The following is a 54,605-nucleotide window of genomic DNA, read 5'->3' as shown; positions in this document are numbered from 1 at the left end:
GTCGCTGGCCCAGTCGACGTTCCGCATCTCCAGCCGGGGCTTGGCGGTGTCGACGGACCAGCGCTGGGCGGCGCCCGGGGCGCGGGTCTTCACGACGAGGGCGCCGGAGCCGTCGGTGGCGGCCGGGGTGAGGGCGAGTTCCTCGTTCCAGCGGGGCAGCAGGGCGCCCTCGGCGGTGAAGTCGTAGCGGATGTTCCGGGCGGCCCGGCCGGTGGCCGTACAGGGGGCCAGGCGGACCGACCAGCTGAGGTGGGAGTCCAGACACAGGTCGGGGTCGGCGGCGTTGCGCAGGAGCCCGTCCGCCTCGTACGTCCACTGCTGGCTCGGTGCCGCGGAGCAGGTGGCGAGTTCGGTCTCGGCGCCGTCGACGGTCTTCGGGCCGGCCACGGCGATGCACAGGCCGGAGGCGAGACTGCGCAGGCGGCCGTGGAAGGTGCCCCGCCCGGCGCCGTTCGTACCCGCCCAGGAGGCGCCCGGTGCGCGAGAGCCCCCGCCGGGTGTGGGCGTGGCCGTGCCGACGGGGCCCGGTCCGGCGTCGTCCCCGGAGCCGAGCGCCGACCACAGCACCAGCGGCAGCACCACCAGGCCGCTGACGGTGACGGCGGCCAGGGCGAGATTGCGGCGTCGGGCACGCCGGGCGGCGCGGAGCGCGGAGCGTCCGGAGGCGGCCACCGCGCCCGGGGCCGAGACAGCGGCGGAACCGGCCGGCTCTACGGGGACGAGCGGGTCCGCCGGATGGTCTGGGCGGGCGAAGGACAGGAACGCCTCGCCGGGCGGGGGCGGGACGGCGGCCGGCGCCGGGGAAGGGGCGGTCGGCTGCTGGGCCCGGTGTGCACGGGACTCGTGGTAGGCGCGGGCGCCCCAGCCGAGGACCGCCTCGGCCAGCGCGAGCCCCAGACCCTGCTGGAAGACGGCGAGTTGGTCCGCGGTACGGGTGCAGTGGTCGCAGCCGGCCAGATGCTCGCGCAGGTCCGGGTCGAGGTCGGCCCCGCCGCGCCGGAAGGTGACGTCGAGCAGGCGCTGGTAGCGCAGGCACTCGGCCTGCGGGGCGAGTTCGCGGTGCGCCTGGAGGCACTCCTCCCGCAACCGCTCGCGCGCTCGCCGGAGTTCGATATCGATGTCCGCCTCGTCCAGGCCCAGCAGGACGGCGGGCACGGCCGGCGGATCGCCCTCGGCCTCGATGTGCCACAGCACGGTCCGCGCGGTCTGGGGCACCCGCTGGAACGCGCGGGCCAGCAGGCGCCGGCCCGGTGGCGGCAGCAGCCGGGCGGCGGCCCGCTCACCGGCGCCGGAGCGCAGCCCGGGGTGGAGGAGTTCCTGGCGGCCGTCGGCGTCCCATTCGGCCGCGATGCGCCGGACGGCGACGAGCACCCGGGGCCGCCAGGCCGCGGCCGGGCCGACCTGGCGCAGTGCCTCGCCGAAGAGCCGGGTGAAGGCGGCGGTGGTGAGCATGCCGGCGGCCCGCGGGCCCTCGGTGCACAGCCGGGCATAGGCGAAGGCCGCTTCCCAGTGCCGGTCGAGGAGTTCACCGACCGGATGGAGCGCGGGTGTCATACCCGACCATTTCTTCAGCTCCGCGCTGAGTTCGCCGTCCGACGGGTCTGCCTCGGGCACAGCCGCATTCCTCCAGACGTGATTCCGAAACAAGTCCATACCAATCGGTATGGGGAGGTGGTGAGGCAGCTCGAACGTCCACCTGAGGCGGCTCTTTTGAAGCGTGGGGGGTGTACGGGGAGCGGCCTGGCGCATACAGCGGGAATGTATGGTGCCTGCGCGCCGACAGCCGACACTTTCGCACAACCGCACACCGGGGAACAAGAGATCTTCCGTTTCTCGGCATTCCCCTCAGCTTCTTTCTTATAACGGCCTCTCATTGACATATTGTCAACGAATCGAATTCCTCCGCTCAGTGGCCGCTGACGGCGCGCGGGGTGTAGGGCCGCTCCAGCTCCTCGATCTCCTTCTCGGAAAGCCGGAGTTCGACGGCGGCCACCGCGTCCTCGATGTGCTGCGGCTTGGCCGCGCCGACGATCGGCGCGGCCACCGTGTCCTGGTGCAGCAGCCAGGCGAGGGCCACCTGGGCGCGGGGCACGCCCCGGTCCTGGGCGATCCGGGTGACGGCCTCGACGATGTCGCGGTCGCTCTCCAGGTACAGACGGCTGCCGAAGGCGTCGTTCGCGCTGCGCTCGGTGGCGGTTTCCCAGTCACGGGTGAGCCGGCCACGGGCGAGCGGGCTCCACGGCAGCACGCCGACGCCCTGGTCCGCGCAGAGCGGCAGCATCTCGCGCTCCTCCTCGCGATAGAGGAGGTTGTAGTGGTTCTGCATGGACACGAACTTCGTCCAGCCGTGCAGCTCGGCGGTGTACTGGGCCTTGGAGAACTCCCACGCGTACATCGAACTCGCCCCGATGTAGCGGACCTTGCCCGCCTTGACCAGGTCGTGCAGCGCCTCCATGGTCTCCTCGACCGGGGTCGCGTGGTCGTAGCGGTGGATCTGGTAGAGGTCGACGTAGTCCGTGCCGAGGCGGCGCAGGCTGTGGTCGATCTCGGTCATGATGGCCTTGCGGGACAGCCCGCGGCCGTTGGGGCCCGGCCGCGTCCGGCCGTGCACCTTGGTGGCCAGCACGATCTCGTCGCGCTGGGCGAAGTCCCGCAGAGCCTTTCCGACGATCTCCTCGCTGGTGCCGTCCGAGTAGACGTTGGCGGTGTCGAAGAAGTTGATGCCGGCCTCCAGCGCCTGCCGGATGAGCGGGCGGGACGCCGCCTCGTCGAGGGTCCACTCGTGGACACCGCGGTCCGGCAGCCCGTAGGTCATGCAGCCCAGACAGATCCGGGAGACGTCCAGGCCCGTCGAACCGAGCTTCACGTACTGCATCGCTGCTGCTCCTGCCTTCGCCGACGACGGTCAGGGCCGAGCCTACGACGCGGCGGGGGCGGATTTGACGGCGTGTGCGAGCAGAGGCTTTCATCCTGGAACGCGTCGCGCCGCCCGGCGTGCGCAGGAGGGAGCGGTTGTGCCCCCCAGGGGTGTTTCCCGCGCCGGCGCTGCGCGCAGGGCAGCCGGTGCCGCGGTGCTGGCCCTCGCCGTCGCCGTGCCGGCGCTGGCCGGCTGCGGGTCCGGCGGCGCAGGAGGCGGTTCTGCGCGGCCCGCCGCGGTCCGGCTGCCGCCCCGGCACGCCGGGTTCGACTACCAGATCGGCGGCGCCTATCCCCCGCCGGCCGGCGTCCGGATCGTCAGCCGCGACCGGTCCGACTCCCCCGCGCCCGGCCTGTACAACATCTGCTACGTCAACGCCTTCCAGGCCCAGCCCGAGGAGCGCGCCTCCTGGCCGGCCGATCTGCTGCTGCGCGACGCGCACGGCGAGGTCGTCATCGACGAGGACTGGAACGAGCCGCTGCTCGACCTGCGCACCCCGGCCAAGCGACAGCGGGTGGCCGCACGGGTGAACCGGTGGATCGACGGGTGCGCGCACCGGGGCTTCGACGCCGTGGAGCCGGACAACTACGACAGCTACACCCGCTCCCACCGGCTGCTCACCGCCGCGGACGCGATGGCGTACATGACCCTGCTGTCCCGGCACGCGCACGCCGTGCACCTGGCCGTCGGGCAGAAGAACACCGCCGAGCTGGCCGGGCAACGGCGGCGCGCCGGGCTGGACTTCGCGGTGGCGGAGGAGTGCGGGCAGTACGACGAGTGCGGGGTCTACGCCAAGGCCTTCGACGACCGGGTGGTGGACGTCGAGTACACCGACAGCGGACTGCGGGCGGCCGTCGCCGGGTGGGGCGGCCGGCTGAGCATCGTCCGGCGCGACCGGGATGTGTCCGTGCCGGGCAGTGCGGAATATGTCCGGAAGGCTCCGCGGGGCGGGGCGGAATAGGCCACCGTCCGAGGGCGCGGTCGTGGCTGATCGCCTCCTTGCGGCATTCGGGGCACGACGGTTGCTGCTCCCAGGTGACCGCACGGCGTGGGACGTGGCCGATCGTCGTACCGTCGGACCATCCTCTGCGCAGGTGACCGGCGGCCGGCCGGTCCCGGTCGACCGGGAGGACACGGTGTCGATCCGTTCCCTCAGCTACAGAGCCCTGGCCGGGGCGGCGCTGCTGCCGCTGGCCCTCGTCACCCCCGCCTTCGGCCGGTCCGCTTCGGCGCCGGCACCGGCGCCCGAGGCACCCGGCACGCTGTGCGCGATCGCCGGTACCCTGCGCGGCGAACACGGTCAGCAGGCCCTGGTCAGCCTGTGCGCCGGCAGTGGCACCCCGCAGCTGGCGGTGTCCGCCCCGGCGAGCTGCCGGCGCGCCGGGGTCCGAGTCCGGTACGCCTGCCTCACCGAGGGCACCTGGACGGCTTCGCGCGCCGGGAAGACCCTGGCCGGCGGGACGCTGTCCGGCGCGGGCGAGTACCCGGGGCCGGGCACGTACGACATCACCGCCACCGTGCATGTGCGCTCGGCGCCCACCGGCGTCGACCTGACCGGCACGGTCGAGGCCACCCTGTCGCTGACCGCGCCGAAGCCGAAGGCCACGCACGCCGTCACCGTCGACCGGACGGTCCTGCGCCGGAACGCCACCACCACCCTGACCTACACGGTCCGCCGGGACAGCGACGAGGGCGACGGCAGCGCCCGGTTCGGGCTCATCGGCGAGGAGGGCACCGGCGTGCGGATCGCCACGACGGACGCGCGCTGTGTGAACCCGCTGGTCGGCCGGTATCCGGCGACGTCGCGGCTGGCACACTCCCTGGACTGTGCGCTGACCGCGTTGCAGCCCGGCCATCCGGAGAAGGTGAAGGTCCGGATCACCGTGGGGGCGACCTGCTCCACGGTGGTGTCGAAGCTCGGCTACTGGATGCCGAGGGGTCAGGAGCTGTACACCGGCGCCATGCTGGCGGGCCCGAAACTGACCTGCCGTTAGGGCCGCTCCAGCAGGTCCAGGGCCCGTTCCCAGCCGAAGTCGGGGCGGCTGCCGTCCGCCAGTGGTGCGCCCCGGTACGGCTCGCCGAAGCGGACGCCCATCCCGCGCAGCCGTATCAGGCTGTCCTGGTAGGCGGGGTGGGCGGCCAGCGCGTCGGCCACACAGGGCAGTACGGCGATCGGAACGCCGAGGCCCACGGCCTCGCACAGGGTGCCGAGGACGAGGGTGTCGGCGATGCCGGCGGCCCACTTGTTGACCGTGTTGAAGGTGGCGGGGGCCACCACGACGGCGTCCGGCGGCGGGAACGGGCGCGGGTCGGCCGGGGACCGCCACGCCGACCGCACCGGACGGCCCGTCAGGGCCGTTACGGCCTCGGTGTCGAAGAAGCCGCCCAGCGCGACCGGGGTGGCGATGACCCCGACCTCCCAGCCCCGCTCCTGCGCGGCCGTGATCAGCTTGCTCACGCCCGCGGCGATACCGGCCGCGCAGACGACGACGTACAGGAAGGGCTTCCCGGTGTGTTCGGTCATCCGGGAACCCTACCGACCGGGCCCCGGGGTCAGTCCCCGGACTCCTTCAGCGTGATGGCGCCCACCGGGCAGGCCCGGACGGCCTCCCTGAGCAGCGGGTCGCCCGCGCCGTCCTCGCGGCCGGGGATCAGCGTGCTGTAGCCGTCGTCGTCCTGGGTGAAGACGCGGGGTGCGGTCAGCGCGCACTGGCCGGCGCCGATACAGGCGTCCTTGTTGATGTCGATATGCATGAGCAGAGCCTCTTACCAGGTCACGGGGAGTTCCAGCATCCCTTGGATCGTGTCGCCGGGTTTGAAGGGGATCTCTTCGGCGGGGGCGGCCAGGCGGAGGCCGGGCAGCCGGGTCAGCAGGGTGCCGAAGGCGATCTCCAGCTCGGCGCGGGCCAGGTTCTGGCCCAGGCACTGGTGGATGCCGAAGCCGAACCCGACGTGGTGCCGGGCCGGGCGGTGGAAGTCCAGGGCGTCGGGGTCGTCGTACTGGGCCGGGTCGCGATTGATCACCGAGGTGGAGAAGAGCACGCCCTCACCGGCCCGGATCGTGGTGCCGGCGATCTCGATGTCCTCCGCCGCCACCCGCAACAGTCCCTCCGTGATGGACAGCATGCGCATCAGTTCCTCGACGGCGGCGGGCAGCAGCGCGGGGTCGGCGCGCAGCTCGGCGAGCCGCTCGGGGTGTTGCAGGAGGGTGAAGGTGCCGAGGGAGATCATGTTGGCGGTCGTCTCGTGGCCGGCCACCAGCAGGATGATGGCGAGGGCGACGACCTCGGCCCGCTCCAGGGTGCCGTCGCGGTACTGGTGGTGGACGAGTTCGTCGAGGATGCCGTCGCCGGGCGCGGCCTCCTTCGCCTTGGCGTCGACGAGGCCGCCGAGGTACTCCTCCAGCCGGTCGCGGGCGGCCCGGGCCTCGGCCGCCGTGGGGCCGCGCAGCAGCGTGCGGGACTGCGCCTCGAAGAACTCGTGGTCGGCGTACGGCACGCCAAGCAGCCCGCAGATCACCATCGACGGGACGGGCAGCGCGAAGGCGGAGACCAGCTCGGCGGGCGGGCCCTGCGCGATCATGGTGTCCAGCAGGCCGTCCACGATCCGCTGGATCCAGGGGCGCAGGGCGTTGGCCCGTTTGACGGTGAACGACGGGATCATCATGCGCCGCTGCCGGTGATGCTGGGGATCGTCCACGCCGAGCAGGGCCACCGCGCGCCCGCGGTTGGCGGCGAAGCGCTCCGTGGGCGCCGGGAAGCCGGGGTCGGTGCGGTCGCTGGACAGGCGGGGGTCGGCGAGCAGGGCGCGGGCGGCGGCGTGCCCGGTCACCAGCCACACCTCGCGGCCGTCGTAGAGGGTGCCGCGGGACAGGGCTCGGCCGTCGCGCAGCGGGGCGTAGCCGGTGGGCGGGTGGTAGGGACAGGTGCGGTCCTGGGGAAACGCGACGGGATCGGTCTCGATGGCCGGTCCGGTGATGTCCGTCAGTTCCGTCATGGAAAGACCTCGCAGAGCGAAAGTAGTGCGGCGTGCAGATCTTCATTAGATGCCCCAGGCATCTATTCGGCACACGGGAAGTTCGGCCACTTCGGTGACGTCGGCGATCTGGCCGAGGAGTTGGGGGTGCGGGGGCGGGAACCGGCCAGGTCTCGCGGCCCGCCGCGGGCGTCCGCGCATCTCCCGGTGCGCGGCGACCGGTTCGAGTCGGCAAGCGGGTACTTTCAGAAAAATCTGTTCCGGGCAGGTGTGAAGGGCTTCGCGGGCGGGCACCCGTGGATCAGGCCCCGCCGCGTTCCCCCGTCGCGGCGGGGCTCTCGCGTGTCCTGTCCGCCGGCCGGTCGGTCACGTCCAGGAAGATCTGGTCGGCGTCCGGGAAGGTCCGGGCCAGGGACCGCTTGATACGGTCGGCGACCTCCTCCACCCGCTCGCTGTCCAGGCCGGGCACCAGGTCGATGCGGGCGGCCACCAGCGTGGAGTCGAGCCCCAGTTTCATGGTGAACAGCGCCTCGACGCTGTCGATCTCCGGCTGCGCCCGCAGCAGCGACTCGATGCGGCCGCTCAGTTCCGGGTCGGCGGCCTCCCCGATGAGCTGGTCGCGCGCGTCCCGGCCGAGCCGGTAGGCGACGTAGACCAGCAGCACGCCGATGGCCAGCGAGGCGGACGCCTCCCAGGCGACCTGACCAGTCACCAGATGCAGGGCCATCCCGACGAGGGCGAGGACGACGCCGAGCACCGCCGTGCCGTCCTCGGCGACCACCGTGCGCAGCGCCGGGTCGCGCAGGGCGCCGAGCCCGCCGTCCTGCCGGCGCGCCTGGTGCAGGGCCCGCAGCAGCGAGACGCCCTCGGCCACCAGCGCCACGCCGAGCACGGTCAGGCCCGCCACATACCCGCTGAATCCCTCCTGGGTGTCCTGGCTCAGGGCCTCGAAGCCCTGGAAGAAGGAGAAGCAGCCGCCCATGACGAAGATCCCCACGGCGGCGAGCAGGGACCAGAAGAAGCGCTCCTTGCCGTAGCCGAAGGGGTGCCGCGCGTCGGCGGGGCGGCGGCTGCGGCGCAGGGCGGCCAGCAGGAAGACCTCGTTCAGGCTGTCCGCGACGGAGTGGGCGGCCTCCGACAGCAGCGCCGGCGAGCCGGAGAGGACTCCGCCGACGGCCTTGGCCACGGCGATCAGCAGATTGGCGGCGAGCGCCACGAGCACGGTGATCTTGGTGTGCCGGTCCCCCGGCGCACCGGCCGGCCGGTGGTCCGTGGACGCGGTGCCGGTGCCCGGCGCGCCCGCGCCCCCGGCCGAGTGTGCGGCCCTGTCCCGGGCCGAGGGTGTCCCGCTCATCTCTCGCCGACTGCCCCGGAAGGAGCGGATCACACCGTGCGGGGGCGGGAAAACGGGGAACGCGGTGTTCCGTGGGCACAGCCCCGGCGAGGAGGAGCAGACATGGGCGGCAAGGGCAACAGCGCCTACGGCCACACGGCATTCACCCGGTCACCGAGCCACTTCACCGACCGGATCACGGCCGACGGCCGGGACGGCTGGCCGGTGGCGGCCGGGCGGTACCGGCTGGTGGTCTCGCGGGCCTGTCCGTGGGCGAGCCGCGCGGTGATCTCCCGCAGGCTGCTGGGCCTGGAAGAGGCGCTGCCGATGGCGATCGCCGACCCGCTCCAGGACGACCGCAGCTGGCGGTTCACCCTGGACCCCGGCGGGCGGGACCCGGTGCTCGGCATCCGGTATCTGAGCGAGGCCTACGACCGGCGCGAGACCGGCTACCCGGGCGGGGTGAGCGTGCCCGCGGTGGTGGACGTCCCGAGCGGGCGGCTGGTGACCAACGACTACCAGCAGCTCACCCTGGACCTGGCCACCGAGTGGACGGCCCTGCATCGCCCGGGCGCGCCCGACCTGTATCCGGCCGCGCTGCGCGAGGAGATCGACACGGTGATGGCGGCGGTCTACCAGGACGTGAACAACGGGGTGTACCGGGCGGGGTTCGCCACGCACCAGCAGGAGTACGAGGAGGCGTGCACGGCACTGTTCCGGCGGCTGGAACTGATCGCCGAACGGCTGCAAGAGCAGCGGTATCTGGTCGGTGACACCCTGACGGAAGCGGACATCCGGCTGTTCACCACGCTGGTGCGGTTCGACGCCGTCTACCACGGCCACTTCAAGTGCAACCGCTGGAAGCTGACCGAGAACGCGGTGCTGTGGGCGTACGCGCGGGACCTTTTCCAGACACCGGGATTCGGTGACACGGTCGACTTCGACCACATCAAGCGGCACTACTACCAGGTGCACAGCGGGATCAACCCCACCGGCATCGTGCCGCTCGGTCCCGATCTGTCCGGCTGGCTGGCTCCGCACGGCCGGGAGGAGCTGGGCGGCCGGCCGTTCGGCGAGGGCACCCCGCCCGGACCGGTGCCTCCGGGCGAACGGGTGGCCCCGCGCGGGCGGCCCGCATGAGCACCCCGCTCCGAGGAAGTAGTCACACATGGCCAAGAACAAGAAGAAGAAGCTGCCGGTTGTCTACCAGCCGATCGGATTCGTGCTCAGCTGGGCGAGCGGGGCGCTGGCCGGTGCCGCCTTCCGGAAGGCGTGGAAGGCGATCCGGCACGAGGAGGACGCGCCGGACGCGCTGGACCCGGACCGCGGCTGGGCCGAGATCCTGCTGGCGGCCGCGGTCCAGGGCGCGATCTTCGCGGTGGTGCGCAGCGCCGTGGACCGCACGGGCGCGAAGGCCATCGCCCACTCGACCGGCCAGTGGCCGGTGGCCGACAAGGGCGGCCGGGACTAGGTCCTCTCTTTCGGATCTTGCCGGCGTCGCGAGCCCTGGCACGCAGGAGAGGCCCTAGGCGAGCCAGCGGCCGTCGCGCATCAGCTCGCGGCCGCGTAGCTCGTTCTCCTCGCGCCAGGCCTGGACGCGCTGCGGGAGGACCCTGAAATACAGGTAGGGGACGGACAGTTGGCGCGGGTCGAAGCCGGTCTTGCCGGCGAAGACCTCGGCGTCCTCCTCGGGCAGGTCCTCCGGGGTCACCGCCCGGACGGTGCCCTCGACCAGGACCACGTCCCGCGTCGGGCCGAGCCCGAGCCGGGCCCTGCCGGTGGCCACCAGATTGCGGCCGGTGGGGCTGTCGGCGGCGGTGGCGATCAGCAGGGTGGCGCCGTCCCAGACGAACGACAGCGGTACGAGATGGGGGACGCCACCGTCGGGTCCGGCGGTGGCGACCCAGACGTCGACGTCCTGCTCCAGCCGGTGCAGGGTGTCCTTCTTGCGCTGTGCGGTGCTGCGGGCGGGCGGCGGGGTCATGGCGTACGGGCCTCCTCGTGGTGCGGATGCGCACCAGTGTGACGGCCCGTCAGGGCTGTGCACGGATACCGCCGGGGCGTGTCCGGACTGGGGTGGCCGACGACACGCCCGAAACTCGACGACATATGTCAATCGAACATGCTCAAATTCCTTCCACTGAGGGTAACTTGACGGTCGGGAATCGACATCCAGGGGCGGGTGGGAGGTGGTGCCGTCGTGGGCGAGCAACCCGCACCGCTCACCCGGTATCTGCGGGTGCGCGAGGAGCGCGGGCACACGGTGCTGGAGTTCCGCGGCGAGATCGACATCCTGGCGGCGACCGAGATCCTGCCCGCGCTGGACCGGGTCACCGGCCGGCCCGGCGCCCGGATCCTGATCGATCTGCGCGGAGTCGAGTTCTTCGACTGCTCCGGGCTGCGGCTGCTGTACCGGGCGCGGAGCCGGGTGCTGGAGCAGGGCGGGCGGCTGCACCTGGTGTGCGCGCACCCGCTGACCCTGCGCGTGCTGCGGGTGACCGGCCTCGCCCGGCTGCTGCCGCCGCACCCGACGCCGGAGGCTGCCCTCGCCCAGTCCGGGGCCGCCTCCGGATCGTCCTGAGCCGCCGGTCGCGGACGGCTCGGGACCTCGTGGTCAGCCCTACGACTCGTCGAACAGGGCGCTGACGGACTCCCCGTTGTGGATCCGCCGTACCGCCTCGGCGAGCGCCGGGGCGATGGACAGGATCCGCAGCTTGTCGGTGTGCTCGTCCGCGGGCACCGGCACGGTGTTGGTGCAGACGATCTCCAGCACGTCCGGCTGCTCGCTCAGCCGCTTGAGCGCGCCGGCCGCGAACAGCCCGTGCGTACAGGCCACCCGGATCGACCGAGGACCCAACTCGCGCAGCCTGCCCAAGAGTTCGATGACAGTGCTGCCCTTGGCGATCTCGTCGTCCAGGACGATGACGTCCCGGCCGGCGATGTCGCCGATGACCGAGCTGATGGTGACCCGGTCGTCCGCGAACCGCTGTTTGGCGCCGGCCGCCACCTGGGCGCCGATCAGCCGGGCGAAGGCGGCCGCCTCCTTGGCGTTGCCGAGGTCCGGGGAGACGACCGTGGTGCGCGTGAGGTCGTACTGCCGGAAGTGTGCGGCGAGTTCCCTGAGCGCGTGCAGATGGTCCACCGGCACCGAGAAGAAGCCGTGCACCTGCGGGGAGTGCAGGGTCATCGCGAGGACCCTGCTCGCCCCGGCCGCCACCAGCAGGTCGGCGACCAGCCGGCCGCCGATGGAGATGCGCGGCGCGTCTTTCTTGTCGGACCGGGCGTAGGAGTAGTGCGGCATGACGACGGTGATCCGGCCCGCGGAGGCGCCCCGGGCCGCGTCGCACATCAGCAGCAGCTCCACCAGGTGCTCCTGCACCGGCCGGACCAGCGGCTGGACCAGGAAGACGTCCCGCTCCCGGCAGTTGGCCTGAAGCTGCACCTCCAGGCAGTCGTTGGCGAACCGGCTGATCCGGGCCGGGCTGAGCGGCACCCCGAGGTGCGCGCAGACCTCCTCGGCCAGTCCGGGATGGGCGCTGCCGCTGAAGACGGCGATGTCTCGCACGATCCGCTCCTCGCATGATCGACACGGGGCTGGACCGTCATGCTACTGGGGCCGATCAACCGCTCAGCACCCCCGGCAGCGCCAGCGCCCCCAGCGCCACGGCGCCCACCAGCAGCCAGGCCACGTAGTCGCCGACATGCCCCGACTGGAGGCGCCGTACGGGTGCCGCCCAGCCGGGCGCGGCCACCCAGCCGGGGCGGGTCACGGCGAGCGTGGCGAGGCCCGCGGCCAGGGCGGCGGAGACCAGGCCCAGCAGCACCCCGTACGCCGTCCAGTGCGCCTCGGCATGGGCACCGCCCGACCCCGCCTCGTTGACCGAGCGGGCCACCAGGGCGCCGAAGCCGGGGACCGTGCCGACGGCGAAGCAGCCGGCGAGCAGGACGGCGGGCACCGTGGTCATGGTGTCCGGGATCCGCCGCAGCAGGCCGGCGGTCTCCGGCTCCTCCTCGCACCCGCTGGTCTCGTCGTCGGAGTCCTCGGGGCGTGGTCCGAGGCCCAGGAACACCCGGGCGGCGACCCGCAGCACGGCGCCGGCGGTGATCGCGGAGGCGGCCACGTACAGCACGGTGAGCGGGCCGCCGACCGCCTCCTCGCTGACCGCCTTGCCGAGCCCGGTGCCGAACGGCGGCAGGCCGGCGAGCGCGAGGCCGCCGACGGCGAACATCACTCCGGTCGCGCGCAGCGAGCGGCCCTGGCCGTGCAGGGTGTGCTCGTCCACGGAGCCGAACCGGTCGAGCAGCACGCCCGTGCAGGCGAACAGCGCGGCCTTCGCCCCGGCGTGCCCGAGGAGGTACAGGGCGGCCCCGTCGTCGCCCTCGGGGGCGAGCACGCCGAGGGCGACGAGGAACAGTCCGGTGTGGGCGATGGTGGAGTAGGCGAGCAGCCGTTTGATGTGCCGCTGGTACCAGCACATGACGGCGCCGGTGACGGCCGTGAGGGCGCCGAGCGTGACCAGGGCCCGGGTCAGGTCGGCGGGCGGGATGCCACCGGGTCCGGCGAAGACGGTGCCGTACACCCGCCAGACGCCGTAGGCGCCCAGCTCGACCATGGCTCCGGAGAGCAGCATGCACACCGGGGTGGGGGCGACGGCGTGCGCGTCCGGGAGCCAGAAGTGGAAGGGCACGGCGGCCGCCTTCACCAGCAGCCCGGTCAGGACCAGCACGAAGGAGGCGAGGACCAGCGCGTCCGGGCCGCCGTGCGCCGCGGCCGCGTCGAGGCCCCGCCCGATCTTCGTCATGCCCAGTTCGCCGGTACGGGCGTACAGCAGGCCGATGCCCATCAGCATGGCGTATGCACCGAGGGAGTTGACGACGCCGAAGGTCAGGGCGCCTTGTACGGCCTTGGCCTCGTCGATGCGGAAGCCGGTGAGCGCGTAGGCCACGACGCTCATCAGCTCGAAGAAGACGAAGGCGTTGAACAGGTCGCCGGCGAGGGCGAATCCGCACATGGCGCCCTGGAAGATCAGCATGAGCGCGGGGTAGGAGCCGCTGTGGCCGGGCGGTGGTTCGTCGAAGTAGCGCCAGGAGTAGGCGAGGGCCGCCACGGTGAGCAGCGATACCAGCGTGGCCATGCCGAGCGCCGGGCCGTCCCCGAGCACCACGATGCCGACGCTCTCGCCGCCGACGGGCAGCCAGCCGCCGACCCATTCGACCATCGGAGGGCTCGAGTCGAGCAGCAGGACGAGCGCCAGGGCGGCCGTGCCGCCGGACACCACCAGGGCGGTGATCTCCGCGGCGGGCCGGGGCAGCCTGCGCCCGGTGGCGACCAGCAGGGCGGCCCCGAGCACCGGGAGGGCGACGACCAGCGGGAGCAGGTGGTGCATCAGCCGCGCAGCTCCCGCAGTTCGTCGGGGTCGACCGTGCCGTGCCGCTTGGCGATCTGGAGCACCAGCGCGAGCAGCAGGGCGGTGACGGTGGCGCCGACGACGACGTCGGTGAGGCTGAGGGCCTGCACCACCGGGTCGACCACGGGCCGGGAGCCGGGCCGGATGTCGGAGAAGACGGGCGCGGTGGCGCCGTCGCGGTAGCCGACCGCCAGCAGCAGCACATAGGTGGCGGCCTGGCACACCGAGAGACAGCCGACGGCATGGATCAGATTGCGGCTGGTGGCCAGGCCGTAACAACCGGTCAGGAAGATGTAGACGGCGGTCAGATAGGGCAGGACGTGCATCACGCTCCTCTCAGCTCCCCTGCTCCTGCTCGATCTCCACGGCCTGGTCGAGGAAGTTGGCGAGCAGGACCACCACGGCGCTCGCCACCTCCATGCCGATGGCCGCGTTCAGCAGCGGGACGCTGCCTCCGGAGGCCAGCGTGTTGAAGGTGCCGTACGGCAGTGTGTTGGCCAGGAACGCGGTGCCGGCCAGGAGCCCGGCAAGCCCCAGCACGAGGTAGGCGGAGACGGCGAGCGCGTCGGTGGTCTCGAAGACACCGATCGGGCGGACGCGTTCCAGCGCCCGGTAGTCGGCGCCGAGGTAGAGCAGGTGCAGGGCGGTCGCGGCGACGACCCCGCCCTGGAAGCCGCCGCCCGGGCTGAGCTGGCCGTGGGCGATCACGTACAGGCCGGTGACCAGGGCGACGGGCAGGACGAGCAGGGCGTAGCGGCGCACCGGGCGGGCCACTTCGGCGGGCTCGGGCGCCGCGCGGTGCTCGTCGCGGGCCTGGCGCAGCAGCACCACGCAGCCGAGCACGGCGGCGAACAGGATGCTCATCTCGCCGAGGGTGTCGTAGGCGCGCTGGTCGAAGTTGACGGAGGCGATGGTGTTGGCGGTGTGCCGGGCGAGGGAGGCGTGCACCGCCCGGGTGCCGTACGGGTGCCGGCGGCCGCCGAAGTCCGGCAGGTCCAGGCAGGCGGCGGTGAGCAGGGCGGCCAGGCCCGCGCCGCCCGTGGCGAGCAGCCACAGCCGCAGCCGGTTCACCGCTCACCGTCCTCGTGCCGGCCGCGCCGCCGCACCTTGCGGACGGACAGCATGATCAGCAGCGGGGTCAGCGCGGAGCCGACGGCCAGCTGGGACAGGCCGACGTCCGGGGCCTGCTCCACGGTGAACAGCACGGCGAGGAAGATCCCGAGCAGCGACAGCACGAGCGCCTGGCGGGCGGGGTCGCGCTGGGCCACGGCGGCGGTCGCGGCGACGGCCACCAGCAGCAGCGCGACGACGATCACGGCATCGGCCATACGGCATCTCCGCCACCGGTCCGGCACGGCACGTCAGCCACCGCGCACCCCCTGGAAGCCGCCCGACAGCGCGCGCGAGGCGATCACATTGCCCGCGATCAGCAGGGCGCCGATCACGAGGAGTTTCACCATCGCGCGGCCCGGCCCGGTCGGCACGCACACCGCGGCCACCGCGACCGCGCTCAGCCCGGCCGCCGTCCAGGTCAGCCCCCAGGCGCTCGGCCGCTGCCCGGCCAGGTCGTCGGAGAGCAGCCGGGCGAAGACGAGGGTGCCGACCGGGCCGAGCAGGGCCAGCAGCAGCGCGAGGTCGACGTAGGACGGGCGGGAGTATCCCTCGGAGAGCAGCAGCAGGGCCGGGCAGACGACCGAGGTGGTGAGGTTCTGGGCGACCATCCGGCGGGCCACAGGGCCGGTGGCGACGCCCCACAGGACCGCCGCTCCTCCCCCGCCCAGGACGAGGGCCGCTGCGAGGATCCAGCCGTTCACCGCCAGGTCACCGCCCGCCGGCCGGCCCGGGCCAGGGGTGCGCCCGCCGCCGCGGCGCTCGCTCCGACGATCAGCTCCAGGGAGTCGACCGTGGTGATCAGCATCAGCCACAGCAGCGCCAGCGCCGCCCACCAGGCCAGCACTTCGCCGACGGCGAGGAGGGCCGCCGTACGCCGGGTCATCCGCCACCTCCTCGTGCCGCTCTGCCCTGCTGTGCGGCGATGGCGTCCTCTATGCCACCGCCTGGGGCATCCAAGCACCGCGGGCCCCGGCCAGGTGCGGCGGCGCGCTGGTCGGCACCAGGAGTGCCCCGGGAGCGTGAACGCAAACCGGGGCGGCGGCCGCACCGGCTCATCGGCCGTCAAAGGCGCTGTGCCGCGGCGGTGTTGGCGGGAGGTCACCCCCGGCCGGGGCCGGGGCGGTGGCTCAGTGCACGGTCCAGGTGTACTTGTCGCCGCCGACCCAGCGGACCACGTCCGGGTCGTCCAGGTCGTGGACGATGATCCCGTAGGAGGCCGCGGCCTCCAGCACATCGGTGATGGTCCTGGCCTCACCGATCACCTGACCGTCGATCTCCATGATCCGGAAGGGCGGTTCGCCGGGCTTTCCGGGACAGACCCCGTGCACCAGGATCCGCGGATGGGAGATATGGGGAGCTGCTTGTTCGGTCATGCAATTCAGCGTAGGACGGAACCCGCGTCGACGGGTCGTCCACCGGCGCCGTCCAGCAGGGCGAGCACCGCGGCCTCGACGGGCCCCTGGGTGGCCGGCCGAAGGCGCCGTGTTCGCCCAGCCGGGTGAGGGCGGGGGCGATGGTCACGCCCTCCTCGAACAGCTCGAAGACGCGCGGATCGATGTAGGAGGCCCGGCACACCGCGGGCGTGTTGCCGAGGTAGTGGCTGACCTCGCGGACCGCCCGGGCGATCTGCCGGCGGCGGGCGGCCTCGGTCGCGCGGGTGCTGTCGTCGGCCACGGCCACCGCCACTGCGGCGAGGACGGTGGCGTGCCAGGTGCGGAAGTCCTTGGCGGTGACATCGGTGCCGGAGAGTCGGCGCAGCGCCTCGTTGAGGTCGTCGCTGTGCAGGTCGTGCCAGGCACCGCCGTCGCGGAAGGCGAGGAAGCGGTCGCCGCCGCGCGGGCGCCGCAGCAGGGCGCGGGCGACGGTGCGCACATCGTCGTCGACGAGGGCCCGCACGGTCTGGATGCCGCCCTTGGCGGGGAAGCTGAACGTGATCTCGTCGCGGCGGCAGCTGACGTGCTCGCGGAGCATCGTCGTCAGGCCGTAGGTCTCGCTGGTGCGGGTGTGCCGGTCGCTGCCGATGCGGAAGAAACCGAGGTCGAGCAGGCGGACCGCGCAGGCGGTGACCCGGTTCCGGCTCAGCCCGCGCCCGGCCAGGCCGGCGGTCACCTCGGCGCGCAGCCCGGGCAGGGCCAGCGCGATCTGCCGTACGTGCTCGTGCTTGGCCTTCTCCTGCTCCGCCCGGAACTGCTCGTGGTACAGGTACTGACGGCGTCCGGCGGCGTCCGTGCCGACGGCCTGGAGGTGGCCGTTGGCCCACGGGCAGATCCACACCTCGCGCCAGGCGGGCGGGATGGTCAGGGCGCGGACGCGGGCCAGCTGCGCGGGGTCGGTGAGGGGCCGGCCGGCGGTGTCGAGGTAGCGGAAGCCCCGGCCGCAGCGCAGCCGGCGGTAGCCGGGGCCGTCGCAGGAGCTGGTGCGCAGCCGCACGGTCTCAGGGCCGCCGCCAGTCGTCGCCGGTCAGGTGGGAGCCGGCCTGCGGGCCCATGCGGAGCATGCCGCCGTCGACGCTCCAGGAGGCGCCGGTGACGTAGGAGGCGTCCGGGCCGGCCAGGAAGGCGATCACCGCGGCCACCTCGCGGGCGTCCCCGGGCCTGCCGAGCGGCACGCCGGGGCGGCGCTCGGTGTGGACGTCGGTGTCCTCCTGCCCGGTCATCGGGGTCGCGATCTCGCCGGGCGCGACCGCGTTCACGGTGATGCCGTGCTCGGCCAGCTCCAGCGCCATCACCTGGGTGAGCAGGCCGAGCCCGCCCTTGGCGGCGCAGTAGGGGGCGGCGCCGACCCGGGGCTGGTGCTCGTGCACGGAGGTGACGTTGACGATCCGGCCGCCGTCGCCCTGCCGGATCATCTGCCGGGCGGCCTTCTGGCCGAGCAGGAACGGGCCGGCGAGATCGACGTCGAGGACCCGGCGCAGGTCCTCGAGGGTCAGGTCGAGATAGGGGGTCATGGTGCCGGTGCCGGCGTTGTTCACCAGGACGTCGATCCGGCCCAGTCGGGCGCAGAGTTCGTCGACCGTGTCGGCGGCTTCGGGCAGCCGGGTGAGGTCCATCCGGGCGACGGCGGCACGGCGGCCGTGGCTGCGGACCTCCTCGGCGGTCCGCTCGGCGCCGTCCTTGTCCGTGTGCCAGGTGATGCCGATGTCCAGGCCCGCTTCGGCCAGACGTACGGCGGTGGCCCGGCCGATGCCGGAGTCCGAGCCGGTGATGATCGCTGCGCGGGGCTGGGGCGTGGAGGACATGGCTCACGCAGTACCCGGGGGGTGCGTGGGGAAACGGGCTCCGGCTGCAGGGTCACCCAGGGTCGTGCGTGGTTGCTCGCGCGGTTCCCCGCGCCCCGGTGGGGCGCCTGGGTGACCCTGGGGGGTATGGATCCCGTTGCCGCGCTGGACCGGATCGCGTTCCTGCTGGAGCGGAAGCTGGCGCCCACCTATCGGGTACGGGCGTTCAGGACCGCTGCCCGTACGCTGGCCGCGCTGCCCGAGGGGGAGGTCGCCGAGCGGGCCGGGGCGGGGACGCTGGAGTCGTTGAAGGGGGTCGGTCCCAAGACCGCTCAGGTGGTGCGGGAGGCCCTGGCCGGGGAGGTGCCCGGTTATCTGCGCACGCTCGAGGAGGAAGCCGGCGCCACGGTCGCGACGGGCCCCGGGTCCGGGCTGCGGGCACTGTTGCGCGGGGACTGCCACACCCACTCGGACTGGTCCGACGGGGGCAGTCCGATCGAGGAGATGGGCCGGACGGCGGCCGCTCTCGGGCACGAGTGGACCGTGCTGACCGACCACTCGCCGCGGCTGACGGTGGCCCGCGGGCTGTCCGCGGAGCGGCTGCGGGAGCAGCTGGAGGTGGTGGCGGAGCTGAACCGGCGGTGGGCGCCGTTCCGGCTGCTCACCGGGATCGAGTGCGACATCCTGGAGGACGGCTCGCTGGACCAGGAACCGGAGCTGCTGGAGCGGCTGGACGTGGTCGTGGTGTCCGTCCACTCCAAGCTGCGGATGGACGCCCGGTCGATGACCCGCCGGATGGTGGCCGCGGTCCGCGATCCGCACGCCGATGTGCTCGGGCACTGCACCGGGCGGCTGGTCACCGGGCGCGGCCGGCCCGAGTCGGAGTTCGACGCGGAGGCGGTGTTCGCGGCCTGCGCCGAGTCCGGTACGGCCGTGGAGATCAACAGCCGTCCCGAGCGGCTGGACCCGCCCCGGCGGCTGCTGCGCGAGGCGGTCTCGGCGGGGGTGCTGTTCGCGATCGACACCGATGCGCACGCGCCCGGCCAGCTGGACTGGCAGATCCTCGGCTGCGCCCGCGCGGAGGAGTGCGGGGTGCCCGCCGAGCGGGTGGTGACGACCTGGCCGGCCCAGGAGCTGCTGGCCTGGACGCGCGAGAGGCGGCTCCCGGAGCGCGTGACGGCGCTCTGACGCGGTACCCGACCGCGGAAAGGAGTGCCTATGAACCGTGCCGCCGTGTTCGATGTCGACGGAACCCTGGTCGACACCAATCATCTGCATGTCGTGACCTGGTGGGAGGCGTTCCGCCAGGCGGGACATGACGTGCCCATGCACGCCGTGCACCGGGCCGTCGGGCTGGGCTCCTCGGACCTGGTCGCCCATCTGCTGGGCGACGACCGCGACAAGGACGCGGACGCCGAGCTGAGCGCGGCGCACACGGCGCTGTACGGCCAGTACTTCGACCGGCTCCCGGCGCTGCCGAAGGCCGGGCAGCTGCTGCGGCGGCTGCACGGGGACGGCTGGACGGTCGTCCTCGCCACCTCGGCGAGCGGTGCCGAGCTGGGTGCCCTGCGCCGGGCGATCGGTGCGGACGACGCCATCGCGGCCACCGCGAGCGCCGATGACGTGACCGAGGGCAAGCCGGCGCCGGAGCCCGTGGAACACGCCCTGGAGCTGGCCGGGGTGCCGGCCGGGCGGGCGGTGTTCGTCGGGGACACGGTGTGGGACATGCGGGCGGGCAGCCGGGCCGGGGTGCGCTGTGTGGGGCTGCTGTGCGGCGGCATCCCCCGCGCGGACCTGGAGGAGGCCGGGGCCGAGGCGGTGTACGGCGATCCCGCCGAGCTGCTGGAGCGGCTGGACGGGAGCCCGCTGGCCTGAGGGCCGGGGGCGTGGTGGAGGTCACAGGAGAGGGTGGAACACCCAGATGTGGTTGCCCGTTGAACGAATCGTGGGTGCGGACGGGACAGTGTCCCCGGGCCTCACCTTTTGCCCACAGGGACGATCGTTCGGCTGAAGCCCTGTGGAGCGTTTCGCCGCGAGGCGACCGCCGTCCGCGCCCACGCTTGGACCGCCCCGGCCGTGATTCCCCCGTCACGGCCGGGGCTCTTTTTCTTCCGTCACCGGTTTTCTTCCGTCACCGGCCCGCCACTGCGGCGACGGCCGGCTCGGCGGTCCGTGCGGTGCCGCTGTCGAGGAACGCCCGCAGGTCGGCCGTGAGCCGTGCGGCGTGCGTCGCGAACAGGCCGTGGCCGCCGTTCTCGTACACCTTCAGGGTGGCGTTCGGCAGCGTCCGGGCCATGCGCTCCCCGGTGTGGGCGAGCGGGGCGTAGATGTCGTGGGTGCCGTGCACGACCAGCGCCGGAAGGTCCAGCGCGGGCAGCTCGGCGGCGATGCCCAGGGCGGCGACGACGGCCCGGATGCCGGTCGAGGCCCGCGGCGAGGCGGCCAGACAGCGGTCCACCATGTGGCGGACGTAGGCGGGCGAGACGTCGTTGCCGGGCCTGTCGACCATGAAGAAGCCGTCCGCCATCGCGGTGAACCAGGCCGCCCGGTCACGCCGGAAGATCTCCTCGTCGGCCGCCACGGCTTCCGGCGCCACGCCGTCGGGCAGGTCCGGCGCCCGGACGACGCCCGGGCTGACCCCGGCGACCAGGGCGATCCGGCCGATCCGGGCGGTGCCGCGCCGGGTCAGACAGCGGATCACCTCGCCGGTGCCGACGGAGTGCCCGACGAGCGTGGCCTCGCGCAGGTCGAGGTGGTCGAGCAGGCCGTACAGGTCGTCGGCGAGGGTGTCGAGGTCGTAGCCCGACCAGGCGTCGTCGGAGCGGCCGTGGCCTCGGCGGTCCAGGCCGACGCAGCGGTAGCCGGCCTCCGCGAGCGGCAGCATCTGGTACTCCCACATCTCGTGGCCCATGTAGGCGCTGGCGACGAAGACGGCCACCGGGCCGGCCGCCGGGCCGTGGTCGACGTAGTGCAGCCGGGTGCCGTCGACGGGGCTCTGGTAGTACGGCACGGGTGCCTCCTGGAAGGTCGGGACCAGGTGCGACGTGTGGTGTCGCGCTGACGTCACCGATCCTCCCGGGGTCCGCCGCCGGGGTCGATTACCTGCCAGGTCATGGCCGCGTGTGCGCGCGCCCGGCCCCGGGTACCCGGCCGTCCGCCGAAGCGTCCCCGCCGGAAGGAGCCGAAGGTGAGCAGCGCAGCGGGCAGCAGGGTCGTGGTGACGGGTGCCACCGGCAACGTGGGTACGAGCGTGGTACGGCTGCTCTCCGAGGATCCGGGGGTCAGGTCGGTGCGCGGTCTGGCCCGCAGAACACCCGAGTGGTCGCCGCCGAAGACCGAGTGGTCCGCCGTGGACGTGGCCGCCCAGCAGGCGAACCTGGCGGAGCGCTTCGAGGGCGCCGACGCCGTGGTGCACCTCGCGTGGGCCTTCCAGCCGACGCACGATCCGGCGACCACCTGGCGGACCAATGTGCTCGGCGGCATCCGGGTGTTCGAGGCGGTCGCCGCGGCCCGGGTACCGGTGCTGGTGCACGCGTCCTCGGTGGGCGCGTACTCGCCGGGTCCGAAGGACGACCCGGTGGACGAGTCCTGGCCGACGCACGGCTGGCCGGACGCCGCGTACTGCCGGGAGAAGGCCTATCTGGAGCGCACCCTGGACGTGTTCGAGCGCGACCATCCCGAGGTGCGGGTGGTGCGGATGCGGCCGGCCTTCCTGTTCAAGTGGGAGTCGGCGAGCGAGCAGCGGCGCATCTTCGGCGGGCGCTTCCTGCCGGGGCCGCTGGCCCGCCCGGAGCTGCTGCCGGTCCTGCCGGACGTCCCGGGCCTGCGGGTGCAGGCGCTGCACACCGACGACGCGGCCGAGGCCTACCGGCTCGCGCTGCACTCGGACGGCGCCCGGGGCGCCTTCAACCTGGCCGCCGACCCGCCGCTCGACGCCTCGGTCCTCGGCGAGCTGCTCGGCTCCCGCCCGGTCCGGCTGCCGCGTACGGCGGCCCGGTCGGCGATCGCCGCCGCCTGGGGGCTACGGCTGCTGCCCGCCTCCCCGCATCTGTTCGACGCGGTGCTGCGGCTGCCGCTGATGGACTGCACCCGGGCCCGCACCGAGCTGGGCTGGCAGCCGCGGTACTCCGCGACCGACGTGCTGCGGGAGTTCCTGGACGGCCTCCAGCAGGGCGGCGGGATGGAGACCGAGCCGATGCGGGGCCGGAAGGTCGGCTGAGGAGACGAGGAGAGAAGCCCATGGACGCACAGCAGGAGCCGGAGCCCGGTCGCCAGGAGCCGCCGGTCCCGCGGGACATGCCGGACCAGCAGGCGGGCGGCGGGGACGACCCGTGGGACGTCGGGTCCGGGCGCCCGGCCGACGACGAGCCGGACGAGGACGAGGTGCCGGACACCGACGAGGCCGGCAGCGGCCCCCGCGGATCGGCCCGCCCGGGGACGGTCCAGCCCGGACACCCGGGACCGGACGAGCCGCCGGCCTGACGGCCATCTGCGGGACGGGACCAGCCGATCGCGTCGCCCGGCCGGGGCCCCATTGGGGCCCCGGCCGCATGCTGAGGGGCCTTCCTCGACGGTGTTGCAGATGCCGCCTCGGTGCGCCCCTCGCCGGCGGTTCAGCCCGCCGCGTACACGTCCTCGACGTAACGCCCCTGTGCCACCAGGGTGTCGAGCCACTGTGCGGCTGCCGTCTCGTCACTGCCCGGGGTGCGCTCCCGGTACAGGGTGCGGAAGGCCTCGCGGACGCCGGGAGCCATCCGGGCGCCGTCGCCGCAGACGTACACCCGGGCGCCCTCGTTCAGCAGCTCCCAGACCTCGTCCGCCTCGGCGGCGATGCGGTGCTGGACGAAGCGGGCGCCGTGCTCCGGGGCCTCGCTGAAGGCCGGGCGCAGCCGGAGCGCGCCGGCCGTCTCGGCGCCGCGCAGCTCCTCGGCGTGCAGGAAGTCGGCGTCCGGGGCGTCGCACCCGAAGTAGAGCAGCGCGGGAGGGAGTTCGCTGCCGGTGGCGGCCGCCGCGACCCGGTCGGCGACGGCGCCGCGGAAGGGGGCGAGTCCGGTGCCGGCGGCGACCATCACGACCGGTGCCGAGCCGTCGATGCGGAAGGCCTCCCGGCAGGGCTGGACCCGGGCGTACACGGTGTCGCCGGGGCGCAGGACGGCGAGGTGGCCGGAGCCGGTGCCCCGGTAGCGGCCCCGGCCCGAGCGGGCGGGGGCGTCGAGCACGGAGACCATGAGGTCCGCGTGGCGCGGGTCGACGGCGGGTGAGGACGAGATGGAGTAGTGGCGGGGCTTGAGCGGGGTCAGCAGCTCCAGCAGGGCCGGCCAGTCCAGGGCGCCGCGCAGCGCGGGGTGGTCCTCGGCCAGCTCCACCAGGGTGCGCGGGTCGTCGTCGGTCAGGGCGGCGAGGGCGGCGCGCTCGGGCGGGCAGGGGTTGGCCGCGGCGAGCAGCTCCCGCTGCCGTGCGGTGGGGCGCTGCTGCAACTCGACGTGGTGGGCGAGGAGTTGCCGTACCGTCAGCGGGCGGTCCACCGCCAGACCGTCGCCGCGCGGGCGGGTGGGCCGGATGTCCAGGACGGCGTCGGGGTCGAGGCCGAACGCGGCGAGGGCGCGGTCGACCAGCTCGGGGGCGTTGACCGGGAGCACGGTCAGATGGTCGGCGGTGCGGTAGGTGACGCCGTCGGGCAGGGCGATGCGCAGGAACCGCTTGGTGCGCGGGTGGCCGGGCGCGGTGAGGTCGTGGGCCTCGGTGACCGTCATGGGGACGAGTCCGTGCCGCTCGGCGAGCGCGTCCAGGGGGCCGCCGGTGAGGGTGCGGACCTGGTAGGCCGCCGCGGGCTCGTCGGCCGGGGCGGTGGCGTCGGGGTCGCCGTACTCCTTGAGCAGTGCGGTGCGCAGCCGGGCCGTGAACTCCCGTACGGCGCCGGTGAGGTCGCCGGAGGCGTCGGCGGCGGCGCGCTCGGTCAGCCGGGTGGCGCCGAGTTCGGCGAGGCGGGCGTCGACGCGGGTGGGGACCTGCTGGTAGGTGGCGGCCCAGTTGCGGTCGCCGACGCCGAGGACGGCGTAGCTGACGCCGGTCAGGTCCGGGGTGCCGTCGAGCCAGGCGGCGAAGGCGGTGGCGTCGTCGGTGGGGCGGCCGTTGTAGGAGGCGGCGGTGATGACGACGGGCCGGTCGGTGGGCAGCCCGTCCGCGTAGTCGTCCAGTGCGGCGACCTCGGTGGTGCAGCCGACGGCGGCGGCCTCGTCGGCGAGCTGGGCGGCGAAGTCGCGGCAGGTGCCGTAGTTGCTGCCGTGCAGGAAGAGGGCGCTGGTGCCGGGGCGGACCCGGGCCGGGAGGGTCTCCGGGGCGGTGGTGCCCTCGGCCGGTGCCGCGGTGGTGCCGGGCAGCGGGGCGTGGGCGCGGTCGGCGGAGGTGCGCGGGGTGAGCGTGAGGGTGAAGCCCTCGGGCTTGAGGGTGAGGGTCTCCTTGACCGTGAGCCGGTAGTCGGCGTGGTCGTGCAGCCGGTAGCGGTGCACCAGCATGGCGAGCAGCATGGTGGCCTCGTGCAGCGCGAACTGCCGCCCGATGCAGGCGCGTTCGCCGGTGCCGAAGGGCTTGTAGGCGTGCACCGGGCGGGCCGCCTCGGCCTGCGGGGTGAACCGCTCGGGGTCGAACAGCTCGGGGTTGTCGCCCCAGTCGGGCTGCCGGTGCAGCATCGGGGCGAGCACGGTGACGGCCTGTCCGGCGCGCATCGGGATCCGGCCGCCGAGCAGGGTGTCCTCGCGGGCGTGCCGGCTGAAGGCGGCGGCCGTCGGCCACAGCCGGAGCGCCTCGTTGAGGACCTGGCGGGTGTAGGTGAGCCGGCCGATGTCCTCGTACGTCGGCTCGGGGTCGGCGGTGTCGCCCCACAGCGCGTCGGCCTCGCGCTGCACCAGCCGGAGCGCGGCGGGGTTCTTGGCGAGGTAGTACAGGGCGAAGGACATCGCGCCGGAGGTCGTCTCGTGGCCGGCGATCAGGAAGGTGATGACCTGGTTGCGGATGTTGGCCCGGTCCAGGGGGGTGCCGTCGGCGGGGTGCGGGGCGCTGAGCATCAGCCCGAGCAGGTCCTCGGCGCCGCTCTGGTCGGTGCCGGTGCGGGCGGCGATGACGTCGTCCACGACGCCCGCGAGGTAGTCGGCGTCGGCGCGGAAGGCCGCGTCGGCGGCGGAGTGGTCCTCGCCCGGGTTGCGGGCGAGCCGGGTCATGCTCCACTCCAGGCAGCGGACCATCGCCTCCACGAAGGGGTGCGGCTCGGGGCGTTCGAAGGAGCCGAAGTCGTAGTCGAACCCGGCCAGTCCGATGGTGTCGAGGGTCATCCGGGTCATGTCGTCCGGCACCTCGACGGGCCGTCCCTCGCGGGCCGCCCGGTCCCAGGACTCGATGAGCCGGCGGGCCACCTTGAGCATCACCGGGTGGTAGGTGCGCATCGAGCCGAGCGCGAAGGCGGGCATCAGGATGTCGTGCGCCTTGGCCCAGTTGGGCTCGTCGTTGTACGCGGTGAACAGGCCGTCGGCGGTGAAGGCGCGGACGTTCTCCAGCGCGGGGCCGACGTGCTTGGCGAACCGCTCCTCGTCGGCCAGGTCGGCGACCAGGTCGGCGTCGGCGACGAACATCACGTCCCGGCCGTGCAACCGGCGCACCAGGACCGGCCCGTGCTCACGCATCAGCTGCATGACCTGCTGGATCGGGGTGTGTCCCGGACCGGTGGCGGAGATGTCGACGACGGGGATGCCGGGCAGGGTTCCGGCCGGTTCTGGACGCAGTGCTGTGGCGGACATGACGCGACAACTGCCTTTCGCGGTAACGGTGTACTCGGGGTAACGGAGTACTGCGTTCCAGGGTGGTCGACCGGATGCCCCGGCCCGGACCCGGGCACTACACGATCATGCAGTCGAAAGTCCGCGGGACGGCTTGCGCCGACGCGGCCGGGTTTGCCTCGCGCCCGCGTCGTGATCTTTGATGGGGGTGACGGCCCCGGTGCGGCGGGAGGTGCGGGGTGGAAGCGGGCCGGATCGACGCGGTGGTATGGCGCAACCGGGCCATGGTGCTGTTCGACCGGGTGACGGTGCCGGTCGCGGTCTGCGATGTGTACGGCGTGGTGGTGCTGGCCAATCCCGCGATGGCCACGGAGGCCGGTACGTCCCCGGGGCGGCTGCGCGGCCGGGACGTGCTGGAGCTGTTCCGCCCGCAGGAGGCCACCCAGGTGGAGCGGATCGCCGAGGCGCTGCGGATGCGGCGCCGCTCGCGCTACCAGGTGTCGGTGCGCTGGCCGGCGCCCGGCGGCGGTGAGCGGTACGGCGAACTGACCGCGGACCCGGTGAGCGACAGCGTGCAGGAGACCCCGGCGCTGCTGGTGATGCTGCGGGTGCACGGCGAGTCCGCGGCCCGGCCGCTGCCCCGGCCGGAACCGGTGCCGGTCACCGCCGTGGAGGGCCGGGTGCTGGCGCTGCTGGCCGGGGGCGCCACGACGGCGCGCGCCGCCCGTGAGCTGGGGCTCACGGTGGACGGTGTCAACTACCACCTGCGCCGGCTGTCGGCCCGCTGGGGAGCGGCCAACCGCACCGAGCTGGTCGCCCGCGCCTACGCCCTGGGCGTCCTCACCCCGGGCGTCTGGCCCCCGGAGCCGCGGGCACCGCACTAGCAGCCGGCCAAGGCACCCGGGAAATCCATTGGCCCATCCGCGCTGTGGCTACATAGGCTAGCCATGAACCTAGGCCCCCTAGGTTCTGTTACGGCACCGAACCACACCGCGTCCCGGAAGGACCCGCTCCCATGAGACCGCTCACCGAGCAGGACATCCGCACTTCCTTCGTCAACTGCTCGAAGGGCGAGGCCAAGCGGCTGGCGGTGCCGCGGGACCTCGGGGAGCGGCCCTGGCAGGATCTGGACTTCCTCGGCTGGCGGGATCCCGGAGCGCCCGACCGGAGCTATCTGGTCACCGAGCGGGACGGCCGGCCGACCGGGATCGCGCTGCGCTTCCCGGCCTCGCAGCGCAGCTTTCTGCACCGCAGCATGTGCTCGCTCTGCCTGACCACGCATCCGGGCGGCGGGGTGTCCCTGATGACCGCGCGGAAGGCGGGTGCGGCGGGCCGGGAGGGGAACTCGGTCGGCCTGTACATGTGCACCGACCTGGCGTGCTCGCTGTATGTGCGGGGCAGGAAGGTGCCGGAGTCCGGCGCCCGGTTCGAGGAGAGCCTGACCCTGGAGGAGCAGATCGCCCGGACGACGGCCAACCTCTCCGCCTTCCTCGACAAACTGTACGAGTGACACCCTGCGCCCGGTGCGCCCTGTTCTCGTACGGCCGTGCTTCGCGAACCGGCACGTTCGACCCGCCCGATGACGGGGAACAGGCCAAAGGATGCACGAGGTACGCAAGTGGACCACGGGACTGCGGCGCCTGGTGGAACGGCGCCGGGAACCGGTGGTCGTCCAGACGCTGCGGTCGGCCACGGCCGCGACGATCGCCTATGTCATCGCCCTGCGGCTGAGCCCGGAACCGGCCCCGCTCACCGCTCCCCTGACCGCCCTGCTGGTGGTCCAGGTGACGTTCTACGCCACGCTCACCAACGGCATCCGCCGGGTGAACTCGGTGGTCGCGGGCGTCCTGGTGGCCATCGCCTTCAGCGTGCTGGTGGGGCTGACCTGGTGGAGCCTCGCGCTGCTGATCGTGGCCTCACTGGCCGTCGGGCATCTGGTGCGGGTGGACGAGTACGTGGCCGAGGTGGCGATCAGCGCCATGCTGGTGCTCGGCGTGACCACCGTCGGGTTCACCGCCTGGGCGCGGATCGTGGAGACGCTGATCGGCGCGGTCGTCGGCACCGCCTGCAATCTGCTGCTTCCACCCCCGGTGTGGGTGGACGAGGCGGGCCGGTCGATCGAGGACATGGCGCGCCGGGTACGGCAGCTGATGCTCCGGATGGGCGAGGAGGCGGCCGGACAGACCCCCTGGGAGCGGGCGGCCGAGCGGCTGCACGAGGCACGCCGGCTGGACCACGACATCGTGCAGGTGGACGCGGCGCTGCGGCAGGCGGAGGACAGCCTGCGGCTCAATCCCCGGGTCAAGGAGGGGCTGCTGCACCGGGTGGTGCTGCGCACCGGGCTGGACACGCTGGAGATCTGCACGGTGGTGCTGCGGGTGCTGGCCCGCTCCTTCACCGACCTGGCCAAGGCCCGCGGCTCCGAGGAGCTGTTCCCGCAGCCGGTCGGGGCCACCGTGGCGCAGCTGCTGTCCGAGATCGGCGACGCGGTGGTCAGCTTCGCCGTGCTGGTCACCAGCCATGTCAGCGAGAACGCGGAGTCGGCGGAGGCGCGCCTGACGGCCGAACTGCACACCGCCACCGGCACCCGGGACCGGCTGGCCGAGCTGCTGCGGCAGGAGGTCGGCCGGGACTGGGCGCACTGGCAGCTGCTGGGCGCCGTACTGACCGAGACGACCCGGATGCTCGACGAGCTGGACACCGAGCACCGCACCCGCCGGCTGCTGGAGGAGCTGGACCGGGTGTCCCGGGGGCAGCGGGTGAAGCTGCCGAGGATGACCCGGATGCGCGAGCGGCTCGGGGTCCAGCAGGAGCTGTGGCGGAACCGCACCGGGTTCCAGTGAGCGGGGAGGGTCCGCCGTACGTCTCACATGTCGCCGTCCGCGTGCTGCCGCTGGAGCGCATGCGGGCAGGCGGCGGCGCCGGCCTGCGCCAGCAGGACGTGCAGCCGCTCGGTGAGCTGGGCGACGTCGTCGGCGGGGGCGTGGAAGGGCAGTCGTACGTCGCCGTGGGCGCGGGTGCGTTCGATGCGCAGGGTCAGCCCGTGCCGGTCGACGGCGAGCGGCGCCACCCGGACCGCGGCGTGCAGCGACTCCGGCCGCACCAGCCGGGTGAGCCGCTCCACGGCGTCCGGGTGGGCGTCGGCGAGATGGGTGAGCAGCCGGGCCTCGGCCTCGGCCAGCGGGTCGGGCCGGGCGGCGGCGAACTCGTCGAGGCCGACGACCACGGCACCGGCGGCCTGCCGCAGCACTACGCGCGTGGGCCGGAACAGCAGGGCACCCGCCTCCGCGGCGAACCAGCCGGCGAGATGGAGCCGGGCCCGGATCCGGTGGCGCACCGGCACGGGGGCCGCGTCGGCGAACTCCAGCACGGCGGCCGGCTCCTGGCGCGGGGCGCAGATCGCCGCCGTGAGCAGCGCGCTGTCGTCGGGCACCGACAGCCGCACCGCGCCGTCGTCGGTGACGGTGTGCGCGCCGACGTACTCCTCGCGCACGCCGTCCGCGGTCACCGCGCACGACCATGCGGCGGCGAGCACCGACCGGGCCCGTTCCGCCGCGCCGGGTGCGGCCGTCCAGTCCTGCGTGTCACCCATCCCAGACCTCCTTAGGTAAGCCTTGCCTAACCTACCGAAGATCGGCGCGCACGCCAACCACGCCCCCGGCCGGAGGCGGGGCGTGCGGAATCAGGTGAGGACGCCCAGCAGTGCCCGGGCGCACAGGTCGCGCACCTGCTCCCGGCTCAGCTCGCCGTCGCGCAGCCACTCCAGGCAGACGGCCGTGGTGAAGGCGAGCCAGCCGCGCACGGCCAGCCGGACCTCGGGGGCACTCTCGAAGACGGGGCCGAACTCGGGGTCGGCCGCGAGCGCGGCCAGGATCTGCTGCTCCTGGGCCGCGAGGGCCCGCTGGTAGACCCGGCGCACCGCCTGGTCGCCGGCGGCATCCGCCCGGTGGAAGGCACGGAAGCCATGGGCGTGGGCCTGGACATAGCCGAGGTAGGTGTCGAGACCGGCGGCCAGCTGCTCGCGCACGGGCACGCCGGGCACGGCGGTGGTCATGCGCAGCATGCGTTCGCTCTCGCGCTCCACCACCGCCGCGAAGAAGTCCCGCTTGTTCGGGAAGTAGTGGTACAGCAGCCCGCGCGACACCCCGGCGATCTCGGCGACCTGCTCGATCCACACCTCGTCGTACGGACTCTCCGAGAAGAGCTTCGCGCCGACCGACAGCAGCTGCGCACGGCGCTCCTCGGTGCTGAGCCGGCGCCGGGCACGCTCCCCCTGGTTCGCGGACATGGCAGCACTTTACTTGACGTCGGTTCAACAAGCGGACCACACTGGAACCGCTATTGAACCCACGTACAACACACGGCGTGCCACCGGTTCAACGGCCCGCTGGATCAAGGGAGATCGGCGTCATGGCGGAGACGACGAACAGGACGCAGACCGCGCACACCACCCGGCCGGCGGCACTGCCGAAAGGGTTCCGCAGTGCCGAGCAGGGCTGGCCCGAGCTGCACCGGATACCGCACCCCCCGCACCGGCTTCCGCTGCTCGGCGATGTGCTCGGCGCCGACCGGCGCAGGCCGGTACAGGACTCCATGCGGTACGCGCGTGAGCTGGGTCCGATCTTCCGGCGCCGCGCCTTCGGCAAGGAGGTCGTGCTGGTGTGGGGGTCCCGGCTGGTCGCGGACCTCGCCGACGAGTCCCGGTTCGCCAAGCACGTCGGGCTCGGCGTGGCCAATCTGCGGCCACTGGCCGGGGACGGCCTGTTCACCGCCTACAACCACGAGCCCAACTGGCAGCTGGCCCACGACGTCCTGGCCCCCGGTTTCAGCCGGGAGGCCATGGCGGGCTACCACGGGATGATGCTGGACGTCGCCGCCCGGCTGACCGACCACTGGGACCGCGAGACGGGGGCCGGGCGCACCGTGGACGTGCCCGGGGACATGACCAAGCTGACCCTGGAGACGATCGCCCGCACCGGCTTCGGACACGACTTCGGCTCCTTCGAACGGGACCGGCCGCACCCCTTCGTGACCGCGATGGTCGGCACGCTCGGCTACGCGCAGCGGCTGAACAGCGTGCCCGCGCCGCTCGCCCCGCTGCTGCTGCGCGGCCCCGCCCGGCGCAACACGGCGGACACGGCCCTGCTCAACCGCACGGTCGACGACCTGGTCGCCGAGCGGCGCCGGTCGGGCGGCGGCGAGGGGGACCTGCTGGACCGCATGCTGGCCACCGCCCACCCCGAGACCGGCGAGCGGCTGTCCGCGGAGAACGTCCGCAAGCAGGTCATCACGTTCCTGGTGGCGGGGCACGAGACCACGTCGGGCGCCCTCTCCTTCGCCTTGTACTACCTCGCCCGGCACCCGGAGATCGCCGCCCGGGCGCGCGCCGAGGTGGACCGCGTCTGGGGCGGCACCGCGGCGCCCGGCTACGACCAGGTCGCCAAGCTGCGCTATGTCCGGCGGGTGCTGGACGAGTCGCTGCGGCTGTGGCCGACCGCGCCCGGCTTCGCCCGCGAGGCCCGGCAGGACACGGTGCTCGCCGGGGAGCATCCACTGCGCCGCGGCGCCTGGACGCTGGTGCTCGCCCCGATGCTGCACCGCGACCCCGAGGTGTGGGGCGAGGACGCCGAACGGTTCGACCCGGACCGCTTCGCGCCCGAGGCCGTACGGGGGCGCCCGCCGCACACCTTCAAGCCCTTCGGGACCGGCGCCCGGGCCTGCATCGGCCGCCAGTTCGCGCTGCACGAGGCGACCCTGGTCCTCGGCCTGCTGCTGCGCCGCTACGAACTGCGCGCCGACCCCGGCTACCGGCTGACGGTCACCGAGCGCCTGACCCTGATGCCGGAGGGGCTGCGGCTGGGGCTGGAGCGGCGTCCCATGCCCTCCGCCACGGCCGAGCGGGCGGTGCCGTCCGGCGCGGCGCCGCGGGAGGCGGCCGACGCCGGGTCCGGACCGTCAGCCGCCGGCTGTCCAGTGCACCGGGCGGCGCAGTGACCCCGGCAACCGGGTGCCGGCGCTGCCCCGCGCGGCGTCCAGCTGCGGCTGGGTGAGGAAGAAGGCGCCGGTGAGGTCCGCGTCGGTCAGATCGGCGTCGCGCAGATCGGCGCCGATCATGTCCGCGTCGCGCAGATCGGCACCGGTGAGGTCGGCGGCGATCAGATAGGCGCCGCGCAGGCTCGCCCCGCGCAGGTCGGCGCCGCGCAGCCGGGCCCCGACGAGGTCCGCGCCCCGCCGGTCCTTGCCCTTGCCCCTGCCGCCCTTGCCCTTCTTGCCGCCGGTCCCGCCGGTCCCCCCGAGGGCCCCGGCCCGGGCCAGCTCGCTGGTGCGCAGCAGCAGCACATTGACCTTCTGCCGGTGCGCGGCCACGTCCAGCGCGGCCAGTTCCTCGGGCCGCTGCCGGGTGAGCCGCTCGGTCTCCTCCAGAGCACTGCGCAGCTCGGGGTGGACGGACCGGGCGGCGGGCAGCCCCAGTGCCTCCGTCAGATACCAGAGCAGCTCCTGCAGCTGTCGTACGACGGGGAACACCTCGAACATCCGGCGGGCGTGTTCCTTGGTCCCGGTACGCCAGTCCTGCCCGCCGAAGGTGACCTGCGAGACCTTCTGTCCGGCGCCGAAGCAGTCGTAGACCGTGCAGCCGGTGAAGCCCTTCGCGCGCAGGTCGGTGTGGATACCGCAACGGTGGTCGCCCCCGAGGTTCGGACACGGCCGGCCCGCGGGCTTGTCGAGCGCGAAGTCGGCGGAGCGGGCGAAGGGCAGGGCGACACAGCACAGCCCGAAGCACTGCGCGCAGTCCCCGCGCAGCTCGGACGGCCCGGCTATCTGATCTGGCATGAGAACACCCTACTGACCTGCGGCACCGACCCTTGGCCCGGCATGCCGCCGGAGCCGGTCCCCGAACAGGCGGGCGCTCAGCACGGTCCCCGCCGGCCGCAGCACGGCGCGGACGCCGTCCAGCACGAGGCGCAGGCCGCTCCAGCGGCCTGCGGCCGCCCACGCCGCGTTGACGGCCACCGTCAGGCTCTGCACCACGGTGTGGGTGAGCAGCGGGGTGCCGGCCTCCCCGGCGAAGGTCTCCTCGGAGATCCGGCACAGGCCGAGCAGCCTCGCCGCGTCGTCGGGCGTCACGGTCCGCCCGGCGCAGGCCCGCTCGAACGCCCCGGCCTCGTCGGCCGCGCCCGCCTCCCGGTCGAGTCTCGCCTGCTCGGCGACGCACGGCAGTTCCTCGGCCGCGATGAGGCGTTGCAGGGCGGACGCGACCCACAGGGAAGTGAGCGGCAGACTGCTGTGGTGGTGGGCCCGGGCGGGGTCGTCGAGAAAGGCCAGCTCACGGTCGACCCCGGGCCGTATGTGCTCCGGTGGTGGTCCGCCGGCGATGCGGGACAGCTCCTCGCGGACGACGTCGCGGGCGTTCCGGCCGGCGCCCGCGGTCTCGGCCAGCCGGGACAGGCGGGCCGGGGACAGCAGGATGTGCACCAGCCATCCGGCGCCGTCCAGGCGTCCCCACATCCAGTCGTTGGCCCGCCAGGACCGCTTGTAGAAGGCGCCGAAGTGGTGCAGCTGGAGACCGGTGAGCTTGTCGTCGGCCAGGCAGCGCGCGTCGAGCAGGGTGCGGGTGTCCGCGCTCACCTGGACGAGTTCCACCGTCTGCGGGGCGGGCAGCTCCGCCGCGGAGAAGGTCCGCTGGGTCATCTCCAGCAGGAACAGACGGCGGGCGGCACGCTCCGCCGACGGGGGCGCCGTCCCCCAAGGGGCCACCAGGAACGCCAGGCGGGGACCTGCGGGCCCCCGGGGGTCCAGGGTCTCCCGCGCGTCGAGCAGGACCCCGGCGAGCCGCTGCCAGGATCGCGCCCACTGTCCGGGGAGATCGCCGAGGTCTCTCTCCGCCTCGTCCAGCGCGCCGTCGGCCGACCGGGGGTCCGGCCGGCCCCGCTCGTCGCGGGGCAGCTCCAGCAGGTCGGCGACGGTGGTGACGGGACGTGCGGGGGCGTGCTCGGCGGCGGCCCCGGGAACGCGCGCGATCAGGCCGTCGAGCGTGCGCCGTAGGTCGGGACCGGCCGCGGCGGAGCCGTCGCGCAGGAGGGTGAGCACGGAGGCCCGGGCTCCGTCGAGGGGTGCCTGGCCGAAGCGGGCCAGTACACCGAAGAGGTCCGGCGCGTCCGGCTCCGGCAGGGTGTCGGGGACCCTCGCCGCCAGCGCGGCCGCGATGCCGTGGGTCAGGTCGTCCAGATCGCTGCCGTACCCCGGGGGCCGTCGGCCCGGCGGCGGCCGTCCCGGTGTACGCCGGGCCAGGTTCCGCTCGGCGGCCGAGCGGGCGTGGTCCTCGATCCAGCCCTCGCGGTACTGGGCGTACATCGCGCTCGTGGTCGTCTCGTCGTCGGGCGGGAGCAGCCGTACGAGCCACTCCTCGCGGCGGCGCCGGGCCGTCACCCGGTCGTTGTGGTCGGTGAGCGTTTTCAGGTCGCCGGAGATGGTCTGGGACAGGGCCGCGTCGAGGTCCCTGACCAGGGCCGGGCCCATGGGTGGTGGGTCATCCGGCCGTGCCGCGGGCTGCCGGAGGGGCGGGGTCCGCACGGTGGGCACCACATAGGTGAGCACCCGGCGCACCTCACCGCGTGCGGGGCGGTCGAAGACGGCCTTCAGAGCGGGGCCGAGGGGCCGGTTCGCCAGAAGTCCGCCGTCCGCGCAGAACTGCGTGCGGGGGCCGGCGCCGAGATAACGGCTCATGTCGGGGTGGCCGGCCGGTCCCGCGGTGCCGACCGGGACGAACGCGGGCTCGAAGGCCACCGGGAAGGAGGCGCTGGCGCGGGCGGCGAGGGCCAGCGCCTGCGGGATGTCCGGGCCGGCGAGGTCCGCGGGCCCGAAGGCGAACACGCCGCGGTGGTCGGTGTCCTGCACCGCGGTGCCGTAGTCGTCCCGGAAGGTGCTGCGCACCCCGTCGAGCAGGGTGGTCGTGATGAACACATGGGTGTCGCGGGGCTCGGCATGCGGCGGTGGCAGCTGCTCCAGCGCCGTACGCAGCCCGGCCAGCAGGACCTCGTCGCCCCTGAGCAGGGACGGCGGGTGCCGCTCGGCCGGGGAGCGCAGCAGCCCGGACAGCGCCCCCTCGTCCAGCCACAGGTCCCGCAGCCCGCCCAGGTCGCAGCCGCGTGCGTTGGCGAGTCCCAGGCAGGCCGCGTTGATGCCGCCCGCGCTGGTTCCCGAGAGCACGTCGAGTCGGACGTCCAGGCGCAACAGGTCGAGCAGTTCCCGGTACTTCGCGCGGACCTGCCCGTCCTCGGCGCGATCGGCCCCGGCCTGCGTCAGGAGGTTGATCTCACGCGCCACGCCGCCCATCCAGACGGCGAGGCTCACACCGCCGGTGAAGACCGCCGCGAGTCTGAGTTCCGCCGGTGCGAGCTGCGTCGATGTGTCGTCCATGGCCGATGTGTCCCTGCGGATATGTCCCTGCCTCGAGGTCCTGCGGCAGAACGAATCCCGACCATCGGGTATGAACCTCAATAATAACGCTTCTCGCGCTGCGCCCCTTCTGTCACTGAAGCTTCTGTCCCTGAAGCTTCAGTGACAGAAGGGGTCCTCAGCGGTTGAACACCTCGAAGGCCACCGCCGGCACACCGCCGAAGCGCTCGCCGGCCCTCTTGGCGTTGGCGGTCACGAATTCACGGACATAGGTCTCGGGGTCCTGGTCGGTCAACGCCTCGATGTAGGTGCGGTGTTCGAGGAGGGAGTGCACGGCGCGCTCCAGGCCGGTGGTGGCGTCCACCGCGTGGGTGGGTGCGGCCGAGCCGGCCACGGCGACCCAGCGGACGCCGGCCCAGGGTTCGAGGCCCTCTTCGACGAGCTCGGGGAAGATCCAGCGGTTGCCGGCGTCCGCGGCGGCGTCCAGGGTGGCGCGGCCGACGGCGACATGGTCGGGGGTGTTCCAGGCGATCGTGCCCCAGGTGTCCCGGTGGTTGAGGGTGATGACCAGTTCGGGGCGGTGGCGGCGGATCGCGGCGGCGATGTCGCGGCGCAGCGCGGGCCCGTACTCGATCACGCCGTCCCGGTGGTCGAGGAACTCCACCGACTCGACGCCGACGGCGGCCGCGCTCGCCCGCTGCTCGCGTTCGCGCAGCGGTCCGCAGACGGCCGGGTCGAGGGTGTCTATGCCCGCCTCGCCACGGGTCGCGAGCAGATAGGAGACCTCCCGGCCGGCATCGGTCCAGGCGGCGACGGCGGCCGCGCACCCGTACTCCAGGTCGTCGGGGTGCGCGACCACGGCGAGGGCGCGCTGCCAGTCGTCGGGCATGGGCTGGAGCTGGGCGTTCTGCGACTCGGTCATGGCCGCATCCTATGCCGCAACTCCCCGCCGGGCCCGTGGGGTTATGGGGGAACCGGGGTCACACCTCGTCGCGGGCCAGGGCCAGCAGACGGTCCAGCACCCGGGGCGCGCCGGTGCGCAGCCCGTCGTGCTCGTACTCGTTGGTGACCCAGGGGCGCAGACCGCGGATGGCGCGGGCGGTGCGCAGGGAGTGCTCGGTGTCGACGTACATGTCGTCGTGGTACACGGCGGCGGCGACCGGGACCTCGTTGGCGGCGAGGCGGGCCGGGTCGTACAGGGGACGCCAGTCGGAGTGGGCGGCGAGGTGTTCGGCGGTCTCGCGCAGCGGGCGCAGCGCCGGGTCGGCCTCGAACATCCAGGGGTGAACGGTCTCACCGGTGAACAGGACCGGGGCGTTCCCGGCGACCGCCTTCGCGGCGTCGAACTGCGGGAACTCGGCGCGGACCCGCTCGGCGGACCATGCGGTGGGGCGGGCGTCCTGGCCGTAGATCGTCTCGTGGACGAGGGCGTAGAGGGGGTGGCAGGCGTACGACAGCAGGGTCTGGGCCTGCTCCTGGAAGGCGTCGGAGAGGGCGAGACCGCCGGGCGTGCGGACGAAGGCGTCCTCCAGGAGGTAGTGCAGGCGGTGGCTGCCGTCGCTCATGCCGAGCATCAGGCCGAGGGACTGGAAGGCCTCGACCGTGAAGCGGTAGCCGTTCGGCAGGGTGACCTCGTGGGCGAGCAGGTGGTCGGCGATCCGGCGGGCCCGCTCGACGTCCTGCGGGTAGCGGGCGTAGTGCGCGGCGACCTTGCGTTCCACGCGTGGGTAGGCGGCGCGGTAGACGTCGTCGGCGTGGGCGTCGAGGGAGGGCAGGCCACCGGTGATGACGGCGGTGTCCAGGCCCTGCGGGGCGAGGGAGAGGTACGACACGGTGCAGAAGCCGCCGAAGCTCTGCCCGAGCACGGTCCACGGGGCGCCGCCGGTGACCTCGGGGCGGATGGCCTCGCAGTCGTGGACGATGGAGTCGGCGCGGAAGTGGGTGAGATAGCGGGCCTGTTCGGCGGGGCCGCCGCGCAGCGGGAGCGTCTGCCGGGTGGCGGGCGTGGAGCGGCCGGTGCCGCGCTGGTCGAGCAGCAGGACGCGGTAGTCCTTCAGGGCCCGGTCGAGCCAGGCCTGACGTCCGACGAAACGGTTCGCTCCGAAGCCGGGGCCGCCCTGGAGGTACACCAGCCAGGGCAGCTGCTGCCCGGCCTTGTCGCGCGCGACCGCCTCACGGGCGTACAGCTCGATGGTCTCGCCGCCCGGGTCGGCATGGTCGAGGGGCACGGTGAAGTGACGGTCGGTGAGAACGACACCGGGCTGGTGGTAGCTGAGGCTCAACGGGGCTCCCGGGACGGATGAAGCGGACGCGTCCCAGTGGAGCACATGTCGGGGTGCGGGCCGGGACTGACCACCCCCCGTCACCTCGCCCGGGCAGCCGGGAGAAGATGCCGCAATGGAACGATCCCCGAAGAAGAGAGTCTGGACGCGGGCGGGCCGGGAGCAGGCCGCTTACGAGGCCAGCGAGAGCTTCTACACGGCCACGGTGCACGCACCGCCGCATCCGCACACCGTCGTGGGACTGGCCGTCGGGCAGCCGATGCCGACGGTGATGGAGGCGGTGGTGAGCATGCAGGAGGACGCGCGGGAGCTGGAGGCCGACGGCGTGCTGGGCCTCCAGGTAGTGAACGACACCGACGGCCTCCACGGTCAGCACAGACTCTTCATCGCCTATGGCACGGCGGTGCGCTGGGGTCAGCCGGAGTGAGCGGCCCGGCCGGTCGGCGGGCGGCGAGGCTGGAGCGCACTCGATGTGCGGGCGGTTGATGACCTTGGACACCGTGCCCACCGGCACTCCGGCGGCGCGGGCGACAGCGCGGGTCAGTCGGGCAGCGCGAAGTCGATCACATGGAGCGCCGAGGGTGTCGTACCGGTGGACTTCTCCTGGTACATGAACGACAGCACATGGTCGTACCGCACCCGCCACTCGTCGATGACGACCTCGCCGAAGGCGTTCAGGTCGCTGCCGTCGTACAGCAGGGTCCAGTCGGTGTACCCGGAGGACCTGGACGCGGCGGCGATCCGGCCGAAGGGGAAGACCGCGTAGGCGTTGTCGTACGGGTCCAGGACCAGCTTGGTGCGCTGGCTGGAGTGGAGCGGGACCGGGATCTCCGTCTTGGTCCAGGTGCCGGAGGTGTTCTTGCGGAGGTGGAAGGCGCGTCCGTCGGCGGTGCGGGCTGCGACGTAGTCGGTGGTGGACCGGCCGAAGCGGCCGGGGACGTAGCTGATGAGCGCGTGCGGGAGGCCGGTCGAGTCGGTCCACTGGCTCTCCTGGTTCATCAGCGAGTGGTCCGGGCCGAGGGGGTCCACGACGAGTCCGCTGTCCGTCACCGCCACCGTGTCGGAGGTGCCGGTGGTGGCGACCGGCGCACCGGCGTCGTTGCGCCAGGTGCGGCCCCGGTCGGTGGAGTACACATAGCCGGTGTCGTGGTTGGTGATGCCGCCGCTGCCGGACAGCACGGCGGCGTTCTGCTCGCGCCAGGTGAAGAGGGCGTGCAGCCGGCCGTTGACGTCGTAGTCGATGCCGTGCAGGTACATGTTGCGGGCGGTCGAGGAGCCGTGTGCGCTGGTGTACGTGCCGGTGGAGCTGGTCCACTCCCCCAGTGCCGTCCACGTCGAACCGTCGTACTCGGCGAGGGCGTTGCGGCCGTCGCCGGAGATGCCGGCCCGGTAGCTGAGCTGGAGCCTGCCTTCGGGGGTGGAGAGGAACTGCGGGTAGGTGAACTGCGGGGTGAGGGCGAGGCCGTCCAGGGAGGTCTGGACCGCACCGAAGACCGACGAGGTCCAGCTGGTGGTGGAGGGGTTGTCCATCAGCCCGGCCGTCGACTTCACATAGAAATAACCGTCGCTGTGGGAGTCCATGGCGAGGTGCAGGCGGCCATCAGACATGGAGACGCCCATGGAGATGACGTTGTGGGAGTCGCCGGCCTTCAGGACGTGGGAGAGGGTGACGGTCGACCAGCTGCTCGCGCTCAGGGCGCGGCGGCCGACCACGGCGTTGCCCGTCGAGGTGTACCAGGCGGCGTACTGGTAGCCCTTGTAGGTCAGCAGGCCGTGCTTCTGGAAGGAGTTGTTGTTGACCAGGCCGTCGTAGGAGACGAAGAAGACGGCCTGGGAGTCGAGTCGGGTGGTGCTCTTCCTGCTGACGGACGGGCCGGGGGCGGTGATGCGTCTTTTCATGAGCGGCTCCTACGATAGCGGGAGTTCACGGTGCGACCCCAGCCATCACGGCGGGTCGGAGTGCTGGACACCCCTATGGGTGGGCCCTGGCTTCCTGGACTCGCCGGCCCTCGCACACCGCCGGGTCGTCCAGGACGCGCAGCGGCCGGCCGGCGCCCTGCCCGCCCTGCGCCGGCTGCTCACCGTACCCAGCCGCTGACCCGGTACGCGCCCCCCGGTGACACCGCCGTCCGGCGGGCGGCCGAGGCACGGCTCGCCGCCCGGTGAGCGGCCGTCTGCCGCCGGGCCGGGCCCGGCGACTACCCTGCACTCGTCCGAGGACCGACTTCGAGGAGCCGCGATGCGTGTCGCTCTGTTCCTGACCTGTGTCAACGACACGCTCTATCCGGACACCGGCCGTGCCGTGGTGAAACTGCTGGACAGGCTGGGCGTGGAGGTCGACTTCCCGCTCGGCCAGACCTGCTGCGGGCAGGCGCACTACAACACCGGCTACCGGCATGAGGCGGAGCCGCTGGCCCGGCGGTTCGCCGAGGTGTTCCGGGGCTACGACGCGATCGTGACACCCTCCGGGTCGTGCGGGGCGATGGTGCGGGAGCTGTATCCGCGGCTCGGCGAGCGGGCGCGGGAGGAGGGCCGCGGGGACTCGCTGGCCCGGACCCTGGCGCCGGTGGTACCGAAGACGTACGAGCTGACGGAGTTCCTGGTGGACGTGGTGGGGGTGACGGATGTCGGCGCGTACTACCCGCACACCGTGACCTATCACCCGACCTGCCACGGGCTGCGCGGCCTGGGCCTGGGCGACCGGCCGCGCCGGCTGCTCCAGGCGGTCAAGGGGCTTCAGCTGGTGGAACTGCCCGGCGCCGAGGAGTGCTGCGGGTTCGGCGGCACCTTCGCGCTGAAGAACGCGGAGGTGTCGGCGGCGATGGGCACGGACAAGGTGCGCAACGCCGAGTCGACGGGCGCGGAGGTGCTGTGCGCGGCCGACAACTCGTGCCTGATGCACCTGGGCGGCACCATGAGCCGGCTGCGCTCGGGACTGCGGCCGGTGCACATCGCGGAGATCCTGGCGAGCACAGAGGAGGACCCTGCCCTATGAGCGGCACGTTCGTCGGCATGCCGGCCTTCCCCGAGGCCGCGCACAGCGCCGTCCACAATTCCACCCTGCGCGGCAACCTGCGCCATGCCACGCACACCATCCGCGCCAAACGGGCCCGTGCGGTGGCCGAGTTGCCGGACTGGGACCGGCTGCGCGAGGCGGGCCGCCGGATCAAGGACCACACGCTGCGCCATCTCGACCGGTATCTGGTCCAGCTGGAGGAGGCGGTCACGGCGGCCGGCGGCGTGGTGCACTGGGCCGCCGACGCCGCCGAGGCCAACCGGATCGTCGCCGAACTGGTCAAGGAGACCGGAGAGTCGGAGGTCGTCAAGGTCAAGTCGATGGCGACGCAGGAGATCGGGCTGAACGAGGCGCTGCTCGCCGAGGGCATCCGGGCCTACGAGACCGATCTCGCCGAGCTGATCGTGCAGTTGGGCAGGGACCGGCCCTCGCACATCCTGGTTCCGGCGATCCACCGCAACCGGGGTGAGATCCGTGACATCTTCAGCAGCGAGATGGCCGCGTGGGGCCGCCCCGCCCCGGACGGGCTGAGCGACTCCCCCGCCGAGCTGGCCGAGGCGGCCCGGCTGCACCTGCGGGAGAAGTTCCTGCGCGCCAGGGTCGGCATCTCGGGCGCCAACTTCATGGTCGCCGAGACCGGCACCCTGGTCGTCGTCGAGTCCGAGGGCAACGGGCGGATGTGTCTGACCCTGCCGGAGACGCTGATCTCGGTCGTCGGCATCGAGAAGGTGGTGCCCACCTGGCGGGATCTGGAGGTCTTCCTCCAGACGCTGCCCCGCTCCTCCACCGCCGAGCGGATGAACCCGTACACGAGCATGTGGACGGGGACCACCGACGGCGACGGACCCCGCACCTTCCACCTGGTGCTGCTCGACAACGGCCGCACCGACACCCTCGCCGACCGGGTGGGCCGCCAGGCACTGCGCTGCATCCGCTGCTCGGCCTGCCTCAATGTGTGCCCGGTGTACGAGCGGGCGGGCGGGCACGCCTATGGCTCGGTGTATCCCGGCCCGATCGGCGCCATCCTCAGTCCGCAGCTCAGGGGCACCGCGAGCGAGATCGACGCCTCGCTGCCGTATGCGTCGAGTCTGTGCGGCGCCTGCTACGAGGTGTGTCCGGTCGCCATCGACATCCCCGAGGTGCTGGTCCATCTGCGGGAGCGGGTGGTGGAGGGCGGCCCGGCGGTGCAGCAGGGCAACAAGGTGCTGCTCCGGCCGGCCAAGGGCCATGCGGCGGAGCGGGCGGCCATGCGGGCGGCGCGCTGGGCCCTGGCCCGCCCCGGCGCGCTGCGCACCGGTCAGCGGCTCGCCTCGCGCACCCGTCGGCTGCATCCGCGCACCCTGCCGGGGCCGGGCAGCGCGTGGACCGGCACCCGGGACCTGCCGGCCGTACCGGCGGAGCCCTTCCGGGACTGGTGGCAGCGCACCCGTGGGGGAAAGGACGGCGCCAAGTGAGCAGCAGGGAACGGATCCTGGGCCGGGTACGGCGCGCCCTCGCCGATGTGACGCCGGACGAGCGGCCGTACGAGGAGGCCGTGCCGCGGGACTATCTGCGCGCACACGGGGAGCGTACGGCCGAGCAGACGGTGGAGCTGCTGGCGGAGAACCTGGTGGACTACCGGGCGCTCGTGCACCGCGCCACCGACGAGGAGATGCCGCATCTCGTCATGCGGCTGCTGGCCCGGCGTGGCTCGCAGGAGGTGCTGGTACCGCCGGGGCTGCCACCGGCGTGGCTGGCCGCCGCCGACCCGGTGCGGATCCATGACCGGGCGGTGAGTACAGCGCAGTGGCTGGACCGGGTCGGCAGTGTGGTGACGGGCTGTGCCGTGGCGATCGCCGAGACCGGCACGATCGTCCTGGACGGCTCTCCCGACCAGGGCCGGCGCCGCATCTCGCTCATTCCCGATCACCACATCTGTGTGGTGCGGGTGCCCGGCCAGGTGGTCTCCTCCGTCCCTCAGGCCCTCGAACGCCTCGATCCGGCCCGCCCGTTGACCTGGATCTCCGGCCCGTCCGCCACCAGCGACATCGAGCTGGACCGGGTGGAGGGCGTACACGGCCCACGGACCCTGGAAGTGATCCTGCTCGGCTGACCACCGCGCCCCGGTGGAGTCGGGCGGGCGTGTGCCGGTCCGGGTGGCGAATCCCCCGTGACAGCGGTGCTAAACAAGCGCTTAGATAGGGTCGGAAGCCGTGTTCCCCGCCCCTTCGGAGGCCCCGTTGTTCACATCCGTCGACGATGTCTCGGCCCGCCTCGCCGTAACGGGCTACCTCGCCTCGCCCGCCGTCGCCACCACCGTGTTCCTCGCCGCCCGGCTCGGCAAGCCGCTGCTGGTGGAGGGCCCCGCCGGGGTGGGCAAGACCGAGCTGGCCAAGGCCGTCGCCCAGGCGGCCGAGGCCCGGCTGGTGCGGCTCCAGTGCTACGAGGGCGTGGACGAGTCCCGCGCCCTGTACGAGTGGAACCACGCCAAGCAGCTGCTGCGCATCAGCGCGGGCCGCGACGAGAGCTGGGACGAGACCCGCACCGACATCTTCAGCGAGGAGTTCCTGCTCCCCCGCCCGCTGCTCACCGCCATCCGCGGCGACGAGCCGACGGTGCTGCTCATCGACGAGACCGACAAGGCCGACGTGGAGATGGAGGGCCTGCTCCTGGAGGTGCTCAGCGACTTCCAGATCACGGTCCCGGAGCTGGGCACGGTCACCGCGACCCGCCGGCCGTTCGTCGTCCTCACCTCCAACGCCGGCCGGGAGCTGTCCGAGGCTCTGCGCCGGCGCTGCCTCTTCCTGCACATCGGCTTCCCGGAGCCGGAGCTGGAGCGGCGGATCGTCCGGCTGAAGGTGCCCGGCCTCGGCGACGCGCTGACCGAGTCGGTGGTCCGGGTGGCCGGGGCGCTGCGCGCGATGGACCTGCGCAAGGTGCCGTCGGTCGCCGAGACCGTCGACTGGGCGCACACTCTGCTGGCACTCGGCGCCGGCACCCTGGACGAGACGGTCGTACGGGACACCCTCGGCGTGCTCCTCAAGCACCAGGACGACATCCAGAAGGCGGCGGCCACACTCGACCTGGACGCGCTGTGACCGCGGTCGCCGACCGGATCACCGATCTGGTCGGGGCCCTGCGCGCCCACGGGGTGCGGATCGGCACCGGCGAGACCGTGGACGCGGCCCTCGCGGCCGAGGCGCTGGGGCTCGCGGACCGGGAGCGCCTGCGCGAGGGACTGGCGGCGACCCTGCTGCACGGCCCGGGTCAGCGGCCCGTCTTCGACCAGGTCTTCGACCTGTACTTCCCGTGCCGGGTCGGCGGCCCGGACAGCGGGCCCGCGGACCGCGAGAAGCTGCGCGACCGGCTGGCCGAGGCCCTCGCCGCCGGCGACCGGGCCCTGCTGGCCCGGTTGGCGGCGGAGGCGGTCGACGGCTTCGGCGGATACGGCAACTCGCCGGGTTCGGACGGCTGGTCGGCGTACCAGACGCTGGAACGGGTGCGCCCGCAGACGCTGCTCGCCCGGGTGCGGGCGGACGCGCGGGCCCGGGACCGGGGCGGCGCCGGGTTCGCGGACCGGCTGCTGGACGACGAGATCCGGCGCCGGATCGAGGAGTTCCGGCGGATGGTCGGGGCCGAGGCGCGGCGCCGGGTGGCCGAGCGGCGCGGCCGGGACGAGATCGCCCGGCGGGCGGTCCGGCCGACGGCCGACCGGGTGGACTTCCTCTTCGCGAACCGGGAGCAACTGGCCGAGCTGCGCCGGACGGTGCAGCCGCTGGCCCGCAAGCTGGCCACCCGGCTCGCCGCGCGCCGCCGCCGGGCCGCCCGCGGCACCGTCGATCTGCGCCGCACCCTGCGCTCCTCGCTGTCCACGGGCGGGGTGCCGATGCGTCCGGTGCTGCGCCGGCGCCGCCCGGTGCGCCCCGAACTCGTCCTGCTCTGCGATGTCTCGGGCTCGGTGTCCGGTTTCTCGGACTTCACCATGCTGCTGGTGCAGGCGCTGCACGACCAGTTCAGCAAGGTGCGGGTGTTCGCCTTCGTCAACCGGCTGGACGAGGTCACCGGCCTGCTCGACCACGGCCGCGCCGACCCCGACGGGCTGAGCGCCCGGATCCTGGCCGAGGCCGCCCTCACCGGCTGGCACGGCAGCAGCGACTACGGCATGGCGCTGGGCGAGTTCACCGAGCGGTACGGCGCGGCGGTCTCCCCGCGCACCACGGTGTTCGTGCTCGGCGACGCCCGGACCAACATGAGCGACCCCAATCTGCCGGCCGTCCGCGACCTCGCCCGGCGCGCCCGCCGCGTCTACTGGCTGAACCCCGAGCCGCAGAGCCGGTGGGGCACCGGCGACTCGGCCGCCCCCGCCTACGCCGAGCTGGTCGAGATGCACGAGTGCCGTACGGCCCGGCAGCTCGGCACGCTGATCGCCCGGCTGCTCCCGGTGTGACCCGGGGTGGCGGCCCCGGCGGGGCAGCGGCTGCGAGGATGTCCGCCATGAGCCATGTCCCGGTGCCGCTCGGCACGTTCCCCACCCCGCTCGAACCCGCGCCCCGGCTGGCCGCCGCGCTCGGCCTCGGCCCCGACGACCTGTGGATCAAACGGGACGACCTGACCGGCCTGGGCGGCGGCGGGAACAAGATCCGCAAGCTGGAGTGGACGGCCGGCGCCGCGCTCGCCGAGGGCGCGGACACGCTGGTGACGACCGGCGCACCGCAGAGCAACCACGCCCGGCTGACCGCCGCCGCGGGCGCCCGTCTGGGCCTGGACGTCGTCCTCGTGCTGCGGGGCTCGCCGGGCGCCTCCCGGTCCGGGAATCTCGCGCTGGACGGGCTGTTCGGGGCGCGGCTGGCCTGGGCCGGCGCGGTGGACCAGGCGGGGCTGGACGCGGCGGCGGCCGAGGTGTGCGCCCGGCTGCGGGCGGACGGCGCCCGGCCGGCGCTGATCCCGTTCGGCGGATCCGGCGCACTGGGCGCCCGCGGGTATGTGCGCTGCGGGGAGGAGCTGCGCGAGCAGCTGCCGGAGCTGCGCACCGCGGTGGTCGCGCTGGGCTCGGGCGGCACCATGGCCGGCCTGGTCGCCGCGCTGGGCGCCGGATCGGTGCTCGGTGTGGACGTGGGCGCGCTGCCCGACCCCGCCTCGGCGGTGGCCCGGTTCGCGACCCCGCTGACCGCGAGCGAGGTCACGGTGGAGGAGCTGCGGGTACGCCGCGACCAGGTGGGCGAGGGGTACGCGACCCTGACCGGGCCGGCCGCCGAGGCGCTCCGGCTGGCCGCGCGCACCGAGGGCCTGGTGCTCGACCCGGTCTACACCGGCCGGGCCCTGGCCGGGCTGCGCGCGGCCGTCCGGGACGGCGGGATCCGGCCGGGCGAGCGCACGGTCTTCGTCCACACCGGCGGCCTGCCCGGCCTGTTCGGACACGCGGACGCCGTGGCGTTCGCGGAGAAGGGTGCGGCGGCCTTCGACGGGTGACCGCCCTTTTCGGAGCCTTCCGCCTCACCGGCCCTTGGCGTACTCGTTCGCCATGGTCCCGGCGAAGTCGTAGACCACGACCTGTTCGTCACCCACCACCCAGGCGTCATGGCCGGGCGGCAGCACGAACACATCGCCGGGGCCGACCTCGCCCTCGTTGCCCTCGTCCGTGCGGATGCGCATCCTTCCCTGCACCACGAAGCCGTTGTGATGGACCTGGCAGCTCTCGGTGCCCGCGATCGGGCCCACGGACTCCGACCAGCGCCAGCCGGGCTCGAAGGTGCCCACCGCGAAGTCGAGCCCGGTCAGGTGGACGGCTTCGAGGTGGCCCCGGGGGAAGTCGCGCCGTTCGTCCGGCTTGTCGACCGTCTTCACTTCCAGCATGACGGCCTCCTCCCTTTGGTTGTCCCGCCTCCATCGTCGGCCCGCCCACACGTGGCCGCCATAGGAACCGAACGGTAGAAAACGGACAACGATGTCAGGCTGCGCGGCTGTGCTCCACGGGCACCGGCGCCGCCCGTGCGGCACGGCGTACGGCGCACAGCGCGGCGAGATAGGCGACGTCGAGGAGGAAGCAGCCGACGTAGAGGTAGTACATCAGGGCGCTGTCGTAGCGGGGGTCCCCGGCGGGGTCGGTGAGCAGCGCCAGCGAGGCGCAGGCCGTCCCCAGCAGCTTGGCCAGCGCGATGCCGGCCGACTGTCCGCGGGTGCCGCGGCGCGCGGCGAGCATCGCGAGGAACATGCCGGACATCGCCAGGTTGCTGCCGAACGCCGTGATGGTGCCGACCCCTTGGTCGAACTCCTGCGAGGCGTAGTCCATGCCCACGTAGGCCAGCGCCAGCAGCACGGCGAGCGCCGGAAGGAACAACCGGCCGGGCAGATACGGGAATTCGGACCGTCCGAAGCGTACGACCGTGTAGCCGACGGCGAGGTCGAAGCAGAACCACACGATGTTCACGACGTGCAGCATCCCGGCCGGGGGCCGTACGAACGCGAACATGAACTCCCAGCTGATGTTGGTGGCGAAGGCCACCACCGGCATCCCGAAGGTGCGCTCCCGCACCCCGGTGCGGACCAGCAGCACATAGGCCGCCGTCCAGAAGGCTCCCGTGCCGAGCAATAACGCCGTGTGCAACGACTGCATCGCGCCCCCATCCCTGTAGGCCCGTCCCTGTAGGCCCATCCCTGTAGGCACCGCTCGGCCCAGCCTAGGGTCCGGACCGGGCGTGGGTCACCAGGACCGGGCCGCCCGCAGCAGGTGCGCGCGGACGCGGGCCACGTCCGGGCGGTCGGCGGCGCCGGGCCGCTGGACGAGGAAGGCGGTGTTGATCGGCGGGTCCTCCGGTTCCCGCAGGGCCACCAGCGCACCGGAGGCCAGCAGGTCCTGGCAGAGATAGCGGGGCAGCACGCCGAAGCCGGCGCCCGCGGTCACCGCCGCGAGCACCCCGCGCAGGTCGGGTACGGTCACGGCGGCGGTCAGGGACAAGCGCCGGCCGAACACATGACGCCAGTAGCGGCGGGCGATCGGCAGATCCTCGGCGTAGCTGACCAGCGGGACGTCGTGCAGCGCCGACGGCCCCTCGGTGGCCGGCCGGTCCGCCAGCCGCTCGGCCCACACGGGCGCGGCGACCAGCACGAACTCCTCGTCCACCAGCGGAACCGCGTGCAGCGTCCGGCCGCGCGGACGGGTGGTGGCGATCACCAGGTCGTGACGGCCGGCGCGCAGCTCCTCCAGCAGCGGATCCGTCAGCCCGGTCGCCACCCGCAGCCGTACGCCCTCGCCGACGAGCGGCGCGAGCGCGGGCAGCACGGTGGTGCACAGGAACTCGGCGGGGCCGGCCAGATGGACCGGTTCGGCCCGGGCCCCGGCGGGCGGGGTGGGCCCGGCGACGGCGGCCAGTTCGTCCAGCGGAGCCGCGATCCGGGCCGCGAGTTCGTCGGCCACCGGGGTCGGCGCCGCTCCCCTCGGCCGGCGTTCGAACAGCTCCCGGCCGGTCTGCCGTTCCAGTGCGCGGATCTGCGTCGTCACCGTCGGCTGCGACAGCCCCAGCAGCCGCGCGGCGCCGGTGAAGGAGCCGGAGCGGTACACGGCGAGGAAGGTGCGCAGCAGGTTCAGATCGAGGGAGGCGGTGTCCACGCGTCCGAGTATCACCGCTGCGCAGACGCCCCGGTCGGGCGGACGGACACACGGGCCGGGCACCGCAGTGGGTGGACCGGGTGATGCCGGATCGATACGGCATGGGCCGCCCGGGGGACCGTACCGAGGCGGACGTGGCCCGCGGAGCGTCCCCCCGGGCAGTCTCGACCCGCAAGCGATCCCCGTCCCCCTCCCTGCCTCGAAGGAGCCAGATGACCACCCAGGCCCTGCCCACGACCATCGACGAGGTCATCGACCGCATGCAGCAGATCGACGACCGGCTCGATCCGCGCGACGGCGTGGCGTGCTTCAACCGCATGTACCTGAAGGTCACCCGCCTGGTGAAGGAGAACGTCGGCGCGGGCACGTTCAAGGACAACGCCTTCCTGGAACGCATGGACGTCATCTTCGGCGGGCTCTATCTGCGCAACGTCGACGCCGCGGCCGCCGGCCGGCCGGTCAACCCCTCCTGGGCGCCGCTGTTCGAGATGCGGGCCAACCCGGTGATCTGGCCGATCCAGTTCGCCTTCGCCGGCATGAACGCCCACATCAACCACGACCTGGCCGTGGCGGTGGTGCAGACCTGCGCCGAGCGCGGCACCACCCCGCAGACCGCGCCCGTCCACGAGGACTACGAGAAGGTCAACGACCTCCTCGCGAGCGTCGAGGCCGAGGTCCGCGCCGAGTTCGAGACCATGCTCGTCCATGTGGCGACCCAGCCCGCCGAGGCCCTCAAGCACGCGGTGGGCAGCTTCGGCATCTTCACGGCCCGGGAGACGGCCTGGACCAACGCCCAGACCCTGTGGCACGACAGGAACATCTCCCTGATCTACGACAGCCACCTCGAGGCCGTCGCGCGCATGGTCGGCACCACGAGCCGCGCCATCCTGGTCCCGGTCGTGCCTCCGCCGGCCGTCTGACCCGTCCCCTGCGTCGTACAGGGCAGGCATAGGGAAGCCGATACCTGGCATTCGGCGTTTCATTGGTTGCCTATGGGGCACCTCGCCTACGTTCTTCTCCTGGACACCCAAGCTCCGGGAGAAGAACCATGTCGAAGATCCTTTTTGTGCTGACCGGCGCCGACCACTGGACGCTCGCCGACGGCACCTTGCATCCCACCGGCTTCTGGGCCGACGAGGCCGTGGCCCCGTACCGGGCGCTGAAGGCCGCGGGGCACGAGATCGTGGTGGCCACACCGGGCGGCGTGCTGCCGCCGGTGGACCGGGCCAGCCTGGCCGCGGAGGCCAACGGCGGCCAGGAGCGGGCCGACGAGATCGCCCGCACGCTGGAGGAGATGACCGAGCTGCGCGAACCGGTGAAGCTCGCGGAGGTCGACCTGGACGACTTCGCCGCCGTGTTCTACCCCGGCGGCCATGGCCCGATGGAGGACCTCGCCGTGGACGCCGACTCGGGCCGGCTGCTGGTCGCGGCGCTCGACTCGGGCAAGCCGCTGGCCGTGGTCTGCCATGGGCCGGCCGCGCTGCTCGCCGCCGTACGCGCCGACGGCACCAACGCCTTCGCCGGCTACCGGGCGACGGCCTTCACCAACGCCGAGGAGACCCAGGCCGGCTTCGCCGAGCGGGCCGCCTGGCTGCTCCAGGACCGGCTGGCCCAGGCCGGTGTGGACATCCGGGCCGGCCAGCCGTGGGCCCCGCACGTGGTGGCCGACCGCAACCTGATCACCGGCCAGAACCCGGCCTCGGCGGGCCCGGTCGCGGAGGAACTGCTCAAGCGGCTCGGCTGAGCGGACGGGGATTTCCGGCTAAGTTGGGCGCCATGAGCAACCTTGACCGCGCGCCCGAGCCCAGTGTCTGCGGTGGCCGCGGATTCGTCGTCGCCGAACCGGTCCGCGAGCTGCTGAGCCCCCGCCGGGTGAAGCTGGGGGAGGCGACGGAGGTGCGCCGGCTGCTGCCGAACCTCGGCCGCCGCATGATCGGCGCATGGGCCTTCGTGGACCACTACGGCCCCGACGACATCGCCGACGAGCCCGGTATGCAGGTGCCGCCGCACCCGCACATCGGGCTCCAGACGGTCAGCTGGCTGCACGAGGGCGAGGTGCTGCACCGCGACTCGACGGGCAGCCTGCAAACGATCCGGCCGCGGCAGCTGGGCCTGATGACCTCGGGCCGCGCGATCAGCCACTCCGAGGAGAGCCCGCGCCCACACGCCCGCTTTCTGCACGGCGCCCAGCTGTGGGTGGCGCTGCCCGACGAACACCGGCACACCGAGCCGAAGTTCGAGTACCACCCCGAACTGCCCACGGTCACCGCGCCCGGCCTGACCGCCACGGTGATCCTGGGCGACCTCGACGGCTCGGTCTCCCCCGGTACGGCCTACACCCCCATCGTCGGCGCCGACCTCGCCCTCACCCGCGGCGCCGACGTCCGGCTCCCGCTGGAACCGGACTTCGAGTACGGCGTGCTGGCCATGTCCGGCGAGGTCCACGTGGACGGCGTGCCGGTACTGCCCGGCTCGCTCCTCTACCTCGGCTGCGGACGCACCGAACTCCCGCTGCGCGCCGAGTCGGACGCCGGGATCATGCTGCTGGGCGGTGAACCGTTCGCCGAGGAGCTGATCATGTGGTGGAACTTCGTCGCCCGCTCCCAGGAGGAGATCGAACGGGCGCGGGAGGACTGGATGAACGGCGTCCGCTTCGGCGAGGTGAAGGGTTACGACGGGGCCCCACTGCGCGCACCGAAGCTGCCGGAAGTACCGCTGAAACCGCGCGGAAGGGTGCGTTGACCTGGGGAAACTCTGATGTGCAGTCCAGGGCATTCGAGACCGTCTCTTCGCCTGCCCTCCAGCGACGATCGCTGGTGGCACGGGCCCTTGGACGCTGCCTCCGGGACGCCTCCGAGGCTGCCCGCGTTTCCAAAGTCTGGTCATATGAGGGCAGCTTTGGCCGGACGAATGCTGACCTCATACTGACTTTACTGACGAGTCATCAGCATATGGTGAAGCGGTGTGATCGCTCCTTGGAGCGCGGCTGAGGGAGAGATCATCTGCATCGTGTTGTCGGCTGACGCTGCCCCCCGCAGCCGATAGCCCTCGGGGCTAGTCGTCGCAGGTCGGCCGCTCGGGCAGTTGTGGGAACCAAACAGCTGCAGGTGTAGGGGCACTACCGTCCGATCCCAGCGGCGAACATGGCATCCCGAGAAACGACCCCACCCTCAGCGAACCTCCCCCAGCCGCCGGCCCCGTCGGCACCACCATTTAGCCCGCGGTCGAGTGGAGTCCCCGCTGCTTCCCGGGCGCGCCGCCTTCCGGGACCGATACGAAGATCACGACCAGTCGGTGATCTTCGAGAGGACCCCTCCCCCTGAGCTTTACCCGTACCGCCGCCTTCACCGTCGGCCCGTGCAGGGCCAGGAGCAGGGCGTCGAGCTCACGGGGGTGCGCGGCGGCGCGTTCGGCGATCCTGCCGGCGTCCTTCTGGGCCGGAGGAAGGGCTTGCTCTCGACTCGTTGGCGCCGGACTACCCAGCGGCTCGTGGCGGTCCTGGCCGATCGGGGGCGGGAGGCGATGGACTGTCGGCAGCTCGCGGCGGCCGTGGTCTGTAGGTGGTCGCGACCGTTGGAAGGTTGGATCTGTCTGTGACCGTACGCGGTTCTTCGAATGTCGGCGGGTGAAGGTGTACCTGCTGGTGCCGCGCCACGGGCGCCGGCACCATCGACACCGTCCAAGTGGCGCCGGGCCGAGCGGGGGCGGCATGCGCCTGACGAGGGCCCCTCGCCCGGCGCCCCGCCCTGGTTCGACGGCGAGATCTCCGCCACGCGCGAGTGGCGCCGAGCCGTCCACAACACCGGACCCTTGGAGGGAGCAGCAACGCGCCGGTCCGTGACTTCGCGCGCCCCCTGCAAGCGAACAACCCCTTCGATGAGAGGATCTGCCACCGCAACCCCAAGCGACGCGCCACCTCCGAGCCGTTGCCGTCGGACTGATGCATGGCGTGATCGAGCGTCACTCACCTTTCACGGGTGACGACCGGCCTTCGGTGTGCTCTGGACGGCTGGGTAGGGTCGCGGTACCCAAGCTGGAGAGGTAGTTGCATGGCCCACGACATTGTGATTGCTCAGACGACCAGCGACGACGAGGGGCAGGCGACGATGCTGGCCCGAGGTGCAGTCGAGAGCAAGCTGGCAGCGGGAGTTCACATCGATGCGCCCATCACCGCCTTCTACTGGTGGAAGGGGAAGGTCGAGGCGGCGCGGGAGTGGCGCATCTCGTATATGACTACGACGGACCGTCTTCCCGCGCTAGAAGCGTGGGTGCACGAGAAGCACTCGTACGACGTCCCCCAATGGATCACACTGCCCGTAACCGGCGGGTCGGAGGCGTACCTGTCCTGGGTCTTCGAGGAGACGGAATCCGACTGAGTGGTTGTTGTCTTTCCGGTCTTGATGGCTGTGTTTCCGCTGGTCAGGTATAGGGTCGGCGGCCTCGTGGCAGTGGTGATGTGTCGTGTCGTCGCTGGGGTGGAGGTCGGGGATGCCGTCGGTCGTGGGGCTGCTGGAGCAGCGTGAGCTCACTGCTCGCCGTCGTGTGGACGAGCTGCGGGAGGATGCCGACCGCATTCACGCCGAGCTGGATGTGGCCGAGCGGGAGTGGAGCGAGTGGGTCATCGCCCGCTCGCGCGTGGGCGAGGTGCTGGCCCCGGACGACGACGCCGACGCCTCCGAGGACCAGGGTCATCCGGACGGGCCGCCGGTTCGTCCCGAGCCGGCGGAAGCGGCGAGGCGGAAGTCCGTGGTACCGATGTGGCGTGCGGGACTGGCCTGCTCGGCGCTCTCGGTGGACTATCAGCGCATCCTGCAGGCTCTCGCGGACCGGAGCCGGCTCGGTCAAGGACCTTTGACGTGCCAGGAGATGGCGGCCTGCTTCGGCCTGGGCCCGGTGCCGGCGAAGGTGGAAGCGCTGCGGTCGAAGGCGAAGCGGCTGGTGGCCCGGGGGTGGCTGGTCGAGTCGGCGCCGGGCAAGTTCACGCTCGCGAAGGACGTGGCCGGGCAAGGCGGCGCGTCATGAGCATCGTCATCGACCAGTAGACCATCGCCTCGTCACCTGGGTCCCACGCCGCGATACTCGGCCCAGTCCCGCGAGGCGGCACACCAGCCAGCCTTTCATCACCACTCGGATACCCGTTCGAGTGAAGCAAGAAGCCGAAGCGACTGGTCCAACTGGGCTTGGTATGCGGCCGGGTGGGCGTCGGCCAGCCGACGGACCCAGGCGGTGGCCGAGTTGAAGCAGAAGATAAACGAGCCAGCGTAAAATCTGTCTTCGCACCGCATCGGTTCAGTCTGTGTCGGCCAGCCACTGGTCGATGAGCGCCTTGCCAATCGAATCGACCCGGTACGGGCCGCCGAGCGTAGCGTCCGCCAGCCGCGCGCGCAGTTCCGCGGCCGTGAACCAGCGTGCCTCCACCACTTCCACGTTGTCCACATCGATCGCATCGGAAACGGCCTCGGCGCGAAACCCGATCATCACCCCGGCCGGGAACGGCCACCCCTGGGAACCCTGGTAGGTCACCGCACCCACGGTGACGCCGGCTTCCTCCCGCACCTCGCGGCGCACCGTGTCCTCGAAGCTCTCGCCAATCTCGACGAACCCGGCCAGTGTGCTGAAGCGGTTCGGGCCGGATGCCGCATGGCGGCCGAGCAGGCAGCGCCGGGGCGTGCCCGGAAGCTCGACTAGCACGATCACGGCCGGTTCGATCCGCGGGAACAGCAGCTTCCCACAGTTCTGGCAGGTCCGCAGGTGGCCACCATTGCAGGACCGGGCCGGGCCCCCGCAGGCGCCACAAAACCGCTGATTGCGGTTCCAGTGCAGAATTCCCCGCGCGTACGCCAGCAGACCCGCTTCGTCCGGCGTGATGGTGGGAACCATCGCCCGCACGTCCAGCATCCTGTCCGCGCCGGCCAGCTCGACGGCGCTCTCCCGTTCGAGCCCGGACACATCAGCCGCGAACACCGCCCTCTCGCCTTCGAGGCCGAGCAGCACCCGGTCGCCGGCCGCGACGAGGATGTCCCTCGCCTGGGCCAAGGGCAGCCGCAACGGCGTTTCGTTTCGCACCAGGCACTGGTCCTGCCACAGGGGAATGACCTGGGTACTGGCCCTGGTCAGCAGTGCCTCGATCCAGTCCGAGTCCCCCCGCCGATCAACGACACGGTCGAGCCCCAACCCGCTGTAGTACACCGCTCCTCCTGGATCACAGTGTCCGCCTGTCCTCGACACTAGCGGATACGTCCGCCGACACCCTCCGCAGCCAGAACTTGCCTAAGACGTCATTTCACTTGGCTAGTCGGCGGTGGCATATGAGGGTCGCGGCGATGGCTGTGAAGGCGAGGAAGTGTTCCGGCTTGCGCTCGTAGCGGCGGTGCAGGCGGCGGCAGCCGGACAGCCAGGACACGGTCCGCTCCACCACCCAGCGGTGTCGGCCCAGCCGCCGGGACGACTCGATGCCCTTGCGGGCAAGGCGGTGCTGGATGCCGCGGGAAGCGAGCCGTCGCCGCAGGTGGCGGTAGTCGTAGCCCTTGTCACCGTGCAGCTTGGCGGGCCGCCGGCGTCGAGGGCCGCGACGTGAGCGGATGGGTGGGATGC

General features: G+C 72.9%; 56 protein-coding genes (1 of these 56 running past the window's edge). 25 read left to right on the top strand and 31 right to left on the bottom strand.

Going from position 1 to position 54,605, the window contains the following annotated elements:
• Together ACFVIU_RS32995 and ACFVIU_RS32990 are read right to left on the bottom strand one after the other, a co-directional pair.
• On the bottom strand, nt 1–1,614 hold the 5' portion of the coding sequence (locus ACFVIU_RS32995) for an RICIN domain-containing protein (RefSeq protein WP_385847069.1). It extends 153 nt beyond the left edge of the window; only the first 1,614 of its 1,767 coding nucleotides appear in the window; the start codon lies at nt 1,612–1,614; its stop codon lies beyond the left edge, outside the window.
• Between the two features lie 292 nt (nt 1,615–1,906).
• Nucleotides 1,907–2,875 (bottom strand): aldo/keto reductase, encoded by a 969-nt coding sequence (locus ACFVIU_RS32990; protein ID WP_385847068.1) that lies wholly within the window; start codon nt 2,873–2,875, stop codon nt 1,907–1,909.
• Nucleotides 2,876–3,071: 196 nt separating this feature from the next.
• On the opposite strand from ACFVIU_RS32990, the gene ACFVIU_RS32985 reads away from it, so the two are divergent.
• Together ACFVIU_RS32985 and ACFVIU_RS32980 are read left to right on the top strand one after the other, a co-directional pair.
• On the top strand, nt 3,072–3,878 hold the full coding sequence (locus ACFVIU_RS32985; protein WP_385847066.1) for an endo alpha-1,4 polygalactosaminidase: 807 nt from the start codon (nt 3,072–3,074) through the stop codon (nt 3,876–3,878).
• A gap of 133 nt (nt 3,879–4,011) precedes the next feature.
• Nucleotides 4,012–4,911: a hypothetical protein gene (locus ACFVIU_RS32980; protein WP_385847065.1), complete on the top strand. Its 900-nt coding sequence runs from the start codon at nt 4,012–4,014 to the stop codon at nt 4,909–4,911.
• Here ACFVIU_RS32980 and ACFVIU_RS32975 read toward each other — a convergent pair.
• The 4 genes from ACFVIU_RS32975 to ACFVIU_RS32960 form a co-directional block, all read right to left on the bottom strand.
• Nucleotides 4,908–5,441, bottom strand: coding sequence for a flavoprotein (locus tag ACFVIU_RS32975; protein ID WP_385847063.1), 534 nt, complete (start codon nt 5,439–5,441; stop codon nt 4,908–4,910). The genes ACFVIU_RS32980 and ACFVIU_RS32975 overlap by 4 nt on opposite strands.
• A gap of 29 nt (nt 5,442–5,470) precedes the next feature.
• The gene (locus ACFVIU_RS32970) at nt 5,471–5,671 is read right to left on the bottom strand and encodes a ferredoxin (RefSeq protein WP_385847062.1); all 201 of its coding nucleotides are present in this window, start codon (nt 5,669–5,671) and stop codon (nt 5,471–5,473) included.
• Nucleotides 5,672–5,683: 12 nt separating this feature from the next.
• Nucleotides 5,684–6,913, bottom strand: a complete 1,230-nt coding sequence (locus ACFVIU_RS32965) for a cytochrome P450 (protein WP_385847060.1) — start codon at nt 6,911–6,913, stop codon at nt 5,684–5,686.
• 280 nt (nt 6,914–7,193) lie between these two features.
• The gene (locus tag ACFVIU_RS32960; protein WP_385847059.1) at nt 7,194–8,246 is read right to left on the bottom strand and encodes a cation diffusion facilitator family transporter; all 1,053 of its coding nucleotides are present in this window, start codon (nt 8,244–8,246) and stop codon (nt 7,194–7,196) included.
• A gap of 102 nt (nt 8,247–8,348) precedes the next feature.
• On the opposite strand from ACFVIU_RS32960, the gene ACFVIU_RS32955 reads away from it, so the two are divergent.
• Together ACFVIU_RS32955 and ACFVIU_RS32950 are read left to right on the top strand one after the other, a co-directional pair.
• Complete coding sequence (locus tag ACFVIU_RS32955; RefSeq protein WP_385847058.1) at nt 8,349–9,365, top strand: glutathione S-transferase family protein; 1,017 nt, start codon at nt 8,349–8,351, stop codon at nt 9,363–9,365.
• Between the two features lie 28 nt (nt 9,366–9,393).
• Nucleotides 9,394–9,696 (top strand): DUF4235 domain-containing protein, encoded by a 303-nt coding sequence (locus tag ACFVIU_RS32950; protein WP_385847056.1) that lies wholly within the window; start codon nt 9,394–9,396, stop codon nt 9,694–9,696.
• Nucleotides 9,697–9,750: 54 nt separating this feature from the next.
• Here ACFVIU_RS32950 and ACFVIU_RS32945 read toward each other — a convergent pair whose 3' ends face one another.
• The gene (locus tag ACFVIU_RS32945; RefSeq protein WP_385847055.1) at nt 9,751–10,209 is read right to left on the bottom strand and encodes a pyridoxamine 5'-phosphate oxidase family protein; all 459 of its coding nucleotides are present in this window, start codon (nt 10,207–10,209) and stop codon (nt 9,751–9,753) included.
• A gap of 216 nt (nt 10,210–10,425) precedes the next feature.
• Here ACFVIU_RS32945 and ACFVIU_RS32940 point away from each other — a divergent pair, with 216 nt between their 5' ends.
• Nucleotides 10,426–10,806 (top strand): anti-sigma factor antagonist, encoded by a 381-nt coding sequence (locus ACFVIU_RS32940; protein ID WP_385847053.1) that lies wholly within the window; start codon nt 10,426–10,428, stop codon nt 10,804–10,806.
• 39 nt (nt 10,807–10,845) lie between these two features.
• On the opposite strand, the gene ACFVIU_RS32935 is transcribed toward ACFVIU_RS32940, so the two are convergent.
• The 10 genes from ACFVIU_RS32935 to ACFVIU_RS32890 all read right to left on the bottom strand — a co-directional run bounded on the left by ACFVIU_RS32935 (nt 10,846) and on the right by ACFVIU_RS32890 (nt 17,984).
• Nucleotides 10,846–11,790 (bottom strand): ribose-phosphate diphosphokinase, encoded by a 945-nt coding sequence (locus tag ACFVIU_RS32935; RefSeq protein ID WP_385847052.1) that lies wholly within the window; start codon nt 11,788–11,790, stop codon nt 10,846–10,848.
• Nucleotides 11,791–11,845: 55 nt separating this feature from the next.
• Nucleotides 11,846–13,612, bottom strand: a complete 1,767-nt coding sequence (locus ACFVIU_RS32930) for a complex I subunit 5 family protein (protein ID WP_385847050.1) — start codon at nt 13,610–13,612, stop codon at nt 11,846–11,848.
• On the bottom strand, nt 13,612–13,959 hold the full coding sequence (locus tag ACFVIU_RS32925; RefSeq protein ID WP_385847049.1) for a sodium:proton antiporter: 348 nt from the start codon (nt 13,957–13,959) through the stop codon (nt 13,612–13,614). The genes ACFVIU_RS32930 and ACFVIU_RS32925 overlap by 1 nt, the downstream gene beginning before the upstream one ends.
• Before the next feature lie 10 nt (nt 13,960–13,969).
• The gene (locus tag ACFVIU_RS32920; protein ID WP_385847047.1) at nt 13,970–14,704 is read right to left on the bottom strand and encodes an MnhB domain-containing protein; all 735 of its coding nucleotides are present in this window, start codon (nt 14,702–14,704) and stop codon (nt 13,970–13,972) included.
• Nucleotides 14,701–14,961 (bottom strand): Na(+)/H(+) antiporter subunit B, encoded by a 261-nt coding sequence (locus ACFVIU_RS32915; RefSeq protein ID WP_385847045.1) that lies wholly within the window; start codon nt 14,959–14,961, stop codon nt 14,701–14,703. Before ACFVIU_RS32915 ends, ACFVIU_RS32920 begins: the two co-directional genes overlap by 4 nt.
• Nucleotides 14,962–14,994: 33 nt before the next feature.
• The gene (locus ACFVIU_RS32910; protein WP_385847043.1) at nt 14,995–15,447 is read right to left on the bottom strand and encodes a monovalent cation/H+ antiporter complex subunit F; all 453 of its coding nucleotides are present in this window, start codon (nt 15,445–15,447) and stop codon (nt 14,995–14,997) included.
• On the bottom strand, nt 15,444–15,629 hold the full coding sequence (locus ACFVIU_RS32905) for a hypothetical protein (RefSeq protein ID WP_385847042.1): 186 nt from the start codon (nt 15,627–15,629) through the stop codon (nt 15,444–15,446). Before ACFVIU_RS32905 ends, ACFVIU_RS32910 begins: the two co-directional genes overlap by 4 nt.
• Before the next feature lie 244 nt (nt 15,630–15,873).
• The gene (locus ACFVIU_RS32900; RefSeq protein WP_385847103.1) at nt 15,874–16,095 is read right to left on the bottom strand and encodes a hypothetical protein; all 222 of its coding nucleotides are present in this window, start codon (nt 16,093–16,095) and stop codon (nt 15,874–15,876) included.
• On the bottom strand, nt 15,998–17,176 hold the full coding sequence (locus tag ACFVIU_RS32895; RefSeq protein WP_385847041.1) for a DNA topoisomerase IB: 1,179 nt from the start codon (nt 17,174–17,176) through the stop codon (nt 15,998–16,000). The genes ACFVIU_RS32900 and ACFVIU_RS32895 overlap by 98 nt, the downstream gene beginning before the upstream one ends.
• A 4-nt stretch (nt 17,177–17,180) precedes the next feature.
• Entirely contained in the window at nt 17,181–17,984 is an 804-nt protein-coding gene (locus ACFVIU_RS32890; protein WP_385847040.1) for an SDR family oxidoreductase, read from the bottom strand.
• Between the two features lie 126 nt (nt 17,985–18,110).
• On the opposite strand from ACFVIU_RS32890, the gene ACFVIU_RS32885 reads away from it, so the two are divergent.
• Both ACFVIU_RS32885 and ACFVIU_RS32880 read left to right on the top strand, forming a co-directional pair.
• Nucleotides 18,111–19,151, top strand: a complete 1,041-nt coding sequence (locus ACFVIU_RS32885; RefSeq protein ID WP_385847039.1) for a PHP domain-containing protein — start codon at nt 18,111–18,113, stop codon at nt 19,149–19,151.
• 30 nt (nt 19,152–19,181) lie between these two features.
• On the top strand, nt 19,182–19,838 hold the full coding sequence (locus ACFVIU_RS32880; protein ID WP_385847037.1) for an HAD family hydrolase: 657 nt from the start codon (nt 19,182–19,184) through the stop codon (nt 19,836–19,838).
• A gap of 256 nt (nt 19,839–20,094) precedes the next feature.
• Here the strand turns inward: ACFVIU_RS32880 and ACFVIU_RS32875 are convergent, their stop codons facing one another.
• Entirely contained in the window at nt 20,095–21,030 is a 936-nt protein-coding gene (locus ACFVIU_RS32875) for an alpha/beta fold hydrolase (RefSeq protein ID WP_385847036.1), read from the bottom strand.
• Nucleotides 21,031–21,150: 120 nt separating this feature from the next.
• Here ACFVIU_RS32875 and ACFVIU_RS32870 point away from each other — a divergent pair, with 120 nt between their 5' ends.
• Together ACFVIU_RS32870 and ACFVIU_RS32865 are read left to right on the top strand one after the other, a co-directional pair.
• Nucleotides 21,151–22,182 (top strand): SDR family oxidoreductase, encoded by a 1,032-nt coding sequence (locus ACFVIU_RS32870; protein ID WP_385847035.1) that lies wholly within the window; start codon nt 21,151–21,153, stop codon nt 22,180–22,182.
• 20 nt (nt 22,183–22,202) lie between these two features.
• Complete coding sequence (locus tag ACFVIU_RS32865) at nt 22,203–22,445, top strand: hypothetical protein (RefSeq protein WP_385847034.1); 243 nt, start codon at nt 22,203–22,205, stop codon at nt 22,443–22,445.
• 131 nt (nt 22,446–22,576) lie between these two features.
• On the opposite strand, the gene ACFVIU_RS32860 is transcribed toward ACFVIU_RS32865, so the two are convergent.
• The gene (locus ACFVIU_RS32860; protein WP_385847033.1) at nt 22,577–25,753 is read right to left on the bottom strand and encodes a bifunctional cytochrome P450/NADPH--P450 reductase; all 3,177 of its coding nucleotides are present in this window, start codon (nt 25,751–25,753) and stop codon (nt 22,577–22,579) included.
• Between the two features lie 218 nt (nt 25,754–25,971).
• Here ACFVIU_RS32860 and ACFVIU_RS32855 point away from each other — a divergent pair, with 218 nt between their 5' ends.
• The 3 genes from ACFVIU_RS32855 to ACFVIU_RS32845 all read left to right on the top strand — a co-directional run bounded on the left by ACFVIU_RS32855 (nt 25,972) and on the right by ACFVIU_RS32845 (nt 28,575).
• The gene (locus ACFVIU_RS32855) at nt 25,972–26,616 is read left to right on the top strand and encodes a PAS domain-containing protein (protein ID WP_385847031.1); all 645 of its coding nucleotides are present in this window, start codon (nt 25,972–25,974) and stop codon (nt 26,614–26,616) included.
• Between the two features lie 131 nt (nt 26,617–26,747).
• Entirely contained in the window at nt 26,748–27,242 is a 495-nt protein-coding gene (locus ACFVIU_RS32850) for an FBP domain-containing protein (RefSeq protein ID WP_385847030.1), read from the top strand.
• A 91-nt stretch (nt 27,243–27,333) separates the two neighbouring features.
• Complete coding sequence (locus ACFVIU_RS32845) at nt 27,334–28,575, top strand: aromatic acid exporter family protein (protein ID WP_385847029.1); 1,242 nt, start codon at nt 27,334–27,336, stop codon at nt 28,573–28,575.
• Between the two features lie 23 nt (nt 28,576–28,598).
• Here ACFVIU_RS32845 and ACFVIU_RS32840 read toward each other — a convergent pair whose 3' ends face one another.
• Both ACFVIU_RS32840 and ACFVIU_RS32835 read right to left on the bottom strand, forming a co-directional pair.
• Complete coding sequence (locus ACFVIU_RS32840; RefSeq protein ID WP_385847027.1) at nt 28,599–29,324, bottom strand: DUF2470 domain-containing protein; 726 nt, start codon at nt 29,322–29,324, stop codon at nt 28,599–28,601.
• Nucleotides 29,325–29,414: 90 nt separating this feature from the next.
• Nucleotides 29,415–30,020: a TetR/AcrR family transcriptional regulator gene (locus ACFVIU_RS32835; protein WP_385847026.1), complete on the bottom strand. Its 606-nt coding sequence runs from the start codon at nt 30,018–30,020 to the stop codon at nt 29,415–29,417.
• 122 nt (nt 30,021–30,142) lie between these two features.
• Here ACFVIU_RS32835 and ACFVIU_RS32830 point away from each other — a divergent pair, with 122 nt between their 5' ends.
• Nucleotides 30,143–31,726 (top strand): cytochrome P450, encoded by a 1,584-nt coding sequence (locus tag ACFVIU_RS32830; RefSeq protein ID WP_385847025.1) that lies wholly within the window; start codon nt 30,143–30,145, stop codon nt 31,724–31,726.
• Here the strand turns inward: ACFVIU_RS32830 and ACFVIU_RS32825 are convergent.
• From ACFVIU_RS32825 to ACFVIU_RS32810, 4 genes are all read right to left on the bottom strand, one after another.
• Nucleotides 31,688–32,563 carry a pentapeptide repeat-containing protein gene (locus ACFVIU_RS32825; protein ID WP_385847023.1) on the bottom strand — a complete coding sequence of 292 codons (876 nt, stop codon included), beginning with the start codon at nt 32,561–32,563 and terminating at the stop codon, nt 31,688–31,690. The genes ACFVIU_RS32830 and ACFVIU_RS32825 overlap by 39 nt on opposite strands.
• Before the next feature lie 9 nt (nt 32,564–32,572).
• The gene (locus tag ACFVIU_RS32820) at nt 32,573–35,149 is read right to left on the bottom strand and encodes a patatin-like protein (protein WP_385847021.1); all 2,577 of its coding nucleotides are present in this window, start codon (nt 35,147–35,149) and stop codon (nt 32,573–32,575) included.
• 157 nt (nt 35,150–35,306) lie between these two features.
• A complete protein-coding gene (locus tag ACFVIU_RS32815; protein ID WP_385847020.1) occupies nt 35,307–36,050 on the bottom strand; it encodes a PIG-L deacetylase family protein in 744 nt (247 codons plus the stop codon).
• Between the two features lie 58 nt (nt 36,051–36,108).
• A complete protein-coding gene (locus ACFVIU_RS32810) occupies nt 36,109–37,410 on the bottom strand; it encodes an alpha/beta fold hydrolase (protein WP_385847018.1) in 1,302 nt (433 codons plus the stop codon).
• 115 nt (nt 37,411–37,525) lie between these two features.
• Here ACFVIU_RS32810 and ACFVIU_RS32805 point away from each other — a divergent pair, with 115 nt between their 5' ends.
• Nucleotides 37,526–37,837, top strand: a complete 312-nt coding sequence (locus ACFVIU_RS32805) for a hypothetical protein (RefSeq protein WP_385847017.1) — start codon at nt 37,526–37,528, stop codon at nt 37,835–37,837.
• 113 nt (nt 37,838–37,950) lie between these two features.
• Here the strand turns inward: ACFVIU_RS32805 and ACFVIU_RS32800 are convergent, their stop codons facing one another.
• Nucleotides 37,951–39,309: a BNR repeat-containing protein gene (locus tag ACFVIU_RS32800; RefSeq protein ID WP_385847016.1), complete on the bottom strand. Its 1,359-nt coding sequence runs from the start codon at nt 39,307–39,309 to the stop codon at nt 37,951–37,953.
• 340 nt (nt 39,310–39,649) lie between these two features.
• Between ACFVIU_RS32800 and ACFVIU_RS32795 the strand changes: the two genes are divergently transcribed.
• The 6 genes from ACFVIU_RS32795 to ACFVIU_RS32770 all read left to right on the top strand — a co-directional run bounded on the left by ACFVIU_RS32795 (nt 39,650) and on the right by ACFVIU_RS32770 (nt 45,874).
• Nucleotides 39,650–40,405 carry a (Fe-S)-binding protein gene (locus ACFVIU_RS32795; RefSeq protein WP_385847014.1) on the top strand — a complete coding sequence of 252 codons (756 nt, stop codon included), beginning with the start codon at nt 39,650–39,652 and terminating at the stop codon, nt 40,403–40,405.
• A complete protein-coding gene (locus tag ACFVIU_RS32790; RefSeq protein WP_385847012.1) occupies nt 40,402–41,880 on the top strand; it encodes a lactate utilization protein B in 1,479 nt (492 codons plus the stop codon). Before ACFVIU_RS32795 ends, ACFVIU_RS32790 begins: the two co-directional genes overlap by 4 nt.
• Entirely contained in the window at nt 41,877–42,518 is a 642-nt protein-coding gene (locus ACFVIU_RS32785; RefSeq protein WP_385847011.1) for a lactate utilization protein C, read from the top strand. The genes ACFVIU_RS32790 and ACFVIU_RS32785 overlap by 4 nt, the downstream gene beginning before the upstream one ends.
• Before the next feature lie 127 nt (nt 42,519–42,645).
• Nucleotides 42,646–43,503, top strand: coding sequence for an AAA family ATPase (locus tag ACFVIU_RS32780; RefSeq protein ID WP_385847010.1), 858 nt, complete (start codon nt 42,646–42,648; stop codon nt 43,501–43,503).
• Nucleotides 43,500–44,852, top strand: coding sequence for a VWA domain-containing protein (locus ACFVIU_RS32775; RefSeq protein WP_385847009.1), 1,353 nt, complete (start codon nt 43,500–43,502; stop codon nt 44,850–44,852). Before ACFVIU_RS32780 ends, ACFVIU_RS32775 begins: the two co-directional genes overlap by 4 nt.
• 47 nt (nt 44,853–44,899) lie before the next feature.
• Nucleotides 44,900–45,874, top strand: coding sequence for a D-cysteine desulfhydrase family protein (locus tag ACFVIU_RS32770; RefSeq protein WP_385847007.1), 975 nt, complete (start codon nt 44,900–44,902; stop codon nt 45,872–45,874).
• Nucleotides 45,875–45,898: 24 nt separating this feature from the next.
• Here ACFVIU_RS32770 and ACFVIU_RS32765 read toward each other — a convergent pair whose 3' ends face one another.
• The 3 genes from ACFVIU_RS32765 to ACFVIU_RS32755 form a co-directional block, all read right to left on the bottom strand.
• On the bottom strand, nt 45,899–46,258 hold the full coding sequence (locus ACFVIU_RS32765) for a cupin domain-containing protein (RefSeq protein ID WP_385847006.1): 360 nt from the start codon (nt 46,256–46,258) through the stop codon (nt 45,899–45,901).
• A gap of 94 nt (nt 46,259–46,352) precedes the next feature.
• Complete coding sequence (locus ACFVIU_RS32760) at nt 46,353–47,018, bottom strand: hypothetical protein (protein ID WP_385847004.1); 666 nt, start codon at nt 47,016–47,018, stop codon at nt 46,353–46,355.
• Nucleotides 47,019–47,105: 87 nt separating this feature from the next.
• Nucleotides 47,106–48,011, bottom strand: a complete 906-nt coding sequence (locus ACFVIU_RS32755; RefSeq protein WP_385847002.1) for a LysR family transcriptional regulator — start codon at nt 48,009–48,011, stop codon at nt 47,106–47,108.
• Nucleotides 48,012–48,223: 212 nt separating this feature from the next.
• Between ACFVIU_RS32755 and ACFVIU_RS32750 the strand changes: the two genes are divergently transcribed.
• The 5 genes from ACFVIU_RS32750 (at nt 48,224) to ACFVIU_RS32730 (ending at nt 53,033) form a co-directional block, all read left to right on the top strand.
• Nucleotides 48,224–48,931, top strand: a complete 708-nt coding sequence (locus ACFVIU_RS32750; RefSeq protein WP_385847000.1) for a DUF5995 family protein — start codon at nt 48,224–48,226, stop codon at nt 48,929–48,931.
• Nucleotides 48,932–49,059: 128 nt separating this feature from the next.
• The gene (locus ACFVIU_RS32745; protein ID WP_385846999.1) at nt 49,060–49,755 is read left to right on the top strand and encodes a type 1 glutamine amidotransferase domain-containing protein; all 696 of its coding nucleotides are present in this window, start codon (nt 49,060–49,062) and stop codon (nt 49,753–49,755) included.
• A 32-nt stretch (nt 49,756–49,787) separates the two neighbouring features.
• Nucleotides 49,788–50,753, top strand: coding sequence for a pirin family protein (locus tag ACFVIU_RS32740; protein WP_385846997.1), 966 nt, complete (start codon nt 49,788–49,790; stop codon nt 50,751–50,753).
• Nucleotides 50,754–52,060: 1,307 nt separating this feature from the next.
• Complete coding sequence (gene cutA, locus ACFVIU_RS32735; RefSeq protein WP_006143010.1) at nt 52,061–52,387, top strand: divalent-cation tolerance protein CutA; 327 nt, start codon at nt 52,061–52,063, stop codon at nt 52,385–52,387.
• A gap of 112 nt (nt 52,388–52,499) precedes the next feature.
• Nucleotides 52,500–53,033: a hypothetical protein gene (locus tag ACFVIU_RS32730; RefSeq protein ID WP_385846996.1), complete on the top strand. Its 534-nt coding sequence runs from the start codon at nt 52,500–52,502 to the stop codon at nt 53,031–53,033.
• 267 nt (nt 53,034–53,300) lie between these two features.
• Here ACFVIU_RS32730 and nudC read toward each other — a convergent pair whose 3' ends face one another.
• A complete protein-coding gene (gene nudC, locus ACFVIU_RS32725) occupies nt 53,301–54,200 on the bottom strand; it encodes an NAD(+) diphosphatase (RefSeq protein ID WP_222997844.1) in 900 nt (299 codons plus the stop codon).
• Nucleotides 54,201–54,294: 94 nt separating this feature from the next.
• Nucleotides 54,295–54,605, bottom strand: a 311-nt coding sequence (locus ACFVIU_RS32720; RefSeq protein WP_385846994.1) for a transposase, incomplete at its 5' end; no start/stop codon positions are given.

This window comes from Streptomyces sp. NPDC127190, assembly GCF_042672505.1.
GTDB lineage: Bacteria > Actinomycetota > Actinomycetes > Streptomycetales > Streptomycetaceae > Streptomyces.
This window is presented reverse-complemented; position numbering and strand designations above follow the sequence as displayed.

What these genes read in the sequence shown, in the direction of transcription:
- ACFVIU_RS32990 (WP_385847068.1), bottom strand. Translation starts at nt 2,875, where the DNA reads ATGCAGTACGTGAAGCTCGGTTCGACGGGCCTGGACGTCTCCCGGATC.
- ACFVIU_RS32975 (WP_385847063.1), bottom strand. Translation starts at nt 5,441, where the DNA reads ATGACCGAACACACCGGGAAGCCCTTCCTGTACGTCGTCGTCTGCGCG.
- ACFVIU_RS32970 (WP_385847062.1), bottom strand. Translation starts at nt 5,671, where the DNA reads ATGCATATCGACATCAACAAGGACGCCTGTATCGGCGCCGGCCAGTGC.
- ACFVIU_RS32965 (WP_385847060.1), bottom strand. Translation starts at nt 6,913, where the DNA reads ATGACGGAACTGACGGACATCACCGGACCGGCCATCGAGACCGATCCC.
- ACFVIU_RS32960 (WP_385847059.1), bottom strand. Translation starts at nt 8,246, where the DNA reads ATGAGCGGGACACCCTCGGCCCGGGACAGGGCCGCACACTCGGCCGGG.
- ACFVIU_RS32955 (WP_385847058.1), top strand. Translation starts at nt 8,349, where the DNA reads ATGGGCGGCAAGGGCAACAGCGCCTACGGCCACACGGCATTCACCCGG.
- ACFVIU_RS32950 (WP_385847056.1), top strand. Translation starts at nt 9,394, where the DNA reads ATGGCCAAGAACAAGAAGAAGAAGCTGCCGGTTGTCTACCAGCCGATC.
- ACFVIU_RS32945 (WP_385847055.1), bottom strand. Translation starts at nt 10,209, where the DNA reads ATGACCCCGCCGCCCGCCCGCAGCACCGCACAGCGCAAGAAGGACACC.
- ACFVIU_RS32930 (WP_385847050.1), bottom strand. Translation starts at nt 13,612, where the DNA reads ATGCACCACCTGCTCCCGCTGGTCGTCGCCCTCCCGGTGCTCGGGGCC.
- ACFVIU_RS32925 (WP_385847049.1), bottom strand. Translation starts at nt 13,959, where the DNA reads ATGCACGTCCTGCCCTATCTGACCGCCGTCTACATCTTCCTGACCGGT.
- ACFVIU_RS32915 (WP_385847045.1), bottom strand. Translation starts at nt 14,961, where the DNA reads ATGGCCGATGCCGTGATCGTCGTCGCGCTGCTGCTGGTGGCCGTCGCC.
- ACFVIU_RS32905 (WP_385847042.1), bottom strand. Translation starts at nt 15,629, where the DNA reads ATGACCCGGCGTACGGCGGCCCTCCTCGCCGTCGGCGAAGTGCTGGCC.
- ACFVIU_RS32890 (WP_385847040.1), bottom strand. Translation starts at nt 17,984, where the DNA reads ATGTCCTCCACGCCCCAGCCCCGCGCAGCGATCATCACCGGCTCGGAC.
- ACFVIU_RS32885 (WP_385847039.1), top strand. Translation starts at nt 18,111, where the DNA reads ATGGATCCCGTTGCCGCGCTGGACCGGATCGCGTTCCTGCTGGAGCGG.
- ACFVIU_RS32880 (WP_385847037.1), top strand. Translation starts at nt 19,182, where the DNA reads ATGAACCGTGCCGCCGTGTTCGATGTCGACGGAACCCTGGTCGACACC.
- ACFVIU_RS32865 (WP_385847034.1), top strand. Translation starts at nt 22,203, where the DNA reads ATGGACGCACAGCAGGAGCCGGAGCCCGGTCGCCAGGAGCCGCCGGTC.
- ACFVIU_RS32860 (WP_385847033.1), bottom strand. Translation starts at nt 25,753, where the DNA reads ATGTCCGCCACAGCACTGCGTCCAGAACCGGCCGGAACCCTGCCCGGC.
- ACFVIU_RS32850 (WP_385847030.1), top strand. Translation starts at nt 26,748, where the DNA reads ATGAGACCGCTCACCGAGCAGGACATCCGCACTTCCTTCGTCAACTGC.
- ACFVIU_RS32845 (WP_385847029.1), top strand. Translation starts at nt 27,334, where the DNA reads ATGCACGAGGTACGCAAGTGGACCACGGGACTGCGGCGCCTGGTGGAA.
- ACFVIU_RS32840 (WP_385847027.1), bottom strand. Translation starts at nt 29,324, where the DNA reads ATGGGTGACACGCAGGACTGGACGGCCGCACCCGGCGCGGCGGAACGG.
- ACFVIU_RS32835 (WP_385847026.1), bottom strand. Translation starts at nt 30,020, where the DNA reads ATGTCCGCGAACCAGGGGGAGCGTGCCCGGCGCCGGCTCAGCACCGAG.
- ACFVIU_RS32830 (WP_385847025.1), top strand. Translation starts at nt 30,143, where the DNA reads ATGGCGGAGACGACGAACAGGACGCAGACCGCGCACACCACCCGGCCG.
- ACFVIU_RS32825 (WP_385847023.1), bottom strand. Translation starts at nt 32,563, where the DNA reads ATGCCAGATCAGATAGCCGGGCCGTCCGAGCTGCGCGGGGACTGCGCG.
- ACFVIU_RS32820 (WP_385847021.1), bottom strand. Translation starts at nt 35,149, where the DNA reads ATGGACGACACATCGACGCAGCTCGCACCGGCGGAACTCAGACTCGCG.
- ACFVIU_RS32815 (WP_385847020.1), bottom strand. Translation starts at nt 36,050, where the DNA reads ATGACCGAGTCGCAGAACGCCCAGCTCCAGCCCATGCCCGACGACTGG.
- ACFVIU_RS32805 (WP_385847017.1), top strand. Translation starts at nt 37,526, where the DNA reads ATGGAACGATCCCCGAAGAAGAGAGTCTGGACGCGGGCGGGCCGGGAG.
- ACFVIU_RS32800 (WP_385847016.1), bottom strand. Translation starts at nt 39,309, where the DNA reads ATGAAAAGACGCATCACCGCCCCCGGCCCGTCCGTCAGCAGGAAGAGC.
- ACFVIU_RS32795 (WP_385847014.1), top strand. Translation starts at nt 39,650, where the DNA reads ATGCGTGTCGCTCTGTTCCTGACCTGTGTCAACGACACGCTCTATCCG.
- ACFVIU_RS32790 (WP_385847012.1), top strand. Translation starts at nt 40,402, where the DNA reads ATGAGCGGCACGTTCGTCGGCATGCCGGCCTTCCCCGAGGCCGCGCAC.
- ACFVIU_RS32770 (WP_385847007.1), top strand. Translation starts at nt 44,900, where the DNA reads ATGAGCCATGTCCCGGTGCCGCTCGGCACGTTCCCCACCCCGCTCGAA.
- ACFVIU_RS32765 (WP_385847006.1), bottom strand. Translation starts at nt 46,258, where the DNA reads ATGCTGGAAGTGAAGACGGTCGACAAGCCGGACGAACGGCGCGACTTC.
- ACFVIU_RS32760 (WP_385847004.1), bottom strand. Translation starts at nt 47,018, where the DNA reads ATGCAGTCGTTGCACACGGCGTTATTGCTCGGCACGGGAGCCTTCTGG.
- ACFVIU_RS32750 (WP_385847000.1), top strand. Translation starts at nt 48,224, where the DNA reads ATGACCACCCAGGCCCTGCCCACGACCATCGACGAGGTCATCGACCGC.
- ACFVIU_RS32745 (WP_385846999.1), top strand. Translation starts at nt 49,060, where the DNA reads ATGTCGAAGATCCTTTTTGTGCTGACCGGCGCCGACCACTGGACGCTC.
- ACFVIU_RS32740 (WP_385846997.1), top strand. Translation starts at nt 49,788, where the DNA reads ATGAGCAACCTTGACCGCGCGCCCGAGCCCAGTGTCTGCGGTGGCCGC.
- cutA (WP_006143010.1), top strand. Translation starts at nt 52,061, where the DNA reads ATGGCCCACGACATTGTGATTGCTCAGACGACCAGCGACGACGAGGGG.
- ACFVIU_RS32730 (WP_385846996.1), top strand. Translation starts at nt 52,500, where the DNA reads ATGCCGTCGGTCGTGGGGCTGCTGGAGCAGCGTGAGCTCACTGCTCGC.